Origin of the sequence: Phytohabitans kaempferiae, from assembly GCF_042433955.1 — a bacterium.
Taxonomy (GTDB): Bacteria; Actinomycetota; Actinomycetes; order Mycobacteriales; family Micromonosporaceae; genus Phytohabitans; species Phytohabitans kaempferiae.
The window spans coordinates 171,775-227,745 of sequence record NZ_JBHLUH010000012.1 but is presented as its reverse complement, the minus strand read 5'-3'; the positions used below and the strand labels follow the sequence as shown (position 1 = coordinate 227,745).

Annotated in this window: 57 protein-coding genes and 1 pseudogene (2 of these 58 cut by a window edge); 33 read left to right on the top strand and 25 right to left on the bottom strand. The window is 70.9% G+C overall.

Annotation, left to right across the window (positions count from 1 at the left end; all coding sequences use genetic code 11):
• Positions 1–299 carry the start of an aldehyde dehydrogenase family protein gene (locus tag ACFFIA_RS10690; RefSeq protein ID WP_377249292.1) on the bottom strand. The gene continues 1,153 nt to the left of window position 1, outside the view, so 299 of the gene's 1,452 nt are visible here — the first part of the coding sequence; it begins with the start codon at positions 297–299; its stop codon lies off the left edge, out of view.
• A 2-nt stretch (positions 300–301) separates the two neighbouring features.
• A complete protein-coding gene (deoC, locus tag ACFFIA_RS10685; protein ID WP_377249290.1) occupies positions 302–1,255 on the bottom strand; it encodes a deoxyribose-phosphate aldolase in 954 nt (317 codons plus the stop codon).
• Between the two features lie 119 nt (positions 1,256–1,374).
• On the opposite strand from deoC, the gene upp reads away from it, so the two are divergent.
• Entirely contained in the window at positions 1,375–2,007 is a 633-nt protein-coding gene (gene upp, locus ACFFIA_RS10680; protein WP_377249288.1) for a uracil phosphoribosyltransferase, read from the top strand.
• Positions 2,008–2,010: 3 nt separating this feature from the next.
• Here upp and ACFFIA_RS10675 read toward each other — a convergent pair whose 3' ends face one another.
• Positions 2,011–2,499, bottom strand: coding sequence for an NUDIX hydrolase (locus tag ACFFIA_RS10675; RefSeq protein ID WP_377249286.1), 489 nt, complete (start codon positions 2,497–2,499; stop codon positions 2,011–2,013).
• Positions 2,500–2,548: 49 nt separating this feature from the next.
• Here ACFFIA_RS10675 and ACFFIA_RS10670 point away from each other — a divergent pair, with 49 nt between their 5' ends.
• The gene (locus ACFFIA_RS10670) at positions 2,549–3,241 is read left to right on the top strand and encodes a GOLPH3/VPS74 family protein (protein WP_377249284.1); all 693 of its coding nucleotides are present in this window, start codon (positions 2,549–2,551) and stop codon (positions 3,239–3,241) included.
• A 28-nt stretch (positions 3,242–3,269) separates the two neighbouring features.
• Here ACFFIA_RS10670 and ACFFIA_RS10665 read toward each other — a convergent pair whose 3' ends face one another.
• Complete coding sequence (locus tag ACFFIA_RS10665) at positions 3,270–4,886, bottom strand: phospho-sugar mutase (RefSeq protein WP_377249282.1); 1,617 nt, start codon at positions 4,884–4,886, stop codon at positions 3,270–3,272.
• A 63-nt stretch (positions 4,887–4,949) separates the two neighbouring features.
• Complete coding sequence (locus ACFFIA_RS10660; protein ID WP_377249280.1) at positions 4,950–6,851, bottom strand: protein kinase domain-containing protein; 1,902 nt, start codon at positions 6,849–6,851, stop codon at positions 4,950–4,952.
• Between the two features lie 254 nt (positions 6,852–7,105).
• Here ACFFIA_RS10660 and ACFFIA_RS10655 point away from each other — a divergent pair, with 254 nt between their 5' ends.
• On the top strand, positions 7,106–8,674 hold the full coding sequence (locus tag ACFFIA_RS10655) for an acyl-CoA mutase large subunit family protein (protein ID WP_377249278.1): 1,569 nt from the start codon (positions 7,106–7,108) through the stop codon (positions 8,672–8,674).
• 394 nt (positions 8,675–9,068) lie between these two features.
• Positions 9,069–10,334 (top strand): amidohydrolase, encoded by a 1,266-nt coding sequence (locus ACFFIA_RS10650; protein ID WP_377249276.1) that lies wholly within the window; start codon positions 9,069–9,071, stop codon positions 10,332–10,334.
• A gap of 100 nt (positions 10,335–10,434) precedes the next feature.
• Here ACFFIA_RS10650 and ACFFIA_RS10645 read toward each other — a convergent pair whose 3' ends face one another.
• Positions 10,435–11,391, bottom strand: coding sequence for a DUF4349 domain-containing protein (locus tag ACFFIA_RS10645; RefSeq protein WP_377249274.1), 957 nt, complete (start codon positions 11,389–11,391; stop codon positions 10,435–10,437).
• A 118-nt stretch (positions 11,392–11,509) separates the two neighbouring features.
• Here ACFFIA_RS10645 and ACFFIA_RS10640 point away from each other — a divergent pair, with 118 nt between their 5' ends.
• Genes ACFFIA_RS10640 through ACFFIA_RS10630 form a run of 3 tightly spaced genes read left to right on the top strand, consistent with a single transcriptional unit; the run spans position 11,510 to position 13,757 of the window.
• Positions 11,510–12,139 carry an MBL fold metallo-hydrolase gene (locus ACFFIA_RS10640; RefSeq protein ID WP_377249272.1) on the top strand — a complete coding sequence of 210 codons (630 nt, stop codon included), beginning with the start codon at positions 11,510–11,512 and terminating at the stop codon, positions 12,137–12,139.
• Positions 12,139–12,993, top strand: a complete 855-nt coding sequence (locus ACFFIA_RS10635; protein ID WP_377249270.1) for a hypothetical protein — start codon at positions 12,139–12,141, stop codon at positions 12,991–12,993. The genes ACFFIA_RS10640 and ACFFIA_RS10635 overlap by 1 nt, the downstream gene beginning before the upstream one ends.
• Positions 12,990–13,757 (top strand): SCO6745 family protein, encoded by a 768-nt coding sequence (locus tag ACFFIA_RS10630; protein ID WP_377249268.1) that lies wholly within the window; start codon positions 12,990–12,992, stop codon positions 13,755–13,757. The genes ACFFIA_RS10635 and ACFFIA_RS10630 overlap by 4 nt, the downstream gene beginning before the upstream one ends.
• A gap of 20 nt (positions 13,758–13,777) precedes the next feature.
• Here the strand turns inward: ACFFIA_RS10630 and ACFFIA_RS10625 are convergent, their stop codons facing one another.
• Entirely contained in the window at positions 13,778–14,233 is a 456-nt protein-coding gene (locus tag ACFFIA_RS10625) for a gamma-glutamylcyclotransferase (RefSeq protein WP_377249266.1), read from the bottom strand.
• A gap of 72 nt (positions 14,234–14,305) precedes the next feature.
• Between ACFFIA_RS10625 and ACFFIA_RS10620 the strand changes: the two genes are divergently transcribed.
• On the top strand, positions 14,306–15,715 hold the full coding sequence (locus ACFFIA_RS10620) for an NAD(P)H-quinone dehydrogenase (RefSeq protein ID WP_377249264.1): 1,410 nt from the start codon (positions 14,306–14,308) through the stop codon (positions 15,713–15,715).
• 66 nt (positions 15,716–15,781) lie between these two features.
• Here the strand turns inward: ACFFIA_RS10620 and ACFFIA_RS10615 are convergent, their stop codons facing one another.
• The gene (locus ACFFIA_RS10615) at positions 15,782–16,459 is read right to left on the bottom strand and encodes a DedA family protein (RefSeq protein ID WP_377249262.1); all 678 of its coding nucleotides are present in this window, start codon (positions 16,457–16,459) and stop codon (positions 15,782–15,784) included.
• Positions 16,460–16,748: 289 nt separating this feature from the next.
• Here ACFFIA_RS10615 and ACFFIA_RS10610 point away from each other — a divergent pair, with 289 nt between their 5' ends.
• From ACFFIA_RS10610 to thrS, 4 genes and pseudogenes are all read left to right on the top strand, one after another.
• Positions 16,749–18,422 (top strand): circularly permuted type 2 ATP-grasp protein, encoded by a 1,674-nt coding sequence (locus ACFFIA_RS10610; protein ID WP_377249260.1) that lies wholly within the window; start codon positions 16,749–16,751, stop codon positions 18,420–18,422.
• Positions 18,416–19,354: an alpha-E domain-containing protein gene (locus tag ACFFIA_RS10605; RefSeq protein WP_377249258.1), complete on the top strand. Its 939-nt coding sequence runs from the start codon at positions 18,416–18,418 to the stop codon at positions 19,352–19,354. The genes ACFFIA_RS10610 and ACFFIA_RS10605 overlap by 7 nt, the downstream gene beginning before the upstream one ends.
• Complete coding sequence (locus tag ACFFIA_RS10600) at positions 19,351–20,217, top strand: transglutaminase family protein (protein WP_377249256.1); 867 nt, start codon at positions 19,351–19,353, stop codon at positions 20,215–20,217. The genes ACFFIA_RS10605 and ACFFIA_RS10600 overlap by 4 nt, the downstream gene beginning before the upstream one ends.
• Positions 20,218–20,453: 236 nt before the next feature.
• Positions 20,454–21,640 (top strand): annotated as a pseudogene (thrS, locus tag ACFFIA_RS10595) (threonine--tRNA ligase).
• A gap of 36 nt (positions 21,641–21,676) precedes the next feature.
• Here the strand turns inward: thrS and ACFFIA_RS10590 are convergent.
• From ACFFIA_RS10590 to ACFFIA_RS10580, 3 genes are read right to left on the bottom strand one after another with little or no spacing between them, the layout of a single operon-like run.
• Positions 21,677–22,507, bottom strand: coding sequence for an ABC transporter permease (locus ACFFIA_RS10590; protein ID WP_377249254.1), 831 nt, complete (start codon positions 22,505–22,507; stop codon positions 21,677–21,679).
• A 52-nt stretch (positions 22,508–22,559) separates the two neighbouring features.
• The gene (locus ACFFIA_RS10585) at positions 22,560–23,519 is read right to left on the bottom strand and encodes an ABC transporter ATP-binding protein (RefSeq protein ID WP_377249252.1); all 960 of its coding nucleotides are present in this window, start codon (positions 23,517–23,519) and stop codon (positions 22,560–22,562) included.
• Complete coding sequence (locus ACFFIA_RS10580) at positions 23,516–23,998, bottom strand: MarR family winged helix-turn-helix transcriptional regulator (RefSeq protein WP_377249250.1); 483 nt, start codon at positions 23,996–23,998, stop codon at positions 23,516–23,518. Before ACFFIA_RS10580 ends, ACFFIA_RS10585 begins: the two co-directional genes overlap by 4 nt.
• An 84-nt stretch (positions 23,999–24,082) precedes the next feature.
• On the opposite strand from ACFFIA_RS10580, the gene ACFFIA_RS10575 reads away from it, so the two are divergent.
• Entirely contained in the window at positions 24,083–24,652 is a 570-nt protein-coding gene (locus ACFFIA_RS10575) for a TetR/AcrR family transcriptional regulator (protein ID WP_377249248.1), read from the top strand.
• On the opposite strand, the gene ACFFIA_RS10570 is transcribed toward ACFFIA_RS10575, so the two are convergent.
• Positions 24,630–25,133, bottom strand: coding sequence for a MarR family winged helix-turn-helix transcriptional regulator (locus ACFFIA_RS10570; protein ID WP_377249246.1), 504 nt, complete (start codon positions 25,131–25,133; stop codon positions 24,630–24,632). The genes ACFFIA_RS10575 and ACFFIA_RS10570 overlap by 23 nt on opposite strands.
• Positions 25,134–25,217: 84 nt before the next feature.
• On the opposite strand from ACFFIA_RS10570, the gene ACFFIA_RS10565 reads away from it, so the two are divergent.
• Positions 25,218–26,600: an MFS transporter gene (locus ACFFIA_RS10565; RefSeq protein WP_377249244.1), complete on the top strand. Its 1,383-nt coding sequence runs from the start codon at positions 25,218–25,220 to the stop codon at positions 26,598–26,600.
• A 4-nt stretch (positions 26,601–26,604) separates the two neighbouring features.
• On the opposite strand, the gene ACFFIA_RS10560 is transcribed toward ACFFIA_RS10565, so the two are convergent.
• Together ACFFIA_RS10560 and ACFFIA_RS10555 are read right to left on the bottom strand one after the other, a co-directional pair.
• Positions 26,605–28,041, bottom strand: coding sequence for a GuaB1 family IMP dehydrogenase-related protein (locus ACFFIA_RS10560; protein ID WP_377249242.1), 1,437 nt, complete (start codon positions 28,039–28,041; stop codon positions 26,605–26,607).
• Positions 28,042–28,051: 10 nt separating this feature from the next.
• Positions 28,052–29,803 carry an acetyl/propionyl/methylcrotonyl-CoA carboxylase subunit alpha gene (locus ACFFIA_RS10555; RefSeq protein WP_377249240.1) on the bottom strand — a complete coding sequence of 584 codons (1,752 nt, stop codon included), beginning with the start codon at positions 29,801–29,803 and terminating at the stop codon, positions 28,052–28,054.
• Positions 29,804–29,878: 75 nt separating this feature from the next.
• Here ACFFIA_RS10555 and ACFFIA_RS10550 point away from each other — a divergent pair, with 75 nt between their 5' ends.
• The 4 genes from ACFFIA_RS10550 to ACFFIA_RS10535 all read left to right on the top strand — a co-directional run bounded on the left by ACFFIA_RS10550 (position 29,879) and on the right by ACFFIA_RS10535 (position 33,649).
• Positions 29,879–30,484, top strand: coding sequence for a PadR family transcriptional regulator (locus ACFFIA_RS10550; RefSeq protein ID WP_377249238.1), 606 nt, complete (start codon positions 29,879–29,881; stop codon positions 30,482–30,484).
• Positions 30,485–30,563: 79 nt separating this feature from the next.
• Positions 30,564–31,517 (top strand): ATP-binding cassette domain-containing protein, encoded by a 954-nt coding sequence (locus ACFFIA_RS10545; protein WP_377249236.1) that lies wholly within the window; start codon positions 30,564–30,566, stop codon positions 31,515–31,517.
• Between the two features lie 3 nt (positions 31,518–31,520).
• Positions 31,521–32,267, top strand: coding sequence for an ABC transporter permease (locus ACFFIA_RS10540; RefSeq protein ID WP_377249234.1), 747 nt, complete (start codon positions 31,521–31,523; stop codon positions 32,265–32,267).
• A 59-nt stretch (positions 32,268–32,326) separates the two neighbouring features.
• Entirely contained in the window at positions 32,327–33,649 is a 1,323-nt protein-coding gene (locus ACFFIA_RS10535) for an MFS transporter (protein ID WP_377249232.1), read from the top strand.
• A gap of 10 nt (positions 33,650–33,659) precedes the next feature.
• Here the strand turns inward: ACFFIA_RS10535 and ACFFIA_RS10530 are convergent, their stop codons facing one another.
• Together ACFFIA_RS10530 and ACFFIA_RS10525 are read right to left on the bottom strand one after the other, a co-directional pair.
• On the bottom strand, positions 33,660–34,313 hold the full coding sequence (locus ACFFIA_RS10530; protein ID WP_377249230.1) for an O-methyltransferase: 654 nt from the start codon (positions 34,311–34,313) through the stop codon (positions 33,660–33,662).
• A gap of 189 nt (positions 34,314–34,502) precedes the next feature.
• A complete protein-coding gene (locus tag ACFFIA_RS10525) occupies positions 34,503–35,159 on the bottom strand; it encodes a Maf family protein (RefSeq protein ID WP_377249228.1) in 657 nt (218 codons plus the stop codon).
• Between the two features lie 178 nt (positions 35,160–35,337).
• On the opposite strand from ACFFIA_RS10525, the gene ACFFIA_RS10520 reads away from it, so the two are divergent.
• Together ACFFIA_RS10520 and ACFFIA_RS10515 are read left to right on the top strand one after the other, a co-directional pair.
• A complete protein-coding gene (locus ACFFIA_RS10520; RefSeq protein ID WP_377249226.1) occupies positions 35,338–35,835 on the top strand; it encodes a SigE family RNA polymerase sigma factor in 498 nt (165 codons plus the stop codon).
• Positions 35,828–36,574 (top strand): hypothetical protein, encoded by a 747-nt coding sequence (locus ACFFIA_RS10515; protein ID WP_377249224.1) that lies wholly within the window; start codon positions 35,828–35,830, stop codon positions 36,572–36,574. Before ACFFIA_RS10520 ends, ACFFIA_RS10515 begins: the two co-directional genes overlap by 8 nt.
• A 124-nt stretch (positions 36,575–36,698) precedes the next feature.
• Here ACFFIA_RS10515 and mycP read toward each other — a convergent pair whose 3' ends face one another.
• From mycP to ACFFIA_RS10495, 4 genes are all read right to left on the bottom strand, one after another.
• A complete protein-coding gene (mycP, locus tag ACFFIA_RS10510; RefSeq protein WP_377249733.1) occupies positions 36,699–37,700 on the bottom strand; it encodes a type VII secretion-associated serine protease mycosin in 1,002 nt (333 codons plus the stop codon).
• Between the two features lie 113 nt (positions 37,701–37,813).
• Positions 37,814–39,025, bottom strand: a complete 1,212-nt coding sequence (locus ACFFIA_RS10505) for a hypothetical protein (RefSeq protein WP_377249222.1) — start codon at positions 39,023–39,025, stop codon at positions 37,814–37,816.
• A 1-nt stretch (position 39,026) separates the two neighbouring features.
• Complete coding sequence (locus tag ACFFIA_RS10500; protein ID WP_377249220.1) at positions 39,027–39,440, bottom strand: hypothetical protein; 414 nt, start codon at positions 39,438–39,440, stop codon at positions 39,027–39,029.
• Between the two features lie 367 nt (positions 39,441–39,807).
• Positions 39,808–40,011: an acyl-CoA carboxylase subunit epsilon gene (locus ACFFIA_RS10495; protein ID WP_377249218.1), complete on the bottom strand. Its 204-nt coding sequence runs from the start codon at positions 40,009–40,011 to the stop codon at positions 39,808–39,810.
• Between the two features lie 84 nt (positions 40,012–40,095).
• Between ACFFIA_RS10495 and ACFFIA_RS10490 the strand changes: the two genes are divergently transcribed.
• The 6 genes from ACFFIA_RS10490 to ACFFIA_RS10465 all read left to right on the top strand — a co-directional run bounded on the left by ACFFIA_RS10490 (position 40,096) and on the right by ACFFIA_RS10465 (position 45,111).
• The gene (locus ACFFIA_RS10490) at positions 40,096–41,919 is read left to right on the top strand and encodes a serine/threonine-protein kinase (RefSeq protein WP_377249216.1); all 1,824 of its coding nucleotides are present in this window, start codon (positions 40,096–40,098) and stop codon (positions 41,917–41,919) included.
• Positions 41,920–41,958: 39 nt separating this feature from the next.
• Positions 41,959–42,171: a hypothetical protein gene (locus ACFFIA_RS10485; RefSeq protein WP_377249214.1), complete on the top strand. Its 213-nt coding sequence runs from the start codon at positions 41,959–41,961 to the stop codon at positions 42,169–42,171.
• 4 nt (positions 42,172–42,175) lie between these two features.
• Positions 42,176–42,703, top strand: coding sequence for a hypothetical protein (locus ACFFIA_RS10480; RefSeq protein ID WP_377249212.1), 528 nt, complete (start codon positions 42,176–42,178; stop codon positions 42,701–42,703).
• A 72-nt stretch (positions 42,704–42,775) separates the two neighbouring features.
• On the top strand, positions 42,776–43,426 hold the full coding sequence (locus ACFFIA_RS10475; protein ID WP_377249210.1) for a peptidoglycan recognition protein family protein: 651 nt from the start codon (positions 42,776–42,778) through the stop codon (positions 43,424–43,426).
• Positions 43,427–43,533: 107 nt separating this feature from the next.
• Entirely contained in the window at positions 43,534–44,310 is a 777-nt protein-coding gene (locus ACFFIA_RS10470; protein ID WP_377249208.1) for a GH25 family lysozyme, read from the top strand.
• A gap of 66 nt (positions 44,311–44,376) precedes the next feature.
• Entirely contained in the window at positions 44,377–45,111 is a 735-nt protein-coding gene (locus ACFFIA_RS10465) for a M50 family metallopeptidase (protein WP_377249206.1), read from the top strand.
• 53 nt (positions 45,112–45,164) lie between these two features.
• Here the strand turns inward: ACFFIA_RS10465 and ACFFIA_RS10460 are convergent, their stop codons facing one another.
• Positions 45,165–46,757 (bottom strand): acyl-CoA carboxylase subunit beta, encoded by a 1,593-nt coding sequence (locus tag ACFFIA_RS10460; protein WP_377249204.1) that lies wholly within the window; start codon positions 46,755–46,757, stop codon positions 45,165–45,167.
• An 82-nt stretch (positions 46,758–46,839) separates the two neighbouring features.
• Between ACFFIA_RS10460 and ACFFIA_RS10455 the strand changes: the two genes are divergently transcribed.
• From ACFFIA_RS10455 to ACFFIA_RS10445, 3 genes are all read left to right on the top strand, one after another.
• Entirely contained in the window at positions 46,840–47,106 is a 267-nt protein-coding gene (locus ACFFIA_RS10455) for a hypothetical protein (RefSeq protein WP_377249202.1), read from the top strand.
• Between the two features lie 64 nt (positions 47,107–47,170).
• Positions 47,171–48,028, top strand: coding sequence for a biotin--[acetyl-CoA-carboxylase] ligase (locus ACFFIA_RS10450; RefSeq protein WP_377249731.1), 858 nt, complete (start codon positions 47,171–47,173; stop codon positions 48,026–48,028).
• A gap of 138 nt (positions 48,029–48,166) precedes the next feature.
• Positions 48,167–48,736, top strand: coding sequence for a PH domain-containing protein (locus tag ACFFIA_RS10445; RefSeq protein ID WP_377249200.1), 570 nt, complete (start codon positions 48,167–48,169; stop codon positions 48,734–48,736).
• A 62-nt stretch (positions 48,737–48,798) separates the two neighbouring features.
• On the opposite strand, the gene ACFFIA_RS10440 is transcribed toward ACFFIA_RS10445, so the two are convergent.
• The 3 genes from ACFFIA_RS10440 to ACFFIA_RS10430 form a co-directional block, all read right to left on the bottom strand.
• Positions 48,799–49,470, bottom strand: a complete 672-nt coding sequence (locus tag ACFFIA_RS10440) for a GtrA family protein (RefSeq protein ID WP_377249198.1) — start codon at positions 49,468–49,470, stop codon at positions 48,799–48,801.
• A 71-nt stretch (positions 49,471–49,541) separates the two neighbouring features.
• On the bottom strand, positions 49,542–50,078 hold the full coding sequence (locus tag ACFFIA_RS10435; protein WP_377249196.1) for a GtrA family protein: 537 nt from the start codon (positions 50,076–50,078) through the stop codon (positions 49,542–49,544).
• A 23-nt stretch (positions 50,079–50,101) separates the two neighbouring features.
• The gene (locus ACFFIA_RS10430; protein ID WP_377249194.1) at positions 50,102–50,662 is read right to left on the bottom strand and encodes an RNA polymerase sigma factor; all 561 of its coding nucleotides are present in this window, start codon (positions 50,660–50,662) and stop codon (positions 50,102–50,104) included.
• A gap of 318 nt (positions 50,663–50,980) precedes the next feature.
• On the opposite strand from ACFFIA_RS10430, the gene ACFFIA_RS10425 reads away from it, so the two are divergent.
• From ACFFIA_RS10425 to ACFFIA_RS10410, 4 genes are read left to right on the top strand one after another with little or no spacing between them, the layout of a single operon-like run.
• A complete protein-coding gene (locus ACFFIA_RS10425; protein ID WP_377249192.1) occupies positions 50,981–52,858 on the top strand; it encodes a phosphoenolpyruvate carboxykinase (GTP) in 1,878 nt (625 codons plus the stop codon).
• A gap of 51 nt (positions 52,859–52,909) precedes the next feature.
• Positions 52,910–53,755: a hypothetical protein gene (locus tag ACFFIA_RS10420; protein ID WP_377249190.1), complete on the top strand. Its 846-nt coding sequence runs from the start codon at positions 52,910–52,912 to the stop codon at positions 53,753–53,755.
• Positions 53,752–54,861, top strand: coding sequence for an NAD(P)/FAD-dependent oxidoreductase (locus tag ACFFIA_RS10415; protein ID WP_377249187.1), 1,110 nt, complete (start codon positions 53,752–53,754; stop codon positions 54,859–54,861). The genes ACFFIA_RS10420 and ACFFIA_RS10415 overlap by 4 nt, the downstream gene beginning before the upstream one ends.
• A gap of 33 nt (positions 54,862–54,894) precedes the next feature.
• Positions 54,895–55,665: an isoprenyl transferase gene (locus ACFFIA_RS10410; protein WP_377249185.1), complete on the top strand. Its 771-nt coding sequence runs from the start codon at positions 54,895–54,897 to the stop codon at positions 55,663–55,665.
• A 38-nt stretch (positions 55,666–55,703) separates the two neighbouring features.
• On the opposite strand, the gene otsB is transcribed toward ACFFIA_RS10410, so the two are convergent.
• On the bottom strand, positions 55,704–55,971 hold the 3' end of the coding sequence (gene otsB / locus ACFFIA_RS10405; RefSeq protein ID WP_377249183.1) for a trehalose-phosphatase. The gene runs 560 nt beyond the window's last position; 268 of the gene's 828 nt are visible here — the last part of the coding sequence; the start codon falls outside the window, past its right edge — the gene reads right to left on this strand; it ends in the stop codon at positions 55,704–55,706.

The following is a 55,971-nucleotide window of genomic DNA, read 5'->3' as shown; positions in this document are numbered from 1 at the left end:
ACCGCCAGCTCGCGGGCGCGCTCCTGGATGATGCGGGCGATGCGGAAGAGGTACTTGGCGCGCTCGCGGCCCGGCATCTTCGACCAGACCTTCTCGTACGCCACGCGAGCCGCCCGCACCGCAGTGTCTACTTCGGACTCGGTGGCCCAGGCGACCTCGGCGAGCACTTCTTCGTTGGCCGGGTTGACGGTCTTGTCGCGCACCTCGCCGTCGACCCACTTCCCGTCGACGAACAAGCCGTAGGACGGCTTTATGTCCACAATGGAGCGCGACTCGGGTGCGGGAGCGTATTCGAACATCGTCAGTCCACAGTGAAGTAGTCTGGACCGGAGTAGCGTCCGGTCTTCAGCTTGGTGCGCTGCATCAACAGGTCGTTGAGGAGCGTGGAGGCGCCAAAGCGAAACCAGTCGGGGTCGAGCCAGTCGGCGCCGGCGGTCTCGTTGACCACCACGAGATACTTGACGGCGTCTTTGGTGGTGCGGATGCCGCCCGCCGGCTTGAACCCCACCTGGCGCCCCGACATCGTCCGGAAGTCGCGCACCGCCTCCAGCATCACCAGCGTCACCGGCAGCGTGGCGGCGACCGGCACCTTGCCCGTCGAGGTCTTGATGAAGTCGCCGCCGGCCAGCATGGCGAGCCAGGAGGCGCGGCGCACGTTGTCGTACGTCGCCAGCTCGCCGGTCTCCAGGATCACCTTGAGGTGCGCGCTGCCGCAGGCATCCTTGACGGCGGCGATCTCCTCGAAGACCTCCTGGTAGCGGCCGGCGAGGAAGGCGCCCCGGCTGATCACCATGTCGATCTCGTCGGCCCCGGCGGCGACCGCGGCCCTGGTGTCGGCGAGCTTGACGTCGAGCGGCGCCTGCCCGGACGGGAACGCGGTGGCCACGCTCGCCAGGTGCACACCGGAGCCGGCCAGCTCGGGCGCGGCGACGGGCACCATCGACGGGTAGACGCACACGGCCGCGACGGCGGGACACGACGGGTCGGCCGGGTCGGGGCGGCGCGCCTTGGCGGAGAGCGCCCGCACCTTGCCGGGGGTGTCGGCGCCTTCGAGGGTCGTCAGGTCGACCATGCGGATGGCCAGGTCGATCGCCCACGCCTTGGCGGTCGTCTTGATCGAGCGAGTGCTCAGCATGGCGGCGCGCTGCTCGGCTCCGACCTGGTCCACACCAGGCAATCCATGGAGAAACGCGCGCAATGTCGCATCGGAGCGCCCTATGTCGGCCAGCGCCGCCGACGTCGCTGTCGCCGTCATACGCCGAGTCTAGACACGCCGATGTCGGCTCGCGCTCCGCGCGGGCGGTCGCCCGCCCGCAAGCCACGCCGCCCGGTGGCGTCTGCGGCGTTGACGTGCGCAACGGTAGGTTGACCGCCGTGGACGTACTCGTCGTTGATCACCCCCTGGCCCAGTCGCGCCTTACCGCGATGCGCGACGCCCGCACCGACTCGGCGGCGTTCCGCGCCGCGCTCCACGAGCTCACCACCATGCTCGTGTACGAGGCCGCCCGTCCCCTGGCCGTCGAGCACTACCCCGTCGACACGCCGGTCGCCCCGACCCAGGGCACGCGCCTCGCCGACCCTCCGCTGCTGGTGCCGGTGCTCCGCGCCGGGCTGGGCATGGCCGACGCGGCCCTCGCGCTGCTGCCCGAGTCGTCGATGGGGTTCGTGGGGCTGGCCCGCGACGAGCACACGTTCGAGCCGCGCGCGTACATGGAGTCGCTTCCCGTCGACCTCGCCGGCCGACCGGTCTTCGTGCTCGATCCGATGCTCGCCACCGGCGGCTCGCTGGAGCACTGCTGCCGCCTGCTCGCCGACCGCGGCTGCACCGACATCATCGTGCTCTGCGTGCTCGCCGCCCCGGAGGGCATCGAGCGGCTCGACCAGTCCGGCCTGCCGTTGCGCCTGGTCACGGCCTCGATCGACGAAGGGCTCAACGACAAGGCGTTCATCGTGCCGGGTCTGGGCGACGCGGGCGACCGCCAGTTTGGCGGGATGCCCCGCTTCTGAGCGTCAGAGCTCGGTGTACGACCAGCTCAGCGCCCGCCCGCCGGCAAACGGCATCACCCCGTGGAAGACCCGCGGCCGCTGTGCGAACACGAGCGGGAGGAAGTGCCGGTCGCTCTCCCACATGGGTACGCGCCCGGCGAGTACGTCGGCGACGTCGCGCCAGACCAGCGTGCCCTCGGGGTTGCGCTCGTACGGCTCGCCGCTCCACTCGGTGACCCGGAAGAGGAAGCCGAACCAGTGCTCGCCGGCGCGCCCGAAGCCGGGCCACGAGACGGTGCCGGCCAGCTCCAGTTCGGCGCACTCGATGCCGGCCTCCTCGCGGATCTCCCGGCGCATGCCGGCCACCACGTCCTCGTCCGGCTCGAGCTTGCCGCCGAGCCCGTTGTGGTGGCCGAAGTGCACGTCGTCGGGGCGGGCGTTGCGGTGGATCATGAGAATTTGTCGCCGATCGGCCGACAGGACGTAGCCCAACGTGGCGAGTATTGCCTGCACTCGCGCAGGTTAGTGCATGATGCGCGCGGACCGGCTAGCGTTCGGGGCCATGAGCTCCGTTGCGTTGCCCGAGGAACTACTCCTGCTCGCGTATGACAATGAGTCGGGCAAAGCCGTCGGCTCGCGGATCGGTCTCGATCTGGGGATGGCCGCGGCGGTGCTGGTGGAGCTGGCGCTCGCCGGCCGCATCGCGTACTCCGACGGCACGATCATCGTCGTCGACGGCAAGCCGACCGGTGAGCCGATCGCCGACGAGGTGCTGGCCCGGATCGGCGCCGACACGCCGCACACGCCCGCGTCGTGGGTGCAGCGGCTGCGCCACGGGCTGCGCACGCGCGTCCTCGCCGACCTGTGCGCCCGCGGGGTGATCTGCGACGTCGACGAGACCGCCATGGACGGCTACGTCCACCTGCACCGCTACCCGACGATCGACGAGTCGGTGGAGACCGAGGTGCGGGAGCGGCTGGGCAAGGCGCTGACCGGGGAGGAGGTGCCGGCCGAGCGCACCGCCGCACTGGCCACGCTGGTCGCGGCCGTGCGGATGGAGCCGACGCTGGGGCTCTCCGGCGCGGAGATCCAGGAGGCGCACAACCAGCTCGAGCGGATCGGCGGCGGCGCGGGCTTCACCGGCAACGTGAGCCTGGAGGAGTCGACGATCCGCCCCTCGGTCGCGCTGGTCATCGCCGCCCTGGCCAAGGCCATCGACCAAGCGCTGGGCGCGCCCCGCCCCGCGGCCGGCTGACGCCGGAGGCGCGCCCCGCGCCACCACCTCACCAGATGCCGAGCGCGGCCGCCGTCTCCGTGCGCAGCGCCCGCACCGAGGCGGTGGCGCGTTCGCGGGCACCGGCCACGTCGTCATCCACCACCTGCTCGACGACCTCCAGGTACGCCTTGAGCTTCGGCTCGGTGCCCGATGGCCGGACCACCACGCGGGCGGTCTCGGTCCGCAGTATCACCACGTCGGCGTCGGGGAGCCGGTCCTCCACCGACGTGATCGGCTCGTCGAGGAGCGCGCCGGGCGTCTTCTGCCGCAGGTGGGCCATGATGTCCTGGATCTCGTGCGGCGCGTCGACCCGCACCGAGAGCTGGTCGGTCACGTACACGCCGAACTCGGCGGCCAGGTCGTCCAGCCGGTCGGCGAGCGTGCGCAGCTCCGCCTTCAGCCCGGCGGCCAGCTCGGCCACGGTCAGCGCGGCGGTGATGCCGTCCTTGTCGCGTACGTGGTCGGGCGCCACGCAGTAGCCGAGCGCCTCCTCGTAGCCGAAGACCAGCCCGTCGCCGGCCCGCACGATCCACTTGAAACCGGTGAGCGTCTCGGCGTACGGCAGCCCGCGTGCCGCGCACAACGCCTTGAGCAGCGAGGACGACACGATCGTGGTGGCGTACAGCCCGTGCTTGCCCTGGCGCATCAGGTGGTCGGCGATCAGCACGCCCACCTCGTCGCCGCGGAGCATCCGCCAGCCGCGCACCGGGTCGGGGATGGCCACGGCGCACCGGTCGGCGTCGGGGTCGTTGGCGATCGCGATGTCGGCGCCGTTGGCGGTGGCGAGCGCGATCATGCGGTCGATCGCGCCCGGCTCCTCCGGGTTGGGGAACGCCACCGTGGGGAACGCCGGGTCGGGCTCGGCCTGCTCCGCCACCACGGCCGGGCGGGCGAAGCCGGCGCGGGCGAACGCGGCGCCGAGCACCGCCGCGCCGACCCCGTGCAGCGGCGTGTACGCCACCGCGAGGTCACGCGGGCCGTCCGGGTCGAGCACCGCCACCGCACTGTCTACATAGGAGGTGACCAGGTCTTCGCCGAGCACCTGGCCCGGCTCGCCCAGCGGCACGTCGGCGAGGCGCCCCACCGCCTGGATGGCCGCCTCGATCTCACGGTCGACCGGCGGAGCGATCTGCGCGCCGTCGGCGAGGTAGACCTTGTATCCGTTGTCCTGCGGCGGGTTGTGGCTGGCGGTCACCATCACGCCGGCCGCGGCGCCGAGCTTGCGGATCGCGTACGCCAGCACGGGCGTCGGCAGGGGGTGCGGGAGCACCAGCGCCTCGCGGCCCGCCCCGGTCGCCACGCGCGCGGTCTGCTCGGCGAAGGAACGGGAGCCGCGCCGCGCGTCGTACCCGATGACGAGCGGACCCTGCGCCCCGCGGGCGGTGAGCCAGCCGACCAGCCCGGCCGCCGCTCTGGTGACGACGGCGAGATTCATGCCGTTGGGGCCGGCGCGCAGCGGGCCGCGCAGCCCCGCGGTGCCGAACTCCAGCGTGCCGGCGAACCGGTCGGCCAGGTCGGCCGCGCTGCTCGGCAGCCGGTCGAGCACGGCGCGCAACTCGTCGCGGCTCTCCGGGTCGGGGTCGTCATCGAGCCAAGCGAGTGCGCGCTCGCGCAAGTCCTCCATGCCGCTTTGATAGCACGTGTCCGTTACTGGCGCGCGCGGGAGGGCCGAAGTGCGCCCTTCGCGTCACGCGGTGAGTTCGAACGTGCGCACCATTTCGTCGAAGATCGCTTTGCTGTCGGCGAACTTGCTCTCCGGCGTGGTCAGGTAGAACGAGTACGCCTTGCCGTCCTCGACGATGGCGCGCCACACGCCGTGCCGCATGCTGTCGCCCTCCCCGCAGGTGTACTCCAGCTCAGCGGCCGGCTTGCCGCCGACCTCGACCTCGGTGAGCCCCAGCTCGGCGTACGGCCGGGCGCAGTTCTTCGACACGTTGTCGCGCAGCCGGTTGCCCGCGGCCTGGAGGAACTGCACCGGCTCGGCCCGCGAGTTTTCGACCAGGATGCGCACGCGGCGCCCCCGGTCGTCGGGGTCGGTGTAGTCGATGAAGACCTGGTCGTCCTTGCCGCTCTTCGCCCAGCCCTTGGGCACGTTGACGGCGACGCCGCGCTCGGCGTGCTGCTGCGTCTCGAACGGTGGTGCGGCCGGCGCCGAGGTCTCCGCGCCCGCCTGCGTGGGGGTGTTGGGCGTGTCGCCGCCGCCGCTGAGCAGCACGATGCTGCCGAGTAGGACGACCGCGGCGACACCGGCCGCCGCGGCGATCTGGACGTTGCGCGGCCATCCCTTGATCGTGGTGACCAGCTGCGAGCCCTTGCGCCGGGCGGTCTCCGCGAGCGCGGCGCCCCGGCTCGCCGGCTGGCCGCCGGGCGGGCCCCAACCGGGCTGCTCCCAGGCCGGCTGGGCACCGGTGGGCGCGTCGTACCGGGCGGCGGAGGGCACGTGTGCGGTGGGCGGGATCGGCGCGGTCGTCGCGATGCCGGTCGGCTCGTCGAAACGCGGGACCCCGGCTGGCGCGGGCGACTGCGGGGCGGCGCCCCCCTTCTGCAACTCGCGCAGGCGGTCGGTGAGGGACTCGCCGGGCTGGAGCATCGCCCGCCCACCGATCTGCCCGCTCGGCTGCGGCGGCGGGGCCGGTATGGGCGGCTGCCAGCCGACGCGCTGCGTGGGGACCACCGCGTACGGATCGGTCATCATGTGCGCCGGTGCCTTGCTGGCCAGCGGGCCGGCGAGCAGCTCGCGCAGCATGTTGCGGGCGAGGTTGACGTCGTAGCGCCGGGCCGGGTCCTTTTCCAGCAGGCCGAAGAGCACCTGGGTGAGCGGTCCGGCCCGGGTCGGCGGGGCGGGCGGGTCTTCGACCACGGCGTGCATGGTCTCGATCGGGTCGCCCTTGTCGAACGGGGGCCGCCCCTCGACCGCGGTGTAGAGCGTCACGCCGAGCGAGAAGAGGTCGCTGGGCGGACCGAAGTCTTGCCCCATGGCCCGCTCGGGCGAGATGAAGTGGGGCGAGCCGAGCACCATGCCGGGCGTGGTGAGCTGCACGTCGGTGGGCATCCGGGCGACGCCGAAGTCGGTGAGCACGCACCGGCCGTCGGTGCAGATCAGCACGTTGGCCGGCTTGACGTCGCGGTGCAGCACGCCGATCGCGTGGGCGACCTCGAGCGCGCCGAGCAGCGCGATGCCGATCTTGGCGACCGCGCGGGGGGCGACCGGGCCGTCCTCAATGATCATGTCGGCGAGGCTGCGCGCGTCGAGCAGCTCCATCACGATCCACGGCCGACCGGTTTCGTGGACCACGTCGTACACCTGCACGACCGCGGGGTGCTGGAGGGCCGCGGCGGCGCGGGCCTCGCGCAGCGTGCGCTCGTACATCGCGTCGCGGTCGCTCGGCGCCAGCCCGGGGGGAAGGATGACCTCCTTGACGGCGACATCCCTGCGCAGAAGGGTGTCGGCGGCACGCCAGACCGTGCCCATGCCGCCATGCCCCACGGCCGCACGCAGCGCGTACCGCCCGCCGATGGTGGTGCCTGGTGCCGCGCGTCCGTTGGTGGGGCTGACTTGTCCGCCACTCCACGTCGGAATCTGAGTCACTGGTTATGCCACCGAGGGGGATCGAGGGGCCGGGAAACCAACCCCCCTATCTTGCGGGGTAGTTCGCCCGGAGAAAAGCCGCGGGGCCCGGGTTCACTGGTTGTGGTTGGTTGGCGGCCCAGCGTACGTGAGCGAGCTTGCGAGCGAACCATCAGGCTCAGGGACGACCGCGGTGCTGGCTGCACCATCGGACGGCCGCTAGTTGTGCGGTACAGGTCACACGAGACCGGTTGGTCGAGCCCTACCATCCGGTGATGAGCGAGTCGGGCTTTCCCATCAAACCCGTATACGACGAGAACGATCTCCCGGATCACCTCACGACACGCCTCGGTGCGCCTGGTGAATACCCGTACACCAGGGGCGTTTACGGGACGATGTACACATCTCGCCCCTGGACCATGCGGCAGTACGCCGGGTTCGGCACCGCGGCCGAGTCCAACGCTCGCTACCACCAGCTCCTCGCCGCCGGCACGACCGGCCTCTCCGTCGCGTTCGACCTGCCCACTCAGATGGGGTACGACTCGGACGACCCGATGGTGCACGGCGAGGTGGGCAAGGTCGGCGTGGCGATCGACTCGCTCGACGACATGCGAGTGCTCTTCGACGGCATCCCGCTCGACAAGGTCTCCACGTCGATGACGATCAACGCGCCGGCCGCGTTGCTCCTGCTGCTCTACCAGTTGGTGGCGGAGGAGCAGGGGGTGGCCGGGACGGCACTCAACGGCACGATCCAGAACGACATCCTGAAGGAGTACATCGCCCGGGGGACGTACATCTTCCCGCCGAAGCCCTCGTTGCGCCTGGTCGCGGACACGTTCGCGTACTGCCGGGAGGGGGTGCCGCGGTGGAACACGATCTCCATCTCCGGCTACCACATGGCCGAGGCGGGCGCGACGCCCGTGCAGGAGATCGCGTTCACGCTCGCCAACGGCGTGGAGTACGTGCGCGCCGCGCTCGCCGCCGGGCTGGACATCGACAACTTCGCGCCCCGGCTGTCATTCTTCTTCGTGGCGCGCACCACGCTCCTTGAAGAGGTGGCGAAGTTTCGCGCCGCACGGCGGATCTGGGCGCGGCTGATGCGCGAGGAGTTCGGCGCCAAGGATCCGAAGTCGTGGATGCTCCGCTTCCACACGCAGACCGCCGGCGTGCAGCTCACCGCGCAGCAGCCCGAGGTCAACCTGGTACGCGTCGCGGTGCAGGGTCTCGGCGCGGTGCTCGGCGGCACGCAGTCGTTGCACACCAACAGCTTCGACGAGGCGATCGCGCTGCCGACCGAGAAGGCGGCCCGGCTCGCGCTGCGTACGCAACAGGTGTTGGCGTACGAGACTGATCTCACGTCCACTGTAGACCCGTTCGCAGGGTCCTATGTGGTCGAAGCGATGACGGCCGAGATCGAGACGGCGGCCGAGGAGCTGATGGAACGCGTGTTCGCACACGGCTCCTCCGTGGAGGCGATCGAGTCGGGCTTCCAGAAGCGGGAGATCGAGGCGTCGGCGTACCGAGTGGCGCGGCAGATCGACGCGGGCGAGCGAGTCGTGGTGGGCGTCAACCGGTTCGCGCTCGACGAGGAGGAGCCGTACGAGCCGCTCCGTGTCGACCCGGCGATCGAGCAGGCGCAGGCGGCCCGCCTCGCGGAGCTGCGCCGGACCCGGGACGCGGGCGCCGTCGAGCGTGCCCTGGCGGAGCTGCGCGCCGTGGCCGAGGGCTCCGGCAACGTGCTGTACCCGATGCGCGAGGCATTGCGGAGGCGTGCGACCGTGGGAGAGGTCAGTGGGGCACTGCGCGAGGTCTGGGGCGTCTACCGCCCGTCGGATCGATTTTGATCTTCGGCGCGTTCGCCGAACGATCTGCGAATGTGAGCCGTACTCACGGGGTATCCGTGGTTGACGGACGGGATGTGCGGGCGCCTACCGTGCGGCGTGCCACCGTTGACCGTCCGCGAATGACGCCCACCTTGGTGGGTAATTTGAGTAGATTTACTGGTTTGTCGATTGGCTGACGTGACCGACGAGACCGTCACGCGTTGTAGGAGGTGTGGGACACTTGGGAGCGTTAGAGGGTGACGCAAACCGAGTCCCGCAGCTTGCCGAACGCTCCTACCAGGGCTTTCGTAACGCTCCGCGAGCCCACCGCTACCAGAACGATGTTGCGCAGCGTCACCGTTCTGGGTCTAGGCTGTCCGAGTCCCATCCCATCCACAGTGATCGAGAATCCGACGTGACGAGTGCGTTGACGCTGTCCTCGAGTGGCAGCCCGCTGGCATCGTCCTGGCCCGAGACACCACCGGGGGCCGACCCGTTGCCAGGCCAGCTAGACCGATGGCTCGCCTCCCGGGGCGCCGAGCTGGTAGCCGTACGACGTCACATTCACGCGCACCCCGAGCTGTCCAACCAGGAGTTCGAGACCGCCGCGCTGGTGGCTCGGGAGCTGGCCGTGGCAGGGCTCTCGCCGCGGTTCCTGCCGAAGGGCAACGGGGTCATCTGCGACATCGGCGAGGGTGAGCGGGTGATCGCGCTCCGCGCGGATCTCGACGCGCTGCCGCTGATGGACACAAAGGACGTTCCCTACCGGTCCACTGTGGATAACGTGGCGCATGCGTGTGGTCACGATGTGCACACCACGATCCTGCTGGGCGTCGGCCTCGCGCTGGCCCAGCTCGCCGAGCGCGACGAGCTGCCCGGCCGCGTGCGGCTGCTCTTCCAGCCGGCCGAGGAGCAGATCCCGTCCGGCGCGCCCGATGTGATCGCCGCTGGCGGCCTGAAAGACGTCGCGGGTATCTACGCCCTGCACTGCGCGCCTCAGCTCCCCACGGGGCTTGTGGGCGTGCGCTCGGGCCCGTTCACCGCGGCGGCCGACACGGTCGAGGTGCGGCTGACCGGACCCGGTGGGCACACCGCCCGCCCGCACCTGACCGCCGACCTGGTGCACGCGCTCGGCCGCGTGATCGTCGACGTGCCGTCGCTGCTCGACCGGCGGGTCGACCCGCGGGCCGGCGTCTCCATGGTCTGGGGCCGCGTACACGCTGGTGAGGCGTACAACGCGATCCCGGGCGAGGGGAGCGTCAAGGGCACCGTCCGCGTGCTCAACCGCGACGCCTGGCGCGAGGCGCCTGAGCTGATCAAGAAGCTGGTGCAGGACGTGATCTCCGGCACCGGCGCGAGTGCCGAGGTGGTCTACACGCGCGGCGTGCCGCCGGTGATCAACGATCGCATGGCCTCCGCGATCATCGCCGGTGCCGCGGGCGCCGCGCTCGGACCCGACCGCGTGGTCGAGGCCGAGATCAGCATGGGCGGCGAAGACTTCGCCTTCTACCTGGAGCAGGTGCCCGGCGCGATGATCCGGCTCGGCACCGGCATCCCGGGCGGCGGCGTGCCCCGCGACATCCACCAGTCCGGCTTCGACGTCGACGAGCGCTGCATCGGATACGGCGTCCGGGTGATGGTGCACACCGCCCTCGCCGCGCTCTCGACCCCGATGCTGTAGCCCGCGACCGCTCGCAAAGGGCGCCCCGCTCGTGCGGGGCGCCCTTTTCCTGTGCCTGGAGCGGCGTGCCCTTTTCCGGAGTTTCGCCTGGCCGGAGCCGCTACGGAGCGGGAGCGGCGGGCGGTGCCGGCGCGGGCGGTACGGGCGTGACCGTACGGGGGCGGCGGAAGCGGCGGGCCAGCCAGAGCGCGCCGAACACCGGCACCGCCAGCGCGACGAACCACGGGAGCAGCGCGCCGAGCACCGTCAGCAGCACGCTGAGCGACGCGACCAGCGCCGTCCAGCCGCCCTTGAGCCCAGCGAGGAAGCCGATCTCCTCCTCCTTTTCCTCCTCCTCGACCGGCGCCTTGGCACCGGGCGCGAGCAGCGTCACGGTGATCGTGGAGAGCGCGGTGAGGTCGGCCATCCGGCGCTTCTTCGCCTCCAGGGAAGCCAGGTCGGCCTCCCGCTTGGCCAGCTCACCCTCCAGCGTCACCAGCTCACTGAGCGTCTTGGCCTGGGCGAGCAGCCGCCGGCCACTGTCGACGCGGGCGCGCTGGCTGGTGATCCGGGCGTCCAGGTCGAGCGCCTCCTCGGTGACGTCTTCGGTGTTGACGTCGCGCTGCTGCTGTTCGCCCAGCTTGGCGAGCTGGTCGACCACGGCGGTGAACCGGGGCGCCGGCACGCGCAGGGTGATCGTCGCCTCGGCGTACCGGTCGTTGCTGGAGCGCTTGTCGCCGCCGACGAAGCCGCCCACGGCGGTGGCGATCGACGTGGCCTCGGTGGCGGCGGCGTTGACGTCCTCGACCCGCACGGAGAGCGATCCGGTGTAGATGATCGCCCGGTCTTCCAGGCGGAACTTGACCGGCGCGCCCGCGTTTGGCGGCGCGCCCTGGTTGGCGTCGGCGCCCGGCTTTTCCGCCGCCCCTGGCGCCGCCGCCTGGTCTCGTGCCGGCGCCGCCTCCCCGGCGCTCGAGGCACTGCCCGAGTCGTCGGAGCCGCCCGCGCCGCAGCCGGATGTCACGAGCGCCACCGCGCACGCGGCCAGCCCGACTCTCCACCACTTCCTTTGCGACATCTATCTGCCCCCTGACGGGTCGCTGTCACCTGGTGTTTCTGGGACGAGCGGCGACTGAGGACCGGTTCCGGCAGACTGCGTTCCGAGGAAGTCACGGTTGGAAGACGAGGAGGTCACGATGCGATTCACCAAGTACGGCCACTCCTGCGTACGGATCGAGCGCGAAGGTGCGGTCCTGGTCATCGACCCGGGCGAGTTCAGCGGGCGGGAGCCACTGGACGGGGCCGACGCGGTGCTGGTCACGCACGAACATCCCGACCACGTCGACGTGGAGGCCGTCGCCGAGGCGTGCGAGAGGAACCCGTCCCTGCGCGTGTACGCGCACTCCGGCACCGCATCCACTCTGGACCGGCTCGGCCCGGCGGTGACCACTGTGGAGTCCGGTGACTCGTTCGACGCGGCCGGCTTCGAGGTGAGCGCGTGGGGCGGGCTGCACGCGGTCAACCATCCGGACATCCCGCGTGTGCCCAACCTCGGCTACCTCGTCGAAGGTGAGATCTACCACCCGGGCGACTCGTTCGACCCGCCGCTCGGGGTCGAGGTGGACACGCTGTTCGTACCCGTGTCGGCGCCCTGGCTCAAGCTGGCCGAGGCGATCGAGTTCGCCCGCGCGGTGCGGCCGAGGCGGGCGTACGCGCTGCACGACGGCATCCTCAACGAACGCGGCCTGAAGATCGTCAACACGCACCTGGCGCGCCTCTCCGGCACGGAGTACGCCTGGCTCCAGCCCGGGACTACGATCAACTGATGCGCGGCGACGTCGGCGAGCGGCTCTACAGCGCGCCTCCGGAGGGCTTCGTGGCCGCACGGGACGAGGCGGTCGCGGAGGCGAAGGCGGCCGGCGACGTCGATGCCGCCCGCGAGATCGCCAAGCTGCGCAAGCCGACGGTGGCCGCCTGGCTGGTCAACCTGCTCGCGATCCGGCGACCCGACCTGATGGACGAGCTGGTCGAGCTCTCCCAGGCGCTGCGTGCCGCCCAGCGCGAGCTCAAGGGCGCCGAGCTGCGCGAGCTTTCCGCGCAGCGGCGGCAGGCGGTCGCCGGGCTGGTGACGGAGGCGCGCAAGCTGGCCATCGCCGCCGACCCCGGGCTGTCCCGCGCCAAGCTGCCGCTCAACGAGGTGGAGGCGACGCTCACCGCCGCGCTGTCCGACGCGGACGTGGCGGCGCAGGTGCGCACCGGGCGGCTGGTGCGCGCCGCGGCGTACGCGGGCTTCGGCGAGGTGCCCCGGCCCCAGCTTCGCCTGGTGACGGCCGAGGAGCCGGTGGAGGAGCGCCCCGCGCCCCGCGCCGAAGACCGGCGCGCGCCACTGAAGAGGGAGCTGGCCGCGGCTCGTACCGCGCAGAAGAAGGCGGAGTCCGACCTGGAGCGGGCCGTCAAGGCCGAGGGGCGCGGCGTCGACGACCTGGCCGACATCGAGGCCGAACTGGCCGAAGTGGAGCGCCGGCGGGCGGCCGCCGAAGAGGAGCTGAGCCGCCGCAAGCTGGCCCGAAAGGCGGCCGAGCGGGCGGTGGCGGCCGCCCGGCGACACACCGGGGATGTGGAGGGCGCGCTGGAGGCCCTCGACCGGGAGCACATCGGGAAGGCACAATCTGGCGGGTGACCCCCGAACAGGCCGCTGCCGCCGCGAAGGCGAGCGTCCTGGAGTTGGGCGGCGCCTTCAGCGAAGATCCGCGCACGCTGCGCCGCGCTCGCATGATGGGCCTCTCCGGCTGGGCCTTCTACGTGGCCGGCCGGGGCGGCGCGCTGGGCGACGTGCGCACCGACACGGTGGCCGCGGCGCTCGGCTTCATCGCCCCTGACGCGGTGGTCGACGGCTGGGAGGCGGCGCGGCGGGTCCTGCCGCCCATGGAGGTGGCCGCCAAGCGGCTGGCCGAGTGCTGCCGGTGGGGCGCCGAGCGCCTGGAGAGCTTCCCGCGTGTGGAGCGCCTCGCCGAGCTGGTGCAGCGGATCGTGGTGTCGGCCGACCCGGCCGGCATGCCGCTCTTCGCGGCGTGGCGCGCGATGCCCGTGCCCGACGACGCCCTTGGCGCCCGCGCGGCTGTCCTCCTCCACCTGCTCCGGGAGTACCGGGGCGGCGGTCACCTGATCGCCGTGCGGGCGAGCGGGCTGACCCCGCTCGAGGCGGTCATCGCGGGGCCGGATGGCGAGGCGGGCGCGGTCGCCTTCGGATGGCAGCCGCCCTATCCGCCGATCGGCCCGCTGGTGCGCCGTCGCATGTGGGCAGAGGCGGTCACCGACCGGATCACCGCGGACGCCTTCTCAGTGCTGGAGTCGGCCGAGCGGGTCGAGCTGGTGGGGCTGCTCGACAGCGCCCTCCAGATGGTCCGCACCGAGCCGGCGGCGTCCGCCAACGGCACGCACTGACCCGCGACCGCCCGCCCGAGCTACGGGGAGGCGGTGTTGGTCGGCCGGTTGCGCAGCTGGGCCACGTAGTCGTCGGGCGCGCCCGCCTTCTCCGCCGCGTTGGCGATCTCGGAGAGGTACCAGGCCGTGGGCATGCCGCCCTCATAGCCGTCGAAGACGTAGACCCACGCGGTCAGCTCACCGTCCAGGGTGACCACACGCACGGTCAGCTTGCGGTAGGTGCCCGCGACGACGCCCTCCACCTCGTCGAGCTGGGAGGCGTCCCAGGGGTGCACGTCGTAGAGCGCGACGAAGACCCGGTCACCCGGTGACTCGACGATCGTGGTGACGGCACCTTCCCAACCCAGCACCCCCTCACCGGCGAAGGTGAGGCGCCAGCCTTCCAGCCAGCCGGTGCCGACCATGGGCGAATGCGGACAGTAAGCACGCATCCGTGCGGGATCGAGGTTTGAGCCATACGCGGCGTAATGACGCACGGCGATGACGATAGCCCGGCGGACCGGTGGGGGAGAATACGACAGAGCGTGTCGGATCCTCTTGGGGGGAAAATGAGTCGCATCGTGATCATCGGCGGCGGTCCGGCGGGGTACGAGGCCGCACTCGTCGCCGCCCAGCTAGACGCCGATGTCACCGTCATCGAGGCAGACGGAGCGGGCGGGGCCTGCGTGCTCTCCGACTGTGTGCCATCGAAGACCTTTATTGCCAGCTCAGACGTGGCGACGGGCTACCGAGACACCGACGAGTTCGGGGTCCACTCGGACGGCCTGGAGGCGGTGACCGTGGACGCCTCGGCGGTCCACGCGCGGGTCAAGCGGCTCGCGCTGGCACAGTCCGGCGATATCCACGCCAAGCTGATCAAGGCGGGCGTCACCTTCGTGCACGGACGGGCGCGTCTCGGTGACGACACGCTCGGTCACACGCACCAGGTGAGGATCGCGCCCGAGGGCGGTAACTCGGAGTATTCGGTTGACGCGTCCACCGTGCTGATCTCCACGGGCGCCACGCCACGCGTGCTGCCCGACGCGGTGCCGGACGGCGAGCGGATCCTGACCTGGCGCCAGGTGTACGACCTGCCCGAGCTGCCCGAGCACATCATCGTGATCGGGTCCGGCGTGACCGGTGCCGAGTTTGCCAGCGCCTACCTCGCGATGGGCGTCAAGGTCACGCTCGTCTCCAGCCGCGACCGGGTCATGCCGCACGAAGACGCCGACGCCGCCGCCGTGATCGAGGAGGTCTTCCGCTCCCGGGGCATGACGGTGCTCGGCAACTCGCGCGCCTCCGCGGTGCGCCGCGACGGCGAGGGCGTACGGGTCGAGCTCTCCGACGGGCGGGTCGTCTCCGGCTCGCACGCACTGATGGCCGTCGGCTCGGTGCCCAACACGGCTGACCTGGGGCTGGAGGCGTACGGAGTGGCGGTCGCCAAGGGCGGCTACCTCACCGTCGACCGCGTCTCCCGCACCAACGTGCCGGGCATCTACGCCGCCGGCGACTGCACCGGCGTACTCCCGCTGGCCAGTGTCGCCGCGATGCAGGGGCGGATCGCGATGTGGCACGCGCTCGGCGAGGCGGTCCAGCCACTCCGGCTGCGTACGGTCTCCGCCAACGTCTTCACCGACCCCGAACTCGCCTCGGTGGGCGTCTCGCAGGGCGAGGTCGATTCCGGCAAGGTGCCGGCCCGCACGGTGATGCTGCCGCTCTCCGGCAATGCCAGGGCCAAGATGCAGGACCTGCGCGACGGCTTCGTCAAGCTCTTCTGCCGCCCGGCGACCGGCACGGTGGTGGGCGGCGTGGTGGTGGCGCCGAAGGCGAGCGAGCTGATTCTGCCGATCACGATGGCGGTGGAAAACCACCTCACAGTGGACCAACTAGCCCACACCATCACGATCTATCCGTCGCTCTCCGGCTCGATCGCCGAGGCCGCCCGGCAGCTCATGCTGCACGAGGTCGACCTGGTCTAGCGCACGGATCCACGGCCGGAGCGGCTTTCGCCCCTTGGGACGGCCGGCCCGCCCAGGGAACGTGCCCTACGCCGGGCCCTCCGCGGTGGCGGCGGCCGGTGTGGGGTCGGCGGGCGCGCTGGTCGCCGGTGTGGGGTCGGTGGCTGCCTCGGGCGATGTGGAGGCGGCGCCGGTCAGGGCGAGGATCCAGCCGGCGGCGGCGAAGACGCCCGCGGCCACGGCGGCGACCGCGACCAGGCGCCACGCCGACTCGGTGATCGCGTTGCCGCCGATGTGACCGACCAGGCCGCCGTAGGTCGCCCAGAGCAGCGCGGCCCCGGCCTCGTACGCGAGGAACAGGCGGGCCGGGTAGCGCACGCGCCCGGCCTGGAAGCAGGCGGCCATCCGCCCGCCGGGGACGAACCGGCACAACAGGATCACTATCGGTCCTGGCCGCCGCAGCCCCCGCGTGAAGCGGGCCGCGGCCTTGCGCGCCCTGCCGCGGGCCGGCACCATCGGCTTGGCCCCGGGCTGGCGGGCGGTGCGGCCGAGCAGGTAGCAGACCAGGTCGCCGCCGAACACGCCGAGCGCGCCGACACCGATCGTGACCGGGAGGCTGAGGTCGCCGTAGACGGTGAGCGCGCCGCTCGTGATCATCAGTGCCTGCGTGGGCACGACCGGCACGAATGCGTCCATGGCCAGCAGCGCCATCAGCAACAGGTATGCGGTGACGGGCGAGGCGACGCTCGTGAGCAGGTCTGCCACGGCCACCCTCCCCCTACGCGCCCCCCGCGCCAGGATAGTTTCCGGTACCTCGGCTCCGGGCGCGATTTCCTCTCAGCGAGATCTCAGCTCGGCTTACCGGATACAGGCGTCCGGTAGGCGTACCGTTGCTGGTGAGCGCCGAGCCCCCGCCGGGTCCCCCGTTCCCGGCGTCGCCGCGCTCATCGGTCCGGCGGCAGGTCCCGTGCCGCCGGACCGGCCCGATCCGTTGGTATTCGTGCTCACAAGATCGTGTTACCCGGGCGCAACGAGATCGGCGTAGCGTCAGGCCATGGCGGACTTGTTCGAGGACTACCGCCTCGGCCCGGGGTGGGACGAGATGTTCGGCGAGCCGAGCATGCCCCGCCCCACGTACGAGGCCCTGCATGCGACCCTCCAGCCGTTGTCCAGCGCGGAGCTGGGCGTGCGGGCGGATGTGCTGGCGCGAGCGTTCCTCGACCAGGGGATCACGTTCGCTCTCAAGGGGGTCGAGCGCCCCTTCCCGCTCGACATCGTGCCGCGGATCATCGCCGCCGAGGAGTGGCGCACGGTCGAGGTCGGCGTGGCGCAGCGGATCCGGGCGCTGGAGGCGTTCCTCGACGATGTGTACGGCGCTGGCCAGGTGCTCGCCGACGGCGTCGTACCCCGGCGGCTCGTGGTCACGAGTGCCCACTTCCACCGCGAGGCGGCCGGGATCAACCCGCACAACGGGGTGCGCATCCACGTTGCCGGTGTCGACCTGATCCGCGACGAGCAGGGCACCTTCCGCGTGCTGGAAGACAACGTGCGGGTCCCCTCCGGGGTCAGCTATGTGATGGAAAACCGGCGGGCGATGGCGCACGTGCTGCCGGAGGTCTTCGCCGCGACGCGGATCCAGCCGGTCGAGTCGTACCCCGGTCAGCTCCTGCGGGCCCTGCGCGCGGCGGCGCCGGTGGGGGTCCGCGAGCCCACGGTGGTGGTCCTGACCCCCGGCGTGCACAATTCCGCCTACTTCGAGCACGCGCTGCTCGCCCGCGAGATGGGCGTGGAGCTGGTGGAGGGGCGTGACCTGGTCTGCGTGGGCAACGAGGTGGCCATGCGCACGACCGCCGGCGAGCAGCGGGTCGACGTCATCTACCGCCGGATCGACGACGAGTTCCTCGATCCGGTGCACTTCCGGGCCGACTCGGTGATCGGCTGCGCGGGCCTGCTCAACGCCGCCCGCGCCGGCCGGGTCACCATCGCCAACGCGGTGGGCAACGGCATCGCCGACGACAAGCTGCTCTACACCTACGTGCCGGACCTGATCCGCTACTACCTCAACGAGGAGCCGGTCCTGCCCAATGTGGAGACCTACCGGCTCGACGACGACCCCGCCGTGCTGGCGCACGTGCTCGACCACCTCGACCAGCTCGTGCTCAAGCCGGTAGACGGCTCGGGCGGCGCCGGCATCGTGATCGGCTCGCAGGCCACCGACGAGCAGTTGGCGGCGGTGCGCTCGCTCATCGAGGTGGATCCACGCGGTTGGATCGCCCAGCGCGAGGTGGCGCTGTCGATGGTGCCGACGCTGGTCGGCAACCGCCTGCGCGCCCGCCACGTCGACCTGCGGCCGTTCGCGGTCAACGACGGGGAAAACGTTTGGGTCCTGCCGGGCGGGCTGACCCGCGTGGCGCTGCCCGAGGGGGCGCTGGTGGTCAACTCCAGCCAGGGCGGCGGCTCGAAGGACACGTGGGTACTCACCGGCACGCCGGGCGGCATCGAGGCCGAGGTGCCCGAGGAGGCGCCGGTGGTGGTCGTGCCGACCCCGCGCAGCCCCGACCCGGGCCCGGCGGCCGGCCCGGTCGCTGTGCAGCAGCAGCAACAGCAGCAGTCGGCAAGGGCCCGGCGACCGCCGGATCGGGGAGCATGGCGACGAGGAGGGCCGGTGCCCGCGGCCGGCAGCGAGCGCGAAGTGACAGCCCGCGACCCTGGGGGAGCAGGATGCTGAGTCGCATCGCCGAGTCGCTCTACTGGATCGGCCGATACGTCGAGCGTGCCGAAGACACGGCTCGCATCCTCGACGTACACCTGCACCGGATGCTCGCCGACCCGTGGGTCGACGAGGCGACGGCGTGCCGTTCGCTGCTCGGGGTCATGGGCGTGACGCCGATCGAGGGGCCGGTCTCGGTGGCCCGCGTGATCGGTCTGCTCGGGCTCGACGAGCACAATCCCAGCTCGGTGGTGGGCGCGCTCGCGGCCGCTCGGGAAAATGCCCGCGGCGCGCGGGAGACCGTCTCGTCGGAGATGTGGGAGACGCTCAACGCGACCTGGCACGGCCTGCCCGACGCCCGCCGCCGCGTGGAGCAGCAGGGCGTGCACGCGTTCTTCCGCTGGGTCCGCGAGCGCTGCTCGGTGCTCGCCGGGCTGACCGACGCCACGATGAGCCGCGACGAGGGGTGGCTATTCCTGGTGCTGGGCCGGAGCGTGGAGCGGGTCGACATGACCGCCCGGCTGCTCTCCACGCACGTGCGCGCCGGTGGCAGCATCCCCTCCTGGCTGACCCTGCTCCGCTCGTGCGGCGCGTGGGAGACCTACCTGCGCACCTACCGGGGCTCGCTCGACGACCGGCACGCGGCCGAGTTCCTGCTGCTCGACCGCCTTTTCCCGCGCTCGGTCTTCGCCGCGCTCTCCAGCGCCGAGGCGTGCCTGGCCGAGCTGGAGCCCGACCCCAGCCGCGCCGGCGTCGCCACCGACGCGCAGCGGATCGTCGGCCGGGCCCGTACCAACCTCGAGTTTCGCGGCGCCGACGAGCTGTTGGCCGACCTCGGCTCGGTGCTCGCCACCTTGGAGCGCACCTGCTCCCAGGTGAACGACGCGGTGTCGCGCCGCTACTTCCGCCAGACGTCGGCGGTGCTGTGGGTACCGGAGGCGGTGGCATGACCGGCGCGTCGAGTTGGCGGCTGCGGTTGCAGCACAAGACCGGCTTCACGTACGCGGGGGCGGTCGGCGCGTCGTACAACGAGGCGCGCATGTCGCCGCGCAACGAGGCCCGCCAGGCGGTGCTCGACGCACGGGTCGAGGTGTGGCCGCCGGCGCGCACGTACCGGTACGAAGACTACTGGGGCACGATCGTCACCGCGTTCGACGTGCACGCGGCACACGAGGCGTTGCAGGTCACCGCGACCGCCACGGTGGAGACCCTGCCGGCGGGCGACCTGATCCCGGCCGACGGCGGGTCGAGCTGGGCCGAGCTGGCCGTGCCGGAGACCGTCGACCGGTGGCACGAGCTGCTGCTCCCCACGCCGCGCACCGCCCTCGACGAGGAGCTGACCGAGGTGGCCGAGCGCGTGCGCGGCGAGCATCCGACTCCGCACGCCGCCGCGCTGGCCGCCTGCTCGCTGGTCCGCGAGGAGGTCGAGTACGTGCCCGGCGCCACCGGCGTGCAGACCGACGCGGTCCAGACGTGGCGCCAGCGCAAGGGCGTCTGCCAGGACTTCAGCCACCTGGTGGTCGGGCTGCTGCGGGCGATGGGCACGCCGGCGCGATACGTCTCGGGCTACCTCCATCCGGCGCCGGCGGCCGGCATCGGCGAGGCAGTCGTCGGGCAGAGCCACGCCTGGGTCGAGTGGTGGGTCGGCCGGTGGACGGCCTTCGACCCCACCAACGGCATCCCGGTCGGCGAGCGGCACGTCGTAGTCGGGCGTGGCCGCGAGTACGGCGACGTACCGCCCCTCAAGGGCGTCTACTCCGGCCCGGAAAACAGCGGGCAGGGCGTGGAGGTCACGGTGACGCGACTCCGCTAGCCGGCGGGGAGGCTGGCCGGGCCGTGGCGGCGTCCCGCGAAAAACCGGAGGAACGATGCCCGCCGCCTGGGTATCGTGGTCTCCATGCGCAGCTCGTTCGTGACGACGACGCCGGGACTCCCCGGCGTGGCACCGTGATGCGCTGACTCGACATCGCAACGGCCCCGGGGCACTCGCTCCGGGGCCGTTGTCGTGCTCCGTGGCGGCGGCGCCCCGCCCAATCGAGGAGGACGACAGTGATCGACCACCGCAAGCTCGGCCGCGAGCTCGAACTCTTCCACTCCGACCCGCTCGCCGGCGCGGGCCTTCCCATCTGGCTGCCCGCCGGCGCCGCGTCCCGGCACGCCGTCGAGGAGTACATCCGCGAGGAGGAGCGGCGCGCCGCTACCAGCACGTGTACTCCCCGCCGGTCGCGAAACGCCAGCTCTACGAGCTTTCCGGCCACCTGCCGCACTTCGCCGAGGACATGTTTCCGCTCATACGGCTGTCGGCGGACGACGAGTTCGCGATGCGGCCGGCGCTCTGCCCGCACCACGCGCTCGTGTACCGGTCCCGTGGACGCTCCTATCGCGAGCTTCCGCTGAGGATCGCCGAGCTGGGTGGCATGTACCGGGCCGAGCGCTCGGGCGTGCTCGGCGGGCTGAGCCGCGTGCGCTCGATCTGGCTCAACGACGGGCACATCTTCTGTCCGCTCGACCGGGCCGGCGAGGAGGTCGCGGCGGTGCTGGAGATGATCCAGCGGGCCCACGCGGCGCTCGGCGTACGGCCGGCGGGCTTCCGGCTCTCGCTGCACGGACCGGGGGAGAAGTACGTCGACAACCCGCCGATGTGGGCGAGGTCCGAGGAGGTGCTCCGCGGCGTGCTCAAGGACCTCGGCGTGTCCTATGTGGAGGCCGAGGGCGAGGCGGCCTTCTACGGACCGAAGATCGATGTACAGGTGGTCGACGCGGCGGGTCGCGAGATGACCCTCTCGACCGTGCAGCTCGACTTCCACCAGGCGGCCCGATTCGAGCTGTCCTACGTGGATCGCGGGGGCGACCGGCGGCGCCCTGTCATCGTGCATCGCAGCGTCGTCGGGAGCATGGAGCGGCTCTTCGCCTACCTCATCGAGGTGCACGGGGGCGCCTTCCCGGCGTGGTACGCGCCCGTCCAGGTGGAGATCCTGCCGCTCGGTGACGTGCTCGTCGCGGGCTTTCACCTGGCCGCCGTCGCCGCCGGGCTCCGCGCCGAGGTGGCCGCCGAGGGGAGCCTGGGCGCCCGGATCCGGGACGCGGCGCGGCGCAAGGTGCCATTCGTCGCCGTGCTCGGCGAGCGCGAGGCGGCGGCGGGGGCGGTCTCGCTCCGGCTGCGCGACGGCCGCGAGCTGGGCCCGCTCCCCGAGGGGGAGGCACTGGCCCGGATCGCGGCCGGCGCGCAGCCGTGAGAGGTCGCGGGCGCCCCCGTGGCGCCCGCGACCCGGTCAGTTGATGGCTCGCCGCATGAAGCCCCGGATGCCCAGCGCCGTGAAGCCGGCCCCGGAGATCACCAGCACCACCAGGCAGATCCAGGCGGGGATGTGCGGCACCTCGGGTACGACCGCGGCCCGCACCGCCTCGGAGAGGTAGGTGAGCGGGTTGAGCGCGGTCACCACCTGGAACCAGCGCATCGAGTCGAGCGACTGCCACGGGTACTGCGTGGCGCCGGTGAACATCAGCGGCGTGAGGATCACCGCGAAGATGACGCTGATCTTGGCGGGCGGGACCATCGTGCCGAGCGCCAGCCCGATGCCGGCGCCGACCCAACTGCCCAGCACGAGGCTCACCAGCAGCAGCGGTACGCCTTCGGAGTGCCACGGCGCCGAGCCGAGCACCAGGGCGCCGATCGGAAACATGATCACCGCGGAGGCGATCGCCCGGATGATCGCGATGGTCAGCTTCTCCACCGCGACGAGGTAGGTGGGCAGCGGCGCGAGCAGCCGGTCCTCGATCTCCCTGGTGAAGCTGAACTCCATGATCAGCGGGAACGAGACGGTCTGCAACGCGGTGAGGAACGCGGTCAGCGCCACGATGCCGGGCAGCAGCAGGTGGGCGTAGTCGTCGGAGACGTACCCACCGGCGTTGAGCACCTTGGCGAAGACGAAGAGCATGAAGAGCGGCTGGAGCGCCACCTGGGCGAGGAAGACCCAGAACTCCTTGCCGGTCACGAAGACGTCGCGCCACAGGATCGCCCAGAACGCCTTGGCGGCGGAGGGCTGTGCCTCGGTGGGCGGTCGCACGCCTTCGGTACTCGGCCGCGTGTCGAGGTCGGTCATTTGGTGCCTCCGGGGAAACGTGGAGCGGGGCGGAGTGTTTGCCGGGAAAGGCTCATCGCAGGCCCCTCCCGGTCAGGTCGATGAAGACGTCCTCGAGGCTCGCGGCTCCCATGTGGACGTTGGTGAGCACCGCTGACCGTCCAGTCAGGACGGCGATGACCGGAGCGAGCACGATGGCGGGATCGGTGGTCAGGTAGAGGCGGATCGGGCCGCTGGCCACCGCCTCGCCGCGCTCCACGCCGGCCACGTCGGTGAGCGCCGCGATCAGCTTGTCGGGGTCGTCGCCCTCGCCCGGTGTCACCGACAGGTCGAGCACCGCGTGCCCGGCGAGCCCTCGGGTCAGCCCTTCCGGTGTGTCGAGGGCGAGCAGCTTGCCGTGGTCGACGATGCCCACGCGGTCGGCCATCTCGGCCGCCTCGTCCATGTCGTGCGTGGTGAGCACCACGGTCACGCCCCGGGACCGCAGGTCGCGCACGCGCTCCCACAGGAACAGCCGGGACTGCGGGTCGAGGCCGGTCGTCGGCTCGTCGAGGAAGAGCACCTTCGGCTCGTGCATCATCGCCCGCGCGATCATGAGGCGCTGGGCCATGCCGCCGGAGTACCAGTCGACCTTCACGTCCGCCTGGTCGGCCAGCCCGAACTCGTCGAGCAGGGCCGCCGCCTTCGCGTTGCGCTCCGTGCGGGAGAGTCCGTGGTACGCCGCGTGGAAGGCGAGATTTTGCCGCGGGGTGAGCGAGCGGTCGAGGTTGGTCTGCTGAGGTACGACGGCGAAGAGCTTGCGCGCCGCGACCGGATCGCGGATCACGTCGACCCCGGCCACCGCCGCCTCGCCGCCGGTGGCCTTGACCCGCGTGGTGAGCACGCCGATGGTGGTGGACTTGCCGGCGCCGTTCGGCCCGAGCAGGCCGAAGATTTCGCCGGGCTGGACGGTGAACGACAGGCCGTCGACCGCGTTCACGTCGCGCTTCGGGTAACGCTTGACGAGGTCATGGACCTCTACCGCAGGCGTCATTGACTTTCCTCCCCGTGCAGGATGGGCACCTCGCCAGCCTCCGTGTCGGTCGTGTTGGCGATGACTTCGAGCAGGAACTCGCGGATCACCTGCGCCTTGGCCGGGTCGGCGTCGATCGAGGTGAGTGGCCGCGGATTGCGGATCAGGCTGATCACCGACTGGGCGGCCTCCGCGCCGTCGAGCGTGAGCGCGAGCCGCACCGCTCGCCGGTCGGCACCGTCTCTCCGTCGCTCGACCAGACCCGACTTTTCCAGCGTGTCGACGATGCCGGTGAGCGTGGGCGGCTTGACGAAGCAGAGTAACGCTAGCTCGCCGTGCGTCAGCTCGCCACGCCCGTGCAGCGCCAGCAGCACCGACATGCCCGAGTTGGTGAGCCCGAAGCGGTCGGCCAGCACTTTGTTCCACTGCTGGCCGACCCGCTGCCCGGCGAGGACCAGCAGGCGGCCCAGCGGCACGTCGTGCAGGTTTACGAGTTCCACGGCGAACATGTTAGCTGCCTGATTGTTAGGTGCCAAACGATTATCCCGGCGTCCATCTTGTCGTTGGCAAGATAGGCTGCCCCCATGACGGAAAAGCGCTCGTACCACCATGGCGACCTGCGGCGCGCGCTGCTCACCGCCGCGGCGGAGGCGATCGCCGAGTCGGGGCCGGCGGCGCTCAGCCTACGCGACCTGGCCCGGCGGGCGGGGGTGTCGCACGCCGCACCGGCCCATCATTTCGGCGACAAGGCCGGGCTGCTCACCGCGCTCGCCGTCGAGGGCTTCAGCCTGCTGGCCGACGCGCTGGAGGAGAGCCGTGAGCGCGCCGGCAGCCTGCTCGAGTCCGGCGTGGCGTACGTGCGCTTCGCCGAGGGGCACCGCGCGCACTTCGAGGTGATGTTCCAGCCGAGCCTCTACGACCGCGACGATCCCGAGGTGGCCGCCGCGCGCGCCCGGGCGGCCACGGCACTGAGCGCCGGCGTGTCCACGCTGGACGAGCCGCCGGCCGGCGCCGACGCCCGGCGGACCGAGCTGGCCGCCTGGTCGATCGTGCACGGCTTTGCCACGCTGTGGCTGGCCGGCGCGTTTCCGGACCAGCTCGGCGACGACGCGGGCGAGGCGGCCCGCCCGGTCATCCGTCGGCTTTTCGACTGACCCGCGTGGAGTGTGACCGCCCCTCCCGGCGCAGCCGCTCAGTCTCCGTGCGCGTGAATGCGACGCTCTCCTCCAGGAAGTTGACCAGGAAGCGCAGCCGCTCGTCGCTGTAGCCGGCGATGGCCTGCTCCAGGTGGATGGCCATGCCGGCGAAGTGCGTGCCCACCTCGACGGTCGCCTCCGGCGTCAGCTCGACGAGGACCCGGCGCCGGTCGGCCGGATCGGCGACCCGCTGGGCGAAGCCCCGATCGACGAGGCGGTCGATCATCCGGGTGATCGCGCCGGTCGTGAGCCCCAGCCGGGCCGCCAGGTCGCCCGCCGACAGCGCGCCGGCGTCGCTGAGCGCACCGACGCAGTGCAGGTCGGTGACGTGTATCCCCAACTGGTCGGCGACCGCGTCGTAGAAGCGCACCGTCTCCTGCACATGGCGGGGCATCACCCGGAAGAGGTCGGCGGTCGCCCGCTCGCGCTCGGTTGACACGCGTCTCACCGTTCCCTTAGCGTTGCAGTATCTGTATGACTCAGATACTTCCTTGGTCAACCAAAGTCTACGGGGGGCATCAGCGTGTACCGTCGGCGCCGGCTGGCGCTTCTCGTGATCCTGCTCGCCCTCTTCATGGATCTGCTCGACAACACGATCGTCAATGTGGCGCTTCCGCCGATCCAGCGCGAGCTGGGCGCGAGCCCGTCGGAGTTGCAGTGGGTAGCGGCGGGATACGCGCTCTCCTTCGCGCTCGCGCTGATCACCGGCGGGCGGCTCGGCGACATCTTCGGCCGCAAGCGGGTCTTCCAGGTCGGCGTGGCCAGCTTCACGCTCGCCTCCGCGCTCTGCGGCCTGGCCCAGACACCGGGGCAGCTCGTGGCCGCGAGAGTGGCGCAGGGGGTCGGCGCGGCGCTGATGGTGCCGCAGGTGCTCTCGATCATCCAGGTGCTCTTCCCGCCGGGCGAGCGGGCCAAGGCGATGGCCGCGTTCGGGGCGCTCGCGGGGGTCGCCGTGGTCGGCGGCCCGATCCTCGGCGCGGTGCTGACCGACGGCGACGTGGCCGGGCTGGGGTGGCGCTCGATCTTCCTGGTCAACCTGCCGGTCGGGCTCTTCGTGCTGGTGGCCGCCGCGCTGGTCGTACCGGAGTCGAAGGCCGAGCACGCCAACCGCCTCGACCTGCCCGGCGTGGCGCTGGTGACGCTGGGCCTGCTGCTGCTCGTGTACCCGCTCGTGCAGGGGCGGGAGCTCGGCTGGCCACTGTGGACGTTCGCGAGCCTCGCCGGGTCGGTGGTGGTGCTCGCCGGCTTCGTGGCGTACCAGCGGCGGCGGGTCGACTCGCCGCTCGTGGTGCTCGACCTCTTCCGGCACCGGTCGTTCGCCGGCGGGCTCCTCGTCTCGCTGCTCTTCTTCGGCGGCGTGATGGGCTACTTCCTGGTCTTCACCGTGTACCTGCAGAGCGGCCAGGGCTTCAGCGTGCTGCGCGCCGGGCTGGCCGGGATCCCGTGGGGCGCGGCGGTCCCGCTCTTCGCCGGCCTCTCGCTCGGGCTCTTCGCGCCTCGGCTGGGGCGGTCGGCGCTCCAGCTCGGACTGCTGCTCGTGACCGCGTCGATGGTGTGGCAGATGGCGCTCGCCGGCCCGGACGTGAGCGTGCTGTCGCTCGCGCCGGCGCTGGTCGTCGGCGGCGCGGGGATGGGGCTGATCGTGGCGCTGCTCTTCGACTTCACGCTCGCCGACGTACCGGTGCGCGACGCGGGCTCCGCCTCCGGCCTCGGTACGACCGTGCAGCAGGTGGGCGCGGCGGTGGGCATCGCCGCCATCGGCGCGGTGTTCTTCGCGCTGCCGGCGGGGCCGGGGCTGAGCCACGCCTTCCGGCACACGCTGTGGCTGCCGACCGCGATGTTCGTGGCGGCGTTCGCGGCGAGCTTCCTGCTGCCCCGGCGGGCCGCGCACCGGCCGGCGGAGTGAGCCGCTACCAGCTCGTCGGCAGCGGCATGCCCTCGGTGTAGCCGGCCATGCTCTGCACGCCCACCAGCGCCCGCTCGGCGAACTCGGCCAGCGAGGCGGCGCCGGCGTACGTGCACGCGCTGCGCACGCCCGCCACGATCTCGTCGATCACGTCTTCGACACCGGGGCGGGTCGGGTCGAGGTACATCCGCGCGGTGGAGATGCCCTCCTCGAAGACCGCCTTGCGGGCCCGGTCGAACGGCGTGTCGTCGGCCGTCCGGGCGCTCACCGCGCGGGCCGACGCCATGCCGAAGTTCTCCTTGTAGCGGCGACCGTCCACATCGGTGTAAAGGTCGCCGGGGGACTCGTACGTGCCGGCGAACCACGAGCCGATCATCACGTTGGAGGCGCCGGCGGCCAGGGCGAGGGCGACGTCGCGCGGATGGCGTACGCCGCCGTCGGCCCACACGTGGCGGCCCAGGTCGCGGGCGGCGGTGGCACAGTCGAGCACCGCGGAGAACTGCGGGCGCCCCACGCCGGTCATCATCCGCGTGGTGCACATCGCGCCCGGCCCGACGCCCACCTTGACGATGTCGGCACCGGCGTCGGCCAGGTCGCGTACGCCGTCGGCGGTCACCACGTTGCCGGCCGCCACCGGTACGCCCGGGTCGAGCCGGCGCACCGCCCGCAGCGCGGTGAGCATCCGCTCCTGGTGGCCGTGCGCGGTGTCCACGACGAGCGTGTCGACGCCCGCCTCCAGCAGCGCCGCCGCCTTGCCGGCCACGTCGCCGTTGATGCCGATCGCGGCCGCGACGCGCAGCCGCCCCTTGCCGTCGAGCGCCGGCTGGTAGAGCGTGGCGCGCAACGCGCCCTGCCGGGTCAGCACGCCGACCAGCCGCCCGTCGATGTCGACCACCGGGGCGAAGCGGCGCCGGTCGGTGGCCAGCCGGTCGAAGCCCTCGCGCGGGTCGGCCTCCGCGCGTACGGTCAGCAGCTCCGTCGACATCACGTGGCGCACCTGCGCGAACCGGTCGACGCCCTCGCAGTCGGCCTCGGTGACCACGCCGACCGGGCGGCCGTCGTCGACCACCACGACCGCGCCGTGTGCCCGCTTGGGGAGCAGGTGGATCGCGTCGCCCACGGTGTCGGTGGGGGCGAGCGTGATGGCGGTGTCGTGTACGAGGTGGCGCTGCTTGACCCAGGCGATCACCTCGGCGACCACGTCGATCGGGATGTCCTGCGGGATCACCGCGATCGCGCCGCGCCGCGCCACCGTCTCGGCCATCCGCCGGCCGGCGACCGCCGTCATGTTGGAGACGACCAGCGGGATCGTGGTGCCGGTGCCGTCAGTGGTGGCCAGGTCGACATCGAGCCGCGAACCGACCTCGGAACGGACCGGTGCCATGAAGACATCGCTGTACGTCAGGTCGTGCGCGGGCGCCGCGCCGTTGAGAAACCGCACTCTGAGTAGCTTATTTGAGCTCGCAGATGGTCGCACCCGCGGTGACGACATCGCCGACCTGCGCGTTGAGGCCGGTCACGGTGCCCGCCTTGTGGGCGTTGAGCGGCTGCTCCATCTTCATCGCCTCGAGGACGACGATCGTGTCGCCTTCGGCCACGGTGTCACCATCGGCTACCGCGATTTTGACGATCGTGCCCTGCATGGGCGAGGTGAGCGCGTCGCCACGGGCAGCCGCGGCAGCGGAGGCGCCCCTCGTCCGGCGCGGAGCGCCGCCCCGGGCCGGGGCCGCCCCGGTGGGCGTACCTCCGGAGAAGCCGGCGGGGAGGCTGACCTCCAGGCGCTTGCCGCCGACCTCGACCACGACGGTCTCCCGTTCTTCCGCCCCGCCGGCGGCAGCACCGCCGGCGAACGGCGGGACGGTGTTGTCCCACTCGGTCTCGATCCACCGCGTGTGGACGGTGAAGGGCTCGGCGGTGAACGCGGGATCGCGCACGATCAGGCGGTGGAAGGGCAGAGCGGTGGCCATCCCCTCCACGACCATCTCGTCGAGGGCGCGGCGGGCGCGTTCGAGGGCCTCGGTGCGGGTCTCGCCGGTGATGATGACCTTGGCGAGCAGCGAGTCGAAGTTGCCGCCGATCACGCTGCCGCTCTCGATCCCGGTGTCGACCCGTACGCCCGGCCCCTCGGGCAGGCGCAGGCGGGTGACGGCGCCGGGCGCGGGCAGGAAGTTGCGGCCGGGGTCTTCGCCGTTGATCCGGAACTCGATCGAGTGGCCGCGCGGCACCGGGTCGGCGGTCAGCCGCAGCCGCTCGCCCGCGGCGATCCGGAACTGCTCGCGCACCAGGTCGATGCCGGCGGTCTCCTCGGTCACCGGATGCTCGACCTGGAGGCGCGTGTTGACCTCCAGGAACGAGATGGTGCCGTCGCGGCCGACCAGGTATTCGACCGTGCCGGCGCCGTGGTAGCCGGCCTCGCGGCAGATCGCCTTGGCCGACTCGTGGATCTGCTTGCGCTGGTCGTCGGTGAGGAAGGGGGCGGGCGCCTCCTCGACGAGCTTCTGGTGGCGGCGCTGCAACGAGCAGTCGCGCGTGCCCACCACGACCACGTTGCCGTGCTGGTCGGCGAGCACCTGGGCCTCGACGTGGCGCGGCTGGTCGAGGTAGCGCTCGACGAAGCACTCGCCCCGCCCGAACGCGGCGACCGCCTCGCGCGTGGCCGACTCGAAGAGCGCGGGGATCTCCTCGAGGTCGCGGGCGACCTTGAGGCCCCGCCCGCCACCGCCGAAGGCCGCCTTGATCGCCACCGGCAGCCCGTGTTCGCGGGCGAACGCGACCACCTCGTTGGGACCGGCGACCGGGTCGGGCGTGCCCGGCACCAGCGGCGCGCCGGCCCGCTGCGCGATGTGCCGGGCGGTCACCTTGTCGCCCAGGTCACGGATCGCCTGCGGGCTCGGGCCGATCCAGGTCAGCCCCGCCGCCAGCACCGCCTCGGCGAAGTCGGCGTTTTCGGCGAGGAAGCCGTAGCCGGGGTGGACCGCGTCCGCCTCGGACCGCCGCGCGATGTCGATCAGCTTGTCGATGCGCAGGTAGGTCTCGGGCGCGGTGTCGCCGCCCAGTGCGTATGCCTCGTCGGCGAGCGTGACGTGAAGGGCGTCCCGGTCGGAGTCGGCGTAGACGGCGACGCTGGCGAGGCCGGCATCCCGGCAGGCGCGAATGACCCGGACGGCGATCTCGCCCCGGTTGGCGATCAGAACCCTGCGCATGAACGGGAGTGTACGACCTGCGGGAGCTGGGAAGTTACCCGTAGGTTAGTCAAACTTGTCTATTACGCTTGTCGCGTGTCGACAACCCGCATGATGATCCTCGGTCTGGTCAGTTGGATGCAGCCCGTCCACGGCTACGACGTACGCCGTGAGCTGCTCAGTTGGAGTGCGGACAAGTGGGCGAACGTACAACCTGGATCGATCTACCACGCGCTCCGCAAGCTGGCCGAGGAAGGGCTGCTGCGCGAGGTCGCGACTGAGCAGGTGGGGAGTCGTCCGGCCCGCACAACGTACGAAATCACTCCAAAAGGTCAGGGCGAATTCGATAACCTGTTGCGTGGCTACTGGTGGGAGATGAAATCAGTCACAGACCCGTTCTTCGCGGCGCTGAACTTCCTTCCGGCGCTGCCCCGCGAGGAGGCGGTGGCGGCGCTTTACAACCGGGCGGCCCAGTTGCGCGCGGCCAACGAGGGCGTGGCGGTGGCCGCGGAGAAAGGGTGGCTGCGGGAGAAGCCTGCGCACGTGACCTGGATGTGGGAGCTGATGGTAGCCCGCAACAACGGCGAGATCGCGTGGTGCGAGCGGGTCGCGGGGCTGGTCGAGTCGGGAGTGTCGTACCTGCCCGAGAAGCTGTCGGACGACCGGCCCGACTGGGAGAGCTGGCAACGCAAGGTCGAGTAATAATCAAGCTTGATTAGATGCGTTATATCGCGTTAGCGTGTAGCGGCAGTCAACCATGTCCGACGGGGAGCCGACGTTGATGATCGAGACAAAGGGCCTGCGGAAGTCGTTCCGTTCCCGTCAGGGGCGGGAGCACAAGACCGTCGAGGCCGTGCGCGGCGTCGACCTCTTCGTCGGTGAGGGCGAGATCTTCGGCTTCCTGGGGCCAAACGGAGCGGGCAAGACGACCACCCTCCGCATGCTCGCCACGCTGATCGAGCCCGACGGTGGCGAGGCCATGATCGCCGGCGCCGACCTCCGCCGCGACCCGGGCGAGGTGCGCCGCCGCATCGGTTACGTCGCGCAGGGCGGCAGCACGTGGGATGAGGTGAGCGCCCGCGAGGAGCTGGTGCTGCACGCGAGGATGTATGGCATCGGCAAGGCGGACGCGCAGCAGCGGGCGGTCCGCGCGCTGGAGGCGTTCCAGCTGACGGAGTACGCGGATCGCAAGTGCAAGACCTACTCGGGCGGCCAGCGCCGCCGGGTCGACATCGCGCTCGGCATCATCCACGACCCCAAGGTGGTCTTCCTCGACGAGCCCACCACGGGCCTCGACCCGCAGAGCCGCGCCCACATGTGGGACGAGATCCGTCGCCTGCGTGCCGAAGGCGTGACGGTCTTCGTGACCACGCACTACCTCGAAGAGGCCGACGCGCTCTGCGACCGGCTCGCCATCATGGACTACGGCGAGATCGTCGCGGAGGGCACGCCCGACGAGCTCAAGCGCGAGGTGGCCGGCGACGTGGTCACGGTCGGGGTAAACGGCAAGACGCCGGACGCGGCGCAGATGCTCGACGGCGAGAGCTACGTCAACAAGCTGGAGACGGTCGAAGACGGGCTCCGCCTCTACGTCGACCAGGGCGCCACCGCGATCCCGCAGATCCTCCGCAGGCTCGACTCCGTCGGCATCGAACTCGGCACCATCGAGCTCCACCGCCCCAGCCTTGACGACGTCTTCCTGGAGAAGACCGGACGTTCCCTCCGGGAGAGCTGACCGATGAAACTGCTCCGCGACACCTGGCTGATCTTCCAGCGGCAGATGCTGCTCGTCCTCCGCAATCCGGTGTGGGTCGTGATCGGCATCCTCCAGCCGCTCTACTTCCTGCTCCTCTTCGGCCCGCTGCTCAAGGACGCGCTCCAGGCGCCCACCACGGCCGAGGCCTACCGCTTCTTCGTGCCGGGCCTGCTGGTGATGCTCGCGATGTTCGGCTCGATGTTCGTCGGGTTCGGCCTGATCGCCGAGCTGCGGGCGGGCGTGATCGAGCGCAGCCGGGTCACGCCGGTCAGCCGCCTCGCGCTGATGCTCGGCCGCTCGCTGCGCGACGTCACCACGCTGATCGTCCAGGCGGTGCTGATCACGGTGCTCGCCATCCCGTTCGGGCTGACCGTGCGCGTGGGCGACGTGCTGCTGGCCTACCTGATGCTCGGCCTCATCGGCGTGATGCTCTCCGCGGCCTCCAACGCGCTCGCGCTCAAGCTGCGCAGCGAAGACGCGCTCGCCCCCCTCATGAACGGTGTGGCCCAGCCGCTCCTGCTCCTCTCCGGCATCCTGCTGCCGCTCACCGGCTGGGTCGCGGCGGTGGCCGACTTCAACCCGTTCTCGTGGGCGGTCAACGCGAGCCGCGCGCTCTTCGCCGGCAACCCGGGCGACAGCAGCGTGTGGCAGGCGCTGCTCATCCTGGGCGGGCTCACCGTGTTGACGCTGGCCTGGTCGGCCCGGTCGTTCGCCCGCAGCGTCCGCTGATAAGTCCCTGTTTTCGCGTCGCTTCCGGGGCACGGTCCGTAGCGCTTAGCGTAAGGACCGTGCCCCCGCTCGTGCGTGACCGCGTCACGCTGCTGACCTACGCGCAACTGGGGCTGTGGGGCTTCTTCCTGTATGGCTTCGGTCCCGTCGTCCCGCTCCTGCGCGACGAGCAGGGCACCACGGCGGCGGTCGCCAGCCTGCACAGCACCGGACTCGCGGTGGGCGCGCTGCTCGGCGCGTCGGCCTTCCCGTGGCTGGCCGGGCGGCTCGGGCGGGGCGGCGTGCTGTGGCTGGCACTGGCCGGCCTCGCGGTGGCGGTCGGCGTGCTCGGCGCGTTCGAGGTGCTGCCGGCGACGCTCACCGCAGCGGTGCTCGCCGCGACCTTCGGCACGATGGTGGTCAGCGGCGTCAACGCGGCGCTCGCCGACCAGCATGGCGCCGGCGCCACCGCCGCCATCAGCGAGGCCAACGCGGTCGCCGCCGGCGCGGGCGTCGTCGCGCCCATCGTGATCGGCCTCTCGGTGAGTGCCGGCTTGGGCTGGCGCCCGGGAATCGCCGTCGTGGTCGGCCTGATCGCGCTGGTGTTCGCGGCCAACCTCCTTTTCCGGGTACGGCTTCCGTCGTCAGCGGCCGCGCCCGCGGTGGTTTCCGCAGGGCGGCCGCTGCCCCGCACGTACTGGCTCGCGTGGGCGATGCTCGCCGCCACCGGCTCGGTCGAGGTGTGCCTGTCGCTGTGGGCGGCCGACGTGCTGCGTACGCACGCCGGCATGGCACCGGGCGCCGCCTCGGCGACGGTCGCGGCGATCGTGGGCGGGATGTTCGCCGGGCGGCTGGTCGGCTCCGCCCTGGCCCGGCGGGTCGCCGCGGTGCCGCTGCTGCTGGGCGCGCTGGCCGTGAGCGTGGTGGGCTTCGCCATCTTCTGGCTCTCCGCGGTGCCGTGGGCCGCGGCGGTGGGGCTGATGGTGCTCGGCGTGGGCAACGCGATGCACTACCCACTCGGCGTCTCGCTGGCGCTGGCGGTCGCCGAGGGGCAACGGGACCGCGCGTCCGCCTACTCGATGTACTCCGGCGCCATCGGCTTCGGCGTCGCGCCGGTCGTGCTGGGCTGGGTCGCCGACGAGGTCGGGCCGCACCGCGCGTTCCTGCTGCTGCCCGCTTTCATCGCGGTCGCGGCGGTACTCGCGGTGCGGCTGCGCCGCGCACACTCCGCCGCGGTGCCTGACCTTGCGGGCGGCGGTCCGCTTGTGGACGGCGGTCCTTCGTCGGGCGGTGGCCCTCTCGTGGGCAGCCCTGTCGCGGATGGCGGTTTGCCCCTGGGCGGTGGCCAACTCGCGGGCGGGTCTCCCGGTGATGGCCGGCCCGCGGGCGGTGGCGGTCTGTAGGGCGGGCCGGTCAGCGGCGCCGGGCGATGGTGAGCCCGTCGGCGATCGGGAGCATGACGACCTCGACCCGCTCGTCCTGCGCGGCGATGTCGTTGAACTTCACGATCGCCTTGTCGTTGTCGTCCTGCGGCGCCAGCACCCGCCCGTCTCGCAGCACGTTGTCGACCACGATCAGCCCACCGGAACGCGTCCGCGGCACGAGCTCCTCCCAGTACGCCGGGTAGCCCGTCTTGTCCGCGTCGATGAACGACAGGTCGATGTGCGGCTCCTGGGGCAGCTCCCGCAGCCGCTCGGCCGCCGGCCCGATGCGCAGGTCGATGCGGTCGGCCACGCCGGCGCGCTCCCAGTAGCGGCGGGCCACCGACGTGAACTCGTCGGAGATGTCGAAGCACACCACCTTGCCGCCATCGGCCAGCCCGCGCGCCATCGCCAGCGACGACAGCCCGGTGAACGTGCCCACCTCCACCACGTGCCGCGCGCCGACCAGCTTGGTGAGCAGCGACAGGAACACCGCCTGCTCCGGCGCCACCTGCATCTGCGCGTTGCTGGGCAGCGAGCGCTCGGTCTCCTCGATCAGGTCACGCATGATCTCGTCGGGCGGTGAGCCGTGCTCCACGACGTACGCGTGCAGTTCGTCGGTCATGGGCAGCGTCTTGACGGTCATGGTGATGAGCCTAGGCTCTCCGCCCTTGAATCCGGCTCCAGCCTTCCGAACGCGGAGGCCGCGCCCGTCGCGGCGGCGCGCCGTTGCGGTGGCGGTGCCCAATTTGTGGCGGCCGCGGCGCGGTGGCGTTCGCGCCGTTTCAGGTGGCTGGTGTGTTTGCGGCGGCGGTGAGCTTGGCGGCGGCCGCGCTCAGGCTCCGGGCTGCGCGTTGGTGGTCCACAGCTCCGTGATCGAGTGACCGAGATCGGCCAGCAACTCGCGGAGGAGCGGGAGCGAGAGGCCGATGACGGTGCCGGCGTTCCCCTCGATCCGTTCCACGAACGCCCCGCCGAGCCCGTCGATCGTGAACGCGCCGGCCACGTTGAGCGGCTCGCCCGTGGCCACGTACGCGGCGATCTCCTCGTCGGTCACGTTGGCGAAGTGCACGACGGTCGAGGCGACGGCGGCCGCGCGGGAGTCCCACTTGATCAGGCAGTGGCCGGTGTGCAGCACGCCGGCCTGGCCACGCATGCGCTCCCACCGCTTCATCGCCTCGGCGGCGCTCGCCGGCTTGCCGAAGACCTCGCCGTGGAACTCGAGCACCGAGTCGCACCCCAGCACCAGCGTGTCCGCCGTGTGCAGCTCTCCACGGATGACGGCCGCGTGCAGCCGGTCGGCGACGGCCTGCGCCTTGCGGCGGGCAAGCTCGAGACAGAGTTCCTCGGCCGATGCGGCCGCTATGCCTCCCTCGTCCACGCCGCTGACCAGCACTTCTGGCTCGATGCCGGCGGCCTGCAACAGCTTGCGCCGGGCAGGGCTGGCCGAGGCGAGGACGAGACGAGGCTGGGTCTGAGGACGCGTACGCACGGTGATGACCGTACTTTGCCGCGCCTTCGATGCAACCGCCCGGCACCGTGCCGCGTGACTAGGGCATGTCTGGCGGGGTGCGAGCCGGCCGCCAGGTACGCCACGAGTTCGCCCGTGACCCGTAGCCATGATCGCACCGTGCGACCGTGGTGACCGAGAGGAGCTTGGGGAGCCGCCCGTGCCGGAAACCGACAGCTTTGACGCGTTCTACGCCGAGAGTCGCCAGCGCCTGTTCGACTGCCTGTACGCGGTCACCGGCAACGCGGCCGAGGCTCAGGACGCGGTGCAGGAGGCGTTCGCGCGTGCCTGGCAACGCTGGTCGAGCGTGCGCGAGTACGGCGATCCCGAGGCATGGGTACGCACGGTGGCCAGACGCATCGCGATCAGCCGGTGGCGCCGCGCGCGTACCGCTGTGCTCGCTCATCGCCGCCACGGACCGCCACCCGCGCTCCCCGGCCCTAACCCCGACGCGGTCGCGCTGGTGGCCGCACTCAGGCGACTGCCCACGGCCCAGCGCGTGGCGATCGTCCTCCACCACATGGTCGGCCTGCCGGTGGCCGAAGTCGCACGCGAAACCGGCGTACCCACCGGCACGGTCAAGGCCCGCCTCGCCCGCGGCCGCCGCACCCTCGCCGAGATGCTCTCCCTGGACCCGACGGAGGACTCACATGTCTGAGCAGCTCACGGTGCTTTTCGAGCAACTGCGCGGCAGCCGGCCACCGGCGCCGTTCGCCCCACCAGACCAGGTCCGCCGCCGAGGGCGGCAGCGCACACATCGCCAGGCACTCGCCGCCGGGTCGGCCGTGCTCGCGGTGGCTGGGCTTGGGACAGGATGGGCAATGGGTATCGGCGGGGAGCCGGCCCCGCCCGCGGCCTCGCTGTCGACGATGGGGACACAGGAGGTGCCGGGGTCGGTGATGCTCCAGCCCGGCGACTTCGGATCGGTTGGCGGCGTGACCGTGTCTGAGATGGACGACCAGGGCCCCGACGGACCCGCGTCGTCCTGGCCAGGTGTGGAGTCCTGTCCCGCCTTTCGGGCAGCGGACTTTCCGACGCTCGGACAGCGCCGCGACGCCCGCGGCCACAACTACACCGCCGGTACCTCGGCGAGCTGGGAAATCGTCGAACGCTACCCCGACGCGGCGGCCAACATGGCGGACGTCCGCCGCATGCTGGCAGCCTGCCCCGCGTACCAACCAACAAACGGCGACGTCCAACTCCGCCAGACCGTTGTCGACGAGCGCTTCGCCGGCGACGACTCGCTGCTGGTCCGGATGGAGTTCGGTGCCGACCTGGTGCAGTACACCGTCGTGGTCCGCGTATCAGACCTGGTAGCAACGCTGCGCTACGACACGGACGACGCCGCCGAGGCGAGGCGGATGGGCGAGCCGATGGCGGCACGCCTGAGCAGCTAGCGCCCGCCGGCCCGGTAGTCGGTCCACGATGCTGTTCCACGACGGCGCGCTTTTGCTGCCGAGCCAAACTTTGGCAGCCCAAATGCGCGTGGACCGTCGTCTCCGGCGCGACTCGAAACTCGGCTCAGCGAGAGATCGGCGGAGGCCGCGAGGTCTTCTGGCGCCGCCGGTGCCAGTAGGCCAACCCGATCGCCAAGACGGCGGCGGCGCCCAACGCGGCCAACACCGCCCCGAGCAGGCCGCCATCGGCGTGGTCGTCTGATTGCTCGGGCACGGCGGCAGCCCCGGTGGTGGTCGGCGCGGCAGTCGGCTCGCCGAGGGGCGGCACGTCAGCGGTAAGCGCCGCGACGAGATTCAGCACACCGTAGCCGTACTGCTCATCCCGACCCGGCGCCCCTTTGTCGGTGGCGGTCGCGGTGAGCCGGTGGACAACCTCAGGCGCGGAAAGCTGCGGATACTTACTCCGCACGAGCGCGACAGCCCCAGAAACAATGGCGGCCGCGTCTGAGGTGCCAGTGCCCTTGCGGTACTGGCCGTTGTAGCTGGTGCTGTAGATGTCAACGCCGGGCGCGGAGATGGCAACCTGCTCACCGGTGACGGAGACCTCAGCATGGTCGCCGTTGCGGTCGGTCGCCCCAACAGCAAGAACACCGTCATACGCCGCAGGAAAGGTCACTCCCAAATCGAAGGGGCGGTTTCCCGCTGGCGCTACAACTACGACGTCCCTGTCCAGAGCCGACTTGATCGCATCTCGGAGGGCAGGAGAAGAGCCACCTGCGGAGGAGATGTTTAGTACTGCTGCATTATTGTGCAGAGCCCACGTAATTCCGCGGGCGAGCACGTCGCTATCGGCCCCCTGAGAAGATGAAGGTTCCCGAATTGGAAGGATCTTCGCCTGCGGGGCGATTCCTAGCGCGCCGGCAGATGGACCGGTGCCGTGTGCAGCAATGAGGCCTGCCATACCTGTGCCATGTGAGTCTGTGTCGTGCTGGCCGTTCCCTGAGGTAGTTGCTAGGTCTGTGCCTGGCAAGAGGTTGTGGAGTAGATCTGGATGAGGATCTACACCTGTGTCAATGACCGCGACGATGACGCGGTCGCCGAGGCTGTACGCGTGTGCCTGCGCCACATTCAGGTGTGATAGGTGCCATTGGTCATCTCGGATTCGATCTATATGGAAGATCGTAAACGAGAGCGTGGTCAGTGCGGCGGCGAAGAACGCCTGTCTTCTAACTGGTTTGTCTACCGCCACGGGTCCAGTCCAATCACAGGTCCTGGGTTGATGTGATCGGCTTCAGTCCGCGGCTCAATGATCGGTGGCACCCCTTTCTCGATCTCCCATGACGTGTCGGAGTGGCGACGAGGGATCACGCGCTCGCGGCTAGAGGAAGTGGCGCCAATGGGGCCGTAGATGGGCTGGACAATGCTTCCGTGATCGAATCTGCTTCCCAACGGTCGCTGGCCGCCAACGAGTCCGCCTACTGGATTTGGTCGAGGGCCTCGTGAGCCCTCCATTCGTTCCGTACCGGGCGCGGGCCCGATCACTCCGCCGGGTGGAAGTGGTGCTGCGGCACGGATTCTTGTCGAGTTTGGCGTCGTTGCCAGCCCACTGCCACCGCCCTGCCCTGTTCGACCTGGAAGCACGGAGCCGGGCGGCAAACCGATCAAGCCGCCGTTGGCCGGAGGGGTAGGTACTGGGGCAAGGGGAGGCGACGAGTCTTGCGTAGGCAGATTCCCTCTGATGTCGGTGTCAGGTAGTCGTTGACTGCTAGTTTGTGCGCTCGACGCCGAGGTCGGACTCCGTGTTCCTGCCGATTCTGTACTGGCATTGCCGTACGCGTCGGGGTCGCCGCCGTCGCGTTCAGTTCTCGGCTGGTACGTAGGTGGCTGGCGGATGGCGGCCTTGGCCTCTACCAAGGTGTGGCTCAGCACGTACATGATGGAGCGCGCCCTGTTGTTCAGCCTCTCCAGGTCCTGGGCGCTGGCGGGCGCGGCGCTGATCACGGTGGCTACCTCGGCGCTCCTGTTGAAGGCGACCGTCTCCGCATGGTCCTTGATTGCGCGGGCCGTGCTCATGTACTCGTCGTACAGCGGCCTCAGCTCGCGGCGTGCTGTCGCCAGTGCGCCTACCGTCGCCGCGAGGGTTGAGTAGTTGGCGGCTGCCACCTCGTGCGTGGTGCGGACGTTGTCGATCAGGAAGTCGAGGCGGGCGACGTACGCGGCGGCGGCCGCGTTGCGGTCTGGGGGCCAGGCCTCGGCCAGGTTGGCGCGGTACTGCTCCAGCCGGCGTAGATGTGTGGCGGTCAGCTCGGACGCCTTGCGCCAGCCGGCCACCAGGCGCCAGTGGTCGTCGCTCTGTTGGTTTTCCAGCGCGTGCCACATCGCGGGCACCTCGCGGTCGAACCAGCTCGTGCCCGGCCGTGCGTACGGTACGCCGCTGCGCTCCCAAGTCATGTCAGCTTCCCTGCGGTGGGGGTGGGGCAGCCGCGGCCGTGCCGTCCAAGGCGGACTCCACGTCGATGGCTCGCGCGGCGGCGAATGCGTCGGCTGTGCCGTACATGCTGCTGACCTCGGCGGCTGCCGTTGCCAGGCCCCACGTTGCCTCTTGGTAGAAGTAGACGAGGTCGGCCGTGTTGAACTGGGACGCGCGGTGGGTTTGCAGGAAGTTGGTCAGCTCTTCGAATTCTTCCGGCGGCTCGGGAAGATCTATCGCCATGTCGTCGGTGACGTGGGGGAGATGGGCGGCGTAGTTGTCGACGACCTCGGCGCGTAAGCGGGCCGCGAACTCTTCCATCCGGCCGATATCGGCCTCGATCTGGGCATAGCCGCCCAGCCACGCTGGTCCGGAATCCTCTGCGGGTCGCCCCATCGGCCCTCCCGATAAACGAAAGCGCCCTACCCCGTCGAGGCTAATCGATAAAGGCGATCATCGGGGTCCCGCCGAGCGCTCGCCACGGAGCAAAACATGGGAGAGCAAGGGAAGCAGCCGCCAGGCAAGCCCAGGGCCCACGCCGGCCGCCCCACAGGCCCAGCGGCCCAGGCCGCGCACAGATCAAGAGCCAGGCCGGCCCACAGGCCCATCAGCCCGCGTCGAGCACAGGCCAAGAGCCACGCCGATCATCGAACGAAAAGAGCCAGGCCGGACTACAAGCCCACCAGCCCACACGAGCAGACAACGCAGCCAACGCCGAGAACGCGGGCCGAAAGCCAGCCAAGGGGCCGAGAGCCAGCGCGATCTACCTCGGCGAGGCCGACAAGCGCCAGCCCGCCGCGGCCAGCCCGCCTGGGCGGGCGCTCCGGGCCCACGCGGACACCGCCGGGCCGGGGTTGTCGGGCACGGTGGCCCTGCGGCGGGACATCACCGCGCCGACCAGGGCGGCGAGCTCCTCGGCCGTCGGCGTACCTCGTACCACCCGAAAGAATGGCTGCGGCTCGGACATAGAGGCAGAGTACAAGAGAGAAGACAGTCACAAACCCTCACATCCACCGGTGTGCCTCTCATCTCCGCCGGGTAAGTTCTTCGGGTGTCTCCCACTCCCACCCAACTCGTCGCGGACCGCTACCGGCTTCTGGAGCCGCTCGGTCAGGGCGGCATGGGCCGGGTGTGGAAGGCGAGCGACGAGGTCCTCCACCGTGAGGTCGCGATCAAAGAGCTGGTGCCGCCGCCCGGGCTGACGGTCGAGGAGCGGCAGGAGATGCGCGAGCGGTCGTTGCGTGAGGCGCGCGCCATCGCCCGGCTCAACAATGCCAACGTCGTGCGCATCTTCGACGTGCTGCGCACCGATGGCGACCCGTGGATCGTGATGGAGTACGTGCCGTCCCGGTCCTTACAGGACGTGCTCGCCAACGACGGCCCGGTGTCGGCCACGCGCGCGGCCGAGATCGGCATCGGTGTGTTGGGGGCGTTGCGGGCGGCCCACCGTTCGGGCGTGGTGCACCGAGATGTCAAGCCGGCCAACGTTTTGCTGGCCGAAGACGGGCGGGTCGTGCTCACCGATTTCGGGCTGGCGACGGTCCCCGGCGACCCAAATGTGACGCGCACCGGCCTGGTCCTCGGCTCACCGGCGTACATCGCGCCGGAGCGGGCTCGCGATGGCACGGCCGGTCCGGAGGCCGACCTGTGGTCGCTGGGCGCGACGCTCTACGCGGCGGTGGAGGGGCAGTCGCCGTTCGCGCGGCCGTCGGCGATCGGCACGCTGGCCGCGCTCGCCACCGAGCCGGTGCCCACGCCGCGCCGCGGTGGTGCGCTCAAGCCGGTGCTCAACGGCTTGCTGCGCAAGGATCCGACGGCGCGGATCAAGGCGGAAGAGGCCGATCGCATGTTGCGGCGCGCGGCCGGCCGCCGGCCCCGCGCCACGCTTTCCCTCCGAGATGGGGTACGCCGTCCGTCCGCGACCCAGCGCCGCGATCCGTTGCCCGACGTCAAGCCGACGACGGTGGTCGCCGCCGCAGAGCCGCCGACCAAGGCGCTGGCGGAGCCGCCCGTCGAGGCGCCGGCCGAGCCGCCCGCCGTGACCGAGCCGCCAAAGGACGAGGCGGAGACCAAGGTCGCGGTGCCGGCCCCCCGCCCGCAGGCGGACCCGTCGGTGCCGGTGGTGCCGGGCAAGCGTGACGAGTCGGTGGAAAAGCCGGCGGAAGCCGCGCCGGCACTGGTCCCACCCTCGGCGCCGCGCCTGGCCCGAGTCGCCTTGATCTCGGGAGCCGCCCTCGTTGTCGTACTCGCGTTGGTTTTGATCGTCGCTCTCAATGGCGGTGACGGTGACACGCCGTCGGGCGCTGGTGCCACCACGGCGCCAGCGCCTGGCGCGACGAGCGCCGCACCGCCGTCGACGCCGGCCACGGAGTCGACCACCAGCGCGTCCCCGCCGACGCCGAGCGCGTCGCCGCGGAGCACAGCCACGGCGCTCCCGGCGGGCTGGGAGACGTACAACGACCCCACCGGCTTCTCGATAGCGGTGCCGCAGGGTTGGTCGCGGACGCAGGAAGGCTCGATGGTCTTCTTCCGCGAGCGCGGCGGCGAGGGGCGTGTGCTCGGCATCGACCAGACCAACCGGCCCAAGCCCGACCCGGTGGCCGACTGGACGCAGCAGGAGCGGGCGCGACGCGGCAACTACTCCGACTACCAGCGGGTGAAGATCGCGGCGGTCGACTACTGGGACAAGGCGGCCGACTGGGAGTGGACGTACACGAGCCGCAACGGCAACCGTCTCCACGTCGTCAACCGCGGTTTCATCACCTCGCCGAACCAGGCATACGGGATTTACTGGTCGACGCTTGACTCTCGCTGGGCGGCCAACCAGGAGAACTTTGCCCTGATAGTAGATAGTTTTCGCCCGGCGCGTGACTAATCGGCATGACCAGGGCGGTACGCGGGTACTGCTATCGCCGTGAGCTACCGACAGCACGTACTTAAGCCGAGCGTGGCGCTCTGGTCGATGACCGGAGTGTTGTTGCTCTACAGCCTGGGCATCGTGGTCGTGCTGCTCACCCTCTCCGCAGTCGTGATCGGCTTCGGTGGCTGGTGGGCTGCACGGCATCTCCGCCCGGTGATGGTCGAACGGACTCGACCTCGTCGGCAACCGAACGTCGTCAACCGATAACCACTTGTTGCTGACTTGCCTCGGCATCACGTACACCGGGCTGGGACGCACCGCGGAAGCGGTCGCCTGCCAGCGGCAGGCGGTCACCACCTACCTGGCGCTCCCCAGGGAAGTCGGCACGGAGCGCGCTGTCGCGCGGGCGATGAGCCTGCTGGCGTCCTCTTTGGAGGCTGACGACCGGCCCGACGACGCGGCGGCGGCGGAGGACGCGCTGCGCCGCTACTCCGACCTCGACGCGCGCGACCAGCTCCCCCTCGACGCGGCCGGCTTCTACGCGATGACCGCCCGCACGTCGCCCGGCTGTGCGCCCCGGCGCGGCGACCACATGGCGGCGGCGAGCGCCAGCGGTGTGGCGGTGGCGGTCTACCGGCTGTTGCTGGAGCAGGTGTCACCGGAGTGGGGCGAGCAGCTGGCCGTCGCGGTGGGCGAGCGGGCGAACCACCTCGCCGCGGCGGGCCGGGCCGGCGAAGGGCTGGCGCAGGCGCGCGACGTGCTGCGCCTGATCCGCACACTCGACGAACGCGAGACATAGAGGTCTGGCGCTTTCCTCCACATCGATGGATGGTTACGGTAACTTTTGCCATCCCATCGAAGGAGGTCTCTCGTGCCAGAACGACGAACGCTGCTCGCGGGCGCTGTCGGCATCGCCGGTGGTGCCCTGCTCGGCGGCGTCTTCGCCGCCAGCCCGGCGTGGGCCGCGGTCACGCCGCCGCGCGTCTACACGCGCGCCGAGTGGGGCGCCCGCCCGGCCACCGGGACGATCCGCTACCTCGACCGCCAGCCGGACCACATCGTTGTGCACCACACCGCCGGCGCCAACACCACCGACTACTCACTGGCGGCTGCCTTCCGTCACTCGAAGTGGATCCAAAACCTGCACATGGACCAGAACGGCTGGATCGACTCGGGGCAACAGCTCACGATCAGTCGTGGTGGCTACCTGATGGAAGGGCGGCAGCTCAGCCTCCGCGCCATCACCGAGCGCCAGCACGTGAGCGGCGCGCAGACCGCGAACCACAACGACCACACCATCGGTATCGAAAACGAGGGCATCTACGTCTCGGCGACACCGCCGGCCGCGCTTTTCAACTCGCTCGTACGCACCTGCGCCTGGCTCTGTGACGTCTATTCGCTCGACCCGTTCGGCGCGATCGTCGGGCACCGCGACTATGTCGCCACGCAGTGTCCGGGCGACGTCTTCTACGCCCGTCTTCCCGAACTCCGCCAGCGGGTCGCGGCCGTGCTCGGTGCATGAACCGGACCCGAAAAATTTGCACAGGATCTATTGCGATCATGGTTAGTTTTCTTCAAAGATGTCAAGAAATATCCATCCTTGTTGGTCCCTAGTCCTGGGGAGGCACTATGACCAGCATCAGCACCGATGGCATCGCTAGACGCCCGCGCACCGGCCTTCGCCGGCTCGCCAGTGCGGCCCTCGCCATGGTGGCCACGACCGCGACTCTGGTGGGCATCTCCGCCACGCCGGCGATGGCCGCGACGACCCCCGGCATCGACGTCTCCCACTACCAGGGCGCGATCAACTGGACGAGCGTGCGCAACGCCGGCATCCAGTTCGCGTTCATCAAGGCGACCGAGGGCACGTCTTACCTCGACCCCCGCTTCGACACCAACTACGTCGCCGCGTACAACGCCGGCGTGATCCGCGGGGCCTACCACTTCGCCCTGCCCAACCGCAGCACCGGCGCGGTGCAGGCCAACTTCCTGGCGAACAACGGGGGCGCCTGGTCGGCCGACAGTCGCACTCTCCCCGCGGCCCTCGACCTCGAGGCCAACCCCTATGGCGCGTACTGCTACGGCCTCAGCACGACCGCCATGCGCAACTGGGTGACGAGCTTCCTCAACCAGTACCGCGCGCGCACCGGCCGCCACGCCGTCATCTACACCACCACCAGCTTCTGGAACACCTGCACCGGCAGCTGGAGCGGCCCGTGGAGCACCAGCCCACTGTGGGTCGCCCGCTGGGCCAGCTCCGTCGGCGCGCTTCCCCCAGGCGCACCGTTCTGGACCTTCTGGCAGTACACGTCCACCGGTGCCGTCTCCGGCATCTCGGGCAACGTCGACCGCAACCACTTCAACGGCGCCCGTGACCGTCTGATCGCACTCGCTAACAACACGTAGTGAGGTGGTGGGGCGGCGCCACGCGCGCCGCCCCACCCGTGTGCCCTTGGGCTAGGCTCGCCGGCTGTGGCCTCGGTAGACGGTTTGACAGACGCCTGGGACTGGCTCGTCGGAGGGCAGCCCGAACCGCCGCTGCTGCTGGTGATCCTCACCGGCGTGGCGGCGCTCGCCGTCGTGCTGACCCGCGTGGTGTGGCGGATCGCCCGCAACGCGATCACCATCGCGCACGAGGGCGGGCACGCGCTGGCGGCGTTGCTGACCGGGCGCAAGCTGCGCGGCATCCGGCTGCACTCGGACACGTCCGGCCTCACCCTCTCCGCCGGGCGGCCGAGCGGGCCGGGCATGGCGTTCACGCTGCTGGCCGGCTACATCGCCCCCTCGCTCATCGGCCTGGCGGGCGCGTGGGTACTGGCCGGCAACCGCATCCGGCTGCTGCTGTGGGTCGCCGTGGTGCTGCTCCTCGCGATGCTCGTGCTGATCCGCAACGCCTTCGGCATAGTGTCCATTGTGGTCACCACCGGCGTGGTCTTCGCCGTGTCGTGGTTCGCCTCGCCGGACGTGCAGGCCGTGTTCGCGTACGCCGGCGTGTGGTTTCTGCTCCTCGGCGGCGTACGGCCGGTCGGCGAGCTCCAGACCCTCCGGCGGCGCGGGCGGCTCCCCGAATCGGACGCGGACCAGCTCGCCGGCGTCACGCACGTGCCCGGCATCGTCTGGGTCGGCTTCTTCGGGCTGGTCAACCTGGGCGCGCTGGCGCTCGGTGGCTACCTGCTGGTGAAGCCCTTCGTCGACGACCTGATGTAGCGCTTCTGTCCCCCGGCAGCGCCCGCCGACCGCGGACGCCGCCGGGAGGAGCGTCAGAGCGGGATGTTGCCGTGCTTCTTCGGCGGCAGGGTCTCCCGCTTGGTACGCAGCGCCCGCAGCGCCCGCACGACCTGCACGCGGGTCTGCGACGGCTGGATGACCGCGTCGACGTAGCCCCGTTCGGCCGCGATGTACGGGTTGGCGAGCGTGTCCTCGTACTTGGTGATGAGTTCGGCCCGCAGTGCCGCCGGGTCCTCCGCCTTGGCGAGCGCGGCCCGGTGCAGGATGTTGACCGCCCCCTGCGCGCCCATCACCGCGATCTGCGCGGTCGGCCACGCGAAGTTGAGGTCGGCGCCGAGGTGCTTGGAGCCCATGACGTCGTACGCGCCGCCGTACGCCTTGCGCGTGATGACGGTGACCTTCGGGACGGTCGCTTCGGCGTACGCGTAGATGAGCTTGGCGCCGCGCCGGATGATGCCCTCCCACTCCTGGCCGGTGCCGGGGAGGAAGCCGGGAACGTCCACAAAGGTCAGTACCGGGATGTTGAACGCGTCGCAGGTGCGCACGAAACGGGCCGCCTTCTCGGACGCGGCGATGTCGAGGCAGCCGGCGAAGTGCATGGGCTGGTTGGCGACCACGCCGACCGGGCGCCCCTCGACCCGGCCGAAGCCGACCACGATGTTCTGCGCGAAGAGCGCGTGCACCTCGAGGAACTCGCCGTCGTCGAGCACGTGCTCGATCACGCGGTGGATGTCGTACGGCTGGTTGGCCGAGTCGGGGATCAGCGTGTCGAGCACGCGGTCTTCGTCGCTGACCTCCAATGTGGACTCGCTCGGGAAGACCGGCGGGTCGTCCATGTTGTTGGAGGGCAGGTACGACAGGAGCGCCTTGACGAAGTCGATCGCGTCGTCCTCGTCGGTGCCGAGGTAGTGCGCGTTGCCGGAGCGCGTGTTGTGCGTACGCGCGCCGCCCAGCTCCTCGAAGCCGACATCTTCACCGGTGACCGTCTTGATGACGTCGGGACCGGTGATGAACATGTGCGAGGTCTGGTCGACCATCACCGTGAAGTCGGTGACCGCGGGGGAGTAGACCGCGCCGCCCGCGCACGGCCCCATCACCAGCGAGATCTGCGGGATCACACCGCTGGCCCGCACGTTGCGGAAGAAGATCTCGCCGTACAGGCCGAGGCTGACCACGCCCTCCTGGATGCGCGCGCCACCGGAGTCGTTGATGCCGATCACCGGGCATCCGGTCTTCATCGCCAGGTCCATGACCTTGACGATCTTCTCGCCGAAGACCTCGCCGAGCGAGCCGCCGAAGACGGTGAAGTCCTGGGCGAACACGCACACCTGGCGGCCGTCGACCGTGCCGTAGCCGGTCACCACGCCGTCACCGTACGGCCGGGTCTGGTCCAGTCCGAAGGCGGTCGAGCGGTGGCGGGCCAGCTCGTCCAGCTCGACGAAGGAGCCCTCGTCGAGCAACATCGCGATCCGCTCGCGGGCGGTCTTCTTGCCGCGGGCGTGCTGCTTCTCCACGGCGCGGGCCGAGCCGGCGTGTACGGCTTCGTCGACCCGGCGCTCCAGGTCGGCGATCTTGCCCGGTGTCGTGTGGACATCGATCTCGGTCGAGCTTTCCTGAACGGTCACTAGATGATCGTAACTACCGGCGAGTTCGGTGGATCAACTGAGTCGTTTCGCGGCAAATGCCCTATTCGTTAGCTCCAGCGTGATGCTCTTGGGTCTCGCGCTCATGGTCAGTGGGGCGATCGTGCTCGTCGCCCTGCGACGTGCGCTCTGGCAGCAGCAGGACGAGGAGCCGGACGCCCCACCGGACGAGCAGGTGCCGTACGTCGGGAAGCGGGAGGAGTCGACGTACGACCCGATCGACATCCCGCTCGACGACGCCGACCGTGGCGAGTACGGCGCCCGACCGATCTACGTGCCACCAGTGCGCGGCACGGTCTACATGTCCCGGCGTACGGACTGGCCGGAGTAGGGCCGGTCGCGGCGCCGGACGCCGGCTTCCTTCGGCGCCCCTCCGGGCACAGGCATAGGCTCGCCTGGTGACCTCGCCGTACACGGACCTGGACCGGCCGCCGCTCAACGCCCATCGGCTCACGGCGGCACTGGTCACCGCCGCCGGGCCGTGGACCCGCCTGGACCTGCGGGCGGAGACCGGCTCGACCAACGCCGACGCGGCCGGCGCGGCGCGCGACGGCGAGCCGGAGGGCCTGGTGGTCGTGGCCGAGGCACAGACCGCTGGCCGGGGGCGCCGTGGGCGGGAGTGGGTCTCGCCGCCTCGCGCGGGCATCACCGCCAGCGTGCTGCTTCGCCCCGGTGTGGCCGTGCCCGAGCGGGATTGGCCCGCGGCCCCGCCGGCGGCGTACGGCTGGCTGCCGCTGCTCGCCGGGGTCGCCCTGGTCGAGACCGTGACCCGGCTGGCCGAGGTGCCCGCCGTGCTCAAGTGGCCCAACGACCTGATGGTCGGCGACCTCAAGTGCGCCGGCATCCTCGCCGAGGGCGTGCCCGACGGGGGCGGTGCCGTCGTGGTCGGTATCGGGCTCAACGTGACACTCCGCGCGGGTGAGCTGCCGCCCGACCGGCCGGCCACCTCGCTCCAGCTCGCCGGTGCGGTGATGACCGACCGCGACCCGCTGCTGCGCGCGCTGCTCCGTGGGCTCGCCACCTGGTACGCCCGCTGGCGGGAGGCCGGGGGCGACGCGGAGGCGTCCGGCCTGGCTGAGGCGTACCGGCACCACTGCGGCACGCTCGGCCGGAGCGTGCGTGTGCGGCTCCCCTCCGGCGAGGAGCTGGCCGGCGAGGCGACCGCCATCGACGCCGACGGCCAGCTCGTCGTCCGCACGGCCGAGGGGCGCGTGCAATCCGTCGCCGCCGGTGACGTCCTCCACGTGCGCTGAATCCGCCACGAAAACGCTCGGCGCCCCCGGGCCGTCCATTTGGCACGCGGAAACGGCGAAAAGTAGTGTCCACGTTTCCGCGGCTGGCCCACAACCGCTACCGTCAGCCCCGTCACGAATGTGAATGAGGAGGTTGGCGTGGCCTTTCCGGAAGACGTGCTCACCAAGGACGAGCACGTCGTGCTGCACATGCACCCGCACTGGAAGGAGGCGATCCGGCCGGTACTGGTGCTGGTGTTGGCACTCGTCGGCCTGATTGCCGCCTGGATCTTTCTTCCCGATGGCAGCGGCGGCACCATCACGCTCTACGTCGTCGCCGCGGTGGCGCTTGTCGTCGTGCTGTGGCTGACCGTCTGGCCGGTCCTGGTCTGGCGGACGACGCACCACGTCTTCACCAATGAACGCGTGATCCTCCAGCACGGCGTGTTCTCCCGCGACCGGCGGGACATCCCGCTCGGCCGCGTCAACGACCACTCGATGAGCCAGACGTTCATCGAGCGCCTGCTCGGCTGTGGCACGCTCACGATCGAGTCCGCCGGTGAGCGCGGCCAGTCGGTGCTCCGCGACATGCCCGGCGTGGAGCGGGTCCAGACCAAGCTCTACGAGCTGATCGAGGCCAACCACGACAAGCACAGCCTCGGCGACGAGGAGATGCGCGAGATCATGCGCGAGTCCAACCAGGGGGCCGGCGAGGCCCAGCAGCCGTAGGGCTCATCCCGGCAAGCGAAAGGGCGCCCCGCTCGCGGGGCGCCCTTTGGTGTTTCTGTGCGTCAGCGGGTCGTCGAGTGGCGGGCCGCGTCGAGCTCGACCGCCAGCTCGGCGTCGAGCGCGACGTCGTCGAGCGGCGAGGCCAGCTCGGCTTCCAGCGGCTCGGTCAGCTCCTCGAACTCCGCCTTCTCGCCGTTGCGCGCCTGCGCGGGGACCGCGGCCGTCGCCGGCTCCGACTCCTCCATCGCCTCGACGATCTCGGCGACCGGGTCGAGGTGGTGCTGGTGCTCGGCGCCCGCCGGCAACGGCCTGAAGACGAAGGTGCGGTAGGACCAGAACCGGAAGGCCATGCCGAGCACGAGGCCGACGGTCTTGACCAGGTTGAGCGCGAGCAGGCCGTGGATGTCCAGGCCGTACTTGGCGATGGCCAGCACGCCGAGCTCGATGAGCAGGCCGGCCGCGTTGAAGAGGAAGAACAGCGAGTACTCACGGCGCATCGCCGACTTCGGCCGGTCGCGGAACGTCCAGTGCCGGTTCATGAAGTAGGACGACGTCATCGCGACGATGGTCGCGATGACGGTCGCCTTGAGCTGCCCGTCTGCGAGAACGGTCAGCACCAGCGCGTTGAACAGAGCGTAGTTGACTACGGTGTTCACGCCGCCGACCGCGCCGAACTTCAGCGCCTCGCTGATGAACTTCTGCCAACGCTCGGGTAGCAGGCGGACAAGACGCATTCGGCCACCTTACGGCAGTCTGGCGGCCACGTGGCCGCGACCGGCTGGAGGTTTACTGAAGGTCACGCCCGCTACTTGCTCTCCGTAACCGTGGCGGGGACGGGCTGTGCATCGGGCTTCAGGAATACCCAACGCCGGTAGGACCAGAAACGAAATGTGGTGCCCATCGCCGTGCCGACGATGTTTGCCGAGATGTTATCCGCGATGGGGTTCTTGAATGCCGGCCAGATGCTGCCCAGGCCATAGTGGGAAATGGCCAGCGTGAGCAGGCTGAAGCTCAGCCCCAGCGCGTTGAGCACGAAGTAGATGACGTACTCCCGGGCGAGGTTGGACCGGGCGCGGTTGCGCCAGGTCCAGAACCGGTTTCCGATGAAGGCGACCGTCGCCGCGATGGCCGTGGAGAAGATCTTGGCGGTCAGCGACTCCATGTCGAGCAGGGCGAGCGCGATGTTGAAGAGGATCAGGTCGACGCCGAAGGCGATGATGCCGACGGTCCCGAACTTGCCCAGCTCGTGGACGAGGTGTCCGAAACGCTCCCAGAGCCGGCGCAGGAAGCCCGGTCTAGGGGAGGAAGACGCCGAAGGCTCGCCGGTGACGGTTGCGGACACGAGGTCGAGGGTACCGGCTTTGCTCATCCCGCACTGGACGCCTCCCGCGCATATATCTGGCGTAGCCGTTCACGTGCTCGGTACGCCAGAGCGGCTACTCCACCAGGGGTGAGGCCAAGCCTCGGCGCGACCTGGGCGTGCGGCTCGCCCTCGACCTCCGTGTGCCACAGCACCGTGCGCCATCGCTCGGGCAACTGGGCGAAGGCGCGCGCCGCCTGGGCCCGCTCGACCTGCACCACGGCCGTGTCCTGAAACGGCTCGCCCTGCTCGTATCGGGTCAGGTCGTCGGTGAACTCGATCCGCTGGTCCCGCCGCATCCGGTCGTACCGCACGTGACGCAGGGTCGTGTGCAGGTAGGCACGGAACGCCACGTCCGGGCCGCGGCCGGCGCGGAGCACGGCCAGCACCTTGGCGAACGTCTCGGACACGAGGTCGTCGGCGTCCGCCGGACATCGGACCAGTGTGTAGGCCAGGCGTCTGGCCGCGCCAGCGTGGCGGGCGTAGAGGGCTCCGTACGCGGTGCTGTCGCCATCGCGTACGGCCGCCAGAAGGTGCGCGTCACTCAACTCGACATGGGTAGTCACTGCCGCCTCCAACGGGGGATTTATTGGGCGGTAACAGGAGCTAACCAGAACCTTAGGGCAATTCGGGCTTACCCGGAAGAGGTGAAGAGGTCACAGGAAGCTTTGCGTGAAACTGCGCGTGGGAGCGCGAAAACCGTCGCGTCGGTGCACAAACGCCGAACCTTGTGCAGAGTTTCACAACCGTCCCCGCTGCTCAGCCGGGCTGATCGGCTTACGCTGAGCTGAAATCCCGATGACTTCAGGAGGCGCGTCGGATTCTCCGGCACGTCCGCTGCGCGCATCCCGATTTCCGGTCAGCGTCGACCAAAGGAGACAGTCATGACGGCCCCACCGGCGACAGTTCGTGGGCTCGACAGCGCCCCGACCAACCACCAGAAGCTGCTCTCCTGGGTAGGCGAGGTCGCCGAACTGACGACCCCGGACGAGATCGTCTGGTGCGACGGCTCGGCGGGCGAGTGGCGACGCCTGACCGATGAGCTCGTCGAGGCGGGCACGCTGGTGCGCCTCGACGAAGCCCGCAAGCCCAACTCCTTCTGGGCGCGTACCGACCCGACCGACGTCGCCCGAGTCGAGGAGCGCACGTTCATCTGCTCGGTCGATGAGGCCGATGCCGGTCCCACCAACAACTGGATGGACCCGGCCGAGATGAAGCGCACCATGACCGAGCTCTACCGGGGGTGCATGCGCGGCCGCACGATGTACGTCATCCCGTTCTGCATGGGCCCGCTCGACGCGCCCGATCCGATGTTCGGGGTCGAACTGACCGACAGCCCGTACGTGGTGGCCTCGATGCGCATCATGACCCGCATGGGCAGCGAGGTGCTCGAGGCGATGGGTGACGACGCGGAGTTCGTGCCCGCGCTGCACTCGGTCGGCGCCCCGATCGAGCGCGACAGCGCGACCGGCGGGCTCAGCGCCGGTGCGTCCGATGCCGCTTGGCCCTGCAACGAGACGAAGTTCATCTCGCACTTCCCGGAGACCCGCGAGATCTGGTCGTTCGGCTCGGGCTACGGCGGCAACTCCCTGCTCGGCAAGAAGTGCTACTCGCTGCGGATCGCGAGTGTGATGGCGCGCGACGAGGGATGGCTCGCCGAGCACATGCTGATCCTCAAGCTCACCTCGCCCGAGGGCACGGTGAAGTACATCGCGGGCGCCTTCCCATCCGCCTGCGGCAAGACCAACCTCGCCATGCTCCAGCCCACGATCCCCGGCTGGAAGGTCGAGACGATCGGCGACGACATCGCCTGGATGCGCTTCGGCGACGACGGCCGGCTGTACGCCACCAACCCCGAGTACGGCCTCTTCGGCGTCGCGCCCGGCACCGACTGGAAGACCAACCCCAACGCGATGCGCACGCTCGACGTGGGCAACTCGGTCTTCACCAACGTGGCGCTCACCGACGAGGGCGACATCTGGTGGGAGGGGATGGGCGAGCCGCCCGCGCATCTCACCGACTGGCACGGCAACGACTGGACGCCCGAGTCCGGCGAACTTTCGTCGCACCCCAACTCCCGCTTCTGCACGCCGATCACGCAGTGCCCGATCCTCGCGCCCGAGTACCACGACCCGCGCGGCGTGCCGATCGACGCGATCCTCTTCGGCGGCCGGCGCAAGACCACGATCCCGCTGGTCACCGAGGCCCGTGACTGGGTCCACGGCGTGTACCTGGGCGCCACGCTCTCCTCGGAGACCACGGCCGCGGCGACCGGCAAGGTGGGCGTGGTGCGCCGCGACCCGATGGCGATGCTCCCCTTCATCGGTTACAACGCCGGCGACTACTTCCGGCACTGGATCGAGATGGGCAAGGGCGCTGGAGACGGAGCCGGCGACCCCACGAAACTTCCGAAGATCTTCTACGTCAACTGGTTCCGCCGGGGCGACGACGGCCGCTTCCTGTGGCCGGGCTTCGGCGAGAACTCCCGCGTGCTCAAGTGGATCGTCGAGCGGCTGGAGGGGCGTGGCGCCGCCGTCGAGACCCCGATCGGTCAGGTGCCCGCGCCGGACGCGCTCGACCTGACCGGCCTGGACGTGACGGTGGAAGACATCGAGGCGGTGCTCCGCGTCGACCCGGCCGAGTGGTCCGCGGAGATCCCGCAGATCACCGAGTGGTTCGAGAAGTTCGGCGACAAACTGCCGGGCGTGCTCTGGGCCGAACTCGACGCGCTGAAGGCCCGCCTCGCCGCCAGCGCGGAGTGAGCGTCGCTCGCGCGACTTGAGAGAGGACGCTGAGCCGGGGAAGCTTGGCTGGTGACCGCCACGCGTGCCGCCGCGACCCCGGTCCGGCGGCCGCCGGCGGTGCGGGCCTTGGTGGTCCTGCTCGTCGCGACCGCGGCGGCCACCGTCGCGGTCGAGGCACTCAATTGGTGGTACACCGAGGAGCAGGGCCTCGCCCTCGCGGTGCGCACCGGCTGGGCGATGCTCCGCGCGCTCGGCTTCCTGATCCTCGTGTGGCACGTGCGGCGGGGGCGGGCCGGTGCCAAGCCGTTCGGGCTGATCCTCGCGGTCACCACGGTCTTCGCGGTCGGCCGCCTGCTCGTGCCGCGCGAAGGGCTGCCGGCCCTGCCGGGCGTGGTGGGATTCGTCGGGCTTGCCCTGCTCTGCGCGGCCATCGTGCTGATCCTCTACCGGTCGCCGTCGGTGAGCGGATACCTCGTCCGCCATCCCAACCGGCTGGTGATCGGCCGCACCGGCGTCTCGTGGCAGGAGGCGGCGCCCCGGCGTCCCCAGGTGGCCGGCTGGCTGCTGACCGCGCGGGTCGCCGCGTTCACGTACGCGCCGCTGATGCTGGTGCCCTGCCTGGTCTCGATCGGCGTGATCCCGCGGCACGGGCCGCTGGCGCTGCCGGCCGTGGTGCTGTGGTTCCTCGTCGCGGTCGGGGTGAGCTACGCGGTGCTGCTGGCCACCTTCTTTCTTTTGCGCGGCCGGCGATGGGCAGGCGGGCTGATGGCGGGTATCACCGCCCTCGTGTTGCTGGTCGACCTCCCGCTGTGCTGGTGGCTGCTGGGCACCGACGGGCTGATCCGGGACGGTGCCCCGCTCGTCGTCGCCGCGGGGCTGACCCACTACTCGATCCGCCGGGCGCGCCGGTCATGACCGTCTACGACGTGGCGATCGTGGGAGCCGGGCCGGCCGGGGCGAGCGCGGCCCTCGCCGCCCGCCGGGCCGGGGCCAGCGTGCTGCTGCTCGACCGGGCGGACTTCCCGCGCGACAAGCCATGCGGCGACGGGATCGCGCCGCACGCGCTCGACGTACTGGCCGGGCTCGGTGTGCCGGACGCGGTCGACGGCTATCCGCCGGTGCCGGTGCTGCGGCTGGTCGCACCGGGCGGCGCGGAGGTGGCCCGGGCGCTGCCCCGCCCGGCGTACACGGTGCCCCGGAAGGTCTTCGACGCCCGGCTGGTCGCGGCCGCGGTGGACGCTGGCGCCGAGCTGCGGCGGCACACCGTGCGCGAGGTGGCCGAGCGCGGCGACCAGGTGCTGGTCGACGGCGAGTACGCGGCGCGCGCGGTGATCGGCGCGGACGGCGCCGGTTCGGTGGTGCGGCGGGCGCTGGGCTTCGCCCCCAACCCCGGTGGCCACCTCGCGATCGCCATGCGCGGGTACGCGCCGGCCCGCCCGGTGGTCGAGCAGCTCATCGTGACCTCGGGCACGGGGTGGCCGGCCTACGCGTGGTCGTTCCCGATCGGCGACGGGCGGGCCAACATCGGCTACGGCGAGGTGCTGCGCGGCCAGCCGCTGACCCGGGCACACCTGATCGACCGGATGGCGGCGCTGCTGCCCGGCCTTCACCCGGATGAGGTGACCGGGCTGCGAGCACACCACCTGCCGCTCTCCACGCGCCGCCCGCCGCCGGGCCGGGGGCGGATGGTGCTCGCCGGCGACGCGCTCTCGCTGATCAACCCGTTCACCGGCGAGGGCATCTTCTACGCGGTGCTCTCCGGCGCGCTGGCCGGTGCCGCGGCCGCCTCGGGAGCCCAGGTGGCCCGCCGGTACGCGACCGCGCTCCGCCGCCGGCTCGGCCGTCACTTCCGTCACAGCCGGGCGGCCGCGTGGCTCGGCGGCAACCAGCGGATGGTCGACGCCGCCGTGCGCGCGGCGGGCCGGGACGCCCGCGTCTTCGCCACGCTGGCCGAACTCGGACTCGGTGAAGGGCTCCTGAACACTCACACGTTGATGAGGATCGGCCTCGGCGCCAGGTAGTGGATCGGTCCGGTAAGCCCTACTCTGCATAAGGTGAATCTGCGGAGCCTTGTCTACTCGGTGTACGAGCGGCGGCTGACCCGGAAGCTGACTGGCAAGCCGGTGCCCGGTCATGTGGGCGTCATGTGCGACGGCAACCGGCGGTGGGCCCGGGAGATGGGCTACGTCGACCCCAATGACGGCCACCGCATGGGCGCCGCGAAGATCAAGCACCTGCTCGACTGGTGCGACCGGGCGGGCATCGCACACGTCACGCTCTACCTGCTGGCCACCGACAACCTGCGCCGCCCGGCCAGCGAGCTTGACCCGCTCCTGCAGATCATCGAAGACCTGGTCACCGAGCTGGCCGAAGAGGGCAACCCGTGGCAGCTGCGGGTGGTGGGCGCGCTTGACGTACTGCCCGCCGAGACCGCCACCACGCTCAAGGCGGCCCAGGAGCGCACGATCGGCCGCAGCGGAGGCGCCCAGGTCAACCTCGCGGTCGGATACGGTGGCCGGCGCGAGATCGCCGACGCCGTGCGGTCACTGCTCAGCGACCACGCCCAGGCCGGCGGCACGATCGAGGAACTGGTCGAGGTGCTCGACGTGGAGCACATCGCCGAGCATCTGTACACGCGCGGCCAGCCCGACCCCGACCTGATCATCCGGACGAGCGGCGAGCAGCGGCTCTCCGGCTTCCTGCTGTGGCAGTCGGCGCAGTCGGAGTTCTACTTCTGCGACATGAACTGGCCCGACTTCCGCCACATCGACTTCCTCCGAGCCCTGCGGGCGTACGGCCAGCGCCAGCGCCGCTACGGCGCCTGACCGCTCGGTCAGTCAGCACCGGCGGCGCCGGCCGCGGGTCAGGACCGCAGCGTCTGTAGCGCCTCGGCCAGAAACTTGCCGAGCGCCTGCGGCGAGTCGATGGTCAGGTCGGCGGCGCGGGCCACCTCCTGCCCGGTCTCCGGGTTGGCCACCGCCACGCAGATGCCGAAGAAGCGCTCGTCGGCGGCCTCCAGCTCGCGCAGCGCGTTGAACGCCTTGATGTCGGAGACGTCGTCGCCGAAGTACCACGCGCAGCCCGCCGAGGCGGCCACGTCGCGGATGACCATGCCCTTGTCACGGTCGACC

Coding starts and splice junctions, on each gene's coding strand:
- ACFFIA_RS10620 (WP_377249264.1), top strand. CDS start 14,306: ATGAGTCGCATCGTGATCATCGGCGGCGGTCCGGCGGGGTACGAGGCC.
- ACFFIA_RS10470 (WP_377249208.1), top strand. CDS start 43,534: ATGACCAGCATCAGCACCGATGGCATCGCTAGACGCCCGCGCACCGGC.
- ACFFIA_RS10555 (WP_377249240.1), bottom strand. CDS start 29,803: ATGCGCAGGGTTCTGATCGCCAACCGGGGCGAGATCGCCGTCCGGGTC.
- ACFFIA_RS10605 (WP_377249258.1), top strand. CDS start 18,416: ATGCTGAGTCGCATCGCCGAGTCGCTCTACTGGATCGGCCGATACGTC.
- ACFFIA_RS10585 (WP_377249252.1), bottom strand. CDS start 23,519: ATGACGCCTGCGGTAGAGGTCCATGACCTCGTCAAGCGTTACCCGAAG.
- ACFFIA_RS10600 (WP_377249256.1), top strand. CDS start 19,351: ATGACCGGCGCGTCGAGTTGGCGGCTGCGGTTGCAGCACAAGACCGGC.
- ACFFIA_RS10645 (WP_377249274.1), bottom strand. CDS start 11,391: ATGTCGCAAAGGAAGTGGTGGAGAGTCGGGCTGGCCGCGTGCGCGGTG.
- ACFFIA_RS10665 (WP_377249282.1), bottom strand. CDS start 4,886: ATGGAGGACTTGCGCGAGCGCGCACTCGCTTGGCTCGATGACGACCCC.
- ACFFIA_RS10440 (WP_377249198.1), bottom strand. CDS start 49,470: ATGCGTCTTGTCCGCCTGCTACCCGAGCGTTGGCAGAAGTTCATCAGC.
- ACFFIA_RS10495 (WP_377249218.1), bottom strand. CDS start 40,011: ATGTCCGAGCCGCAGCCATTCTTTCGGGTGGTACGAGGTACGCCGACG.
- ACFFIA_RS10505 (WP_377249222.1), bottom strand. CDS start 39,025: ATGACTTGGGAGCGCAGCGGCGTACCGTACGCACGGCCGGGCACGAGC.
- ACFFIA_RS10415 (WP_377249187.1), top strand. CDS start 53,752: ATGACCGTCTACGACGTGGCGATCGTGGGAGCCGGGCCGGCCGGGGCG.
- ACFFIA_RS10575 (WP_377249248.1), top strand. CDS start 24,083: ATGACGGAAAAGCGCTCGTACCACCATGGCGACCTGCGGCGCGCGCTG.
- ACFFIA_RS10655 (WP_377249278.1), top strand. CDS start 7,106: ATGAGCGAGTCGGGCTTTCCCATCAAACCCGTATACGACGAGAACGAT.
- ACFFIA_RS10610 (WP_377249260.1), top strand. CDS start 16,749: ATGGCGGACTTGTTCGAGGACTACCGCCTCGGCCCGGGGTGGGACGAG.
- ACFFIA_RS10590 (WP_377249254.1), bottom strand. CDS start 22,507: ATGACCGACCTCGACACGCGGCCGAGTACCGAAGGCGTGCGACCGCCC.
- ACFFIA_RS10425 (WP_377249192.1), top strand. CDS start 50,981: ATGACGGCCCCACCGGCGACAGTTCGTGGGCTCGACAGCGCCCCGACC.
- deoC (WP_377249290.1), bottom strand. CDS start 1,255: ATGACGGCGACAGCGACGTCGGCGGCGCTGGCCGACATAGGGCGCTCC.
- ACFFIA_RS10640 (WP_377249272.1), top strand. CDS start 11,510: ATGCGATTCACCAAGTACGGCCACTCCTGCGTACGGATCGAGCGCGAA.
- ACFFIA_RS10500 (WP_377249220.1), bottom strand. CDS start 39,440: ATGGGGCGACCCGCAGAGGATTCCGGACCAGCGTGGCTGGGCGGCTAT.
- ACFFIA_RS10515 (WP_377249224.1), top strand. CDS start 35,828: ATGTCTGAGCAGCTCACGGTGCTTTTCGAGCAACTGCGCGGCAGCCGG.
- ACFFIA_RS10545 (WP_377249236.1), top strand. CDS start 30,564: ATGATCGAGACAAAGGGCCTGCGGAAGTCGTTCCGTTCCCGTCAGGGG.
- ACFFIA_RS10530 (WP_377249230.1), bottom strand. CDS start 34,313: ATGACCGTCAAGACGCTGCCCATGACCGACGAACTGCACGCGTACGTC.
- ACFFIA_RS10455 (WP_377249202.1), top strand. CDS start 46,840: ATGCTCTTGGGTCTCGCGCTCATGGTCAGTGGGGCGATCGTGCTCGTC.
- ACFFIA_RS10670 (WP_377249284.1), top strand. CDS start 2,549: ATGAGCTCCGTTGCGTTGCCCGAGGAACTACTCCTGCTCGCGTATGAC.
- ACFFIA_RS10635 (WP_377249270.1), top strand. CDS start 12,139: ATGCGCGGCGACGTCGGCGAGCGGCTCTACAGCGCGCCTCCGGAGGGC.
- ACFFIA_RS10540 (WP_377249234.1), top strand. CDS start 31,521: ATGAAACTGCTCCGCGACACCTGGCTGATCTTCCAGCGGCAGATGCTG.